This is a genomic window from Peptococcaceae bacterium 1198_IL3148, from assembly GCA_036763105.1.
Taxonomy (GTDB): domain Bacteria; phylum Bacillota; class Desulfotomaculia; order Desulfotomaculales; family Desulfohalotomaculaceae; genus JBAIYS01.
In genome coordinates this window covers 173,015-230,685 of sequence record JBAIYS010000001.1, presented here as the reverse complement: position 1 = coordinate 230,685, position 57,671 = coordinate 173,015, and the positions used below count along the sequence as shown (strand labels likewise).

The window sequence follows — 57,671 nt, the reverse complement described above, 5'->3', positions numbered from 1 at the left end:
CGGTGGATATTCCATCAGGCTTAGAGGCAGATACCAGCAACATTGGGGGTCACTGTGTTAAGGCATCGGTAACGGTAACCTTTGGTCTGCCCAAATTGGGTATGGTGCTGGAAAGCGGGGCGGCGGTATGTGGTATGCTGGAAGTGGCAGACATTAGTTTGCCAAAACCGCTGTTAACAACAAATATTACTAAATATCTTTTGGATTTAGAAACCGTTGCCAACTGGTTACCCCAACGCAACCCTTGGGGTCACAAGGGCAATTTTGGCCGGGTGCTGGTGGTGGGTGGTTCCAAAGGGATGGCTGGAGCGGCAATTTTAACCGCCACTGCTGCTTTAAAAACTGGGGCCGGTTTGGTAACCTTGGCAGTACCGGCCAGCATCCATGATACTGTGGCCGGCAAAATTCCGGAGATAATGACCCTGTCCTTGCCAGATGCCGCTGGCAGAGTGACAACGGATGCTTTGGAGATGATTAAAGAACAAATGGCCAATGTAGATGTGTTGGCCGTTGGACCGGGCCTGTCTCAACATCTAGAAACGGTTAAGTTTATTCAGCAACTGCTACCACAGGTGGAAGTGCCCACAATAGTGGATGCTGACGGTATTAACGCACTGGCCCACAACACCGAAATATTTGAGCAAATTAACGTGCCGTTAGTAATTACGCCCCACCCAGGTGAGCTGGCGCGACTGTTAGATGCAACCATTGCAGAGGTTCAGGGACAGCGTTTTTACCTGGCGCAACAATGTGCAGAATCCTGGGACTGTACAGTGTTGCTTAAGGGTCCCCGAACACTAGTAGCAGAACCAAAGGGGACAGTATATATTAATCCCACTGGCAACCAGGGGATGGCCACTGCCGGCAGTGGAGATGTATTGACTGGCATTATCGCTGGACTGATGGCCCAAGGTTTAGACGTTACCAAGGCCGCAGCCACAGCTGCTTACCTTCACGGCATGGCTGGGGATCAAGGGGCTGAACATTTAGGCAGTCACAGTTTAATGGCCGGAGACATTTTAGGTTACCTACCCCAATGCTTTCAAAAAGTGGCAAGAAAATAAACCATACGGTAAGAAATTTTACCAACTTTAGTTTTAAAACAGCTGTTAATGGCAATAGTTATTGCCAAAATAAATGGTGCCGTTAAGATAAAAATAAAACCACCATCTATAGGGCGCACCAAAGGTGCGTCCTATATTATTTTTTGAAAATATACTGAAAATTGGCAATGTTGGCACAACCTTTGCATTTATATATGTTTATAAAACATAATTTAAAAAAGGAGGATTACAAGTGAAAATTGGTGTACTTAAGGAGATTAAAGACAATGAAAGCAGGGTAGCCATTACCCCAGCTGGTGTGCATGATATGGTTGCCAATGGCCATGAGGTTTACATTGAAAAAAATGCCGGTGTGGGCAGTAGTTTGACCGATAACGATTACATTGCGGTGGGGGCTAAAATTTTAGATACAGCCAAAGAAGTTTATCAAGTTGCTGATATGATCATGAAGGTTAAAGAACCCCTGCCCCAGGAATACCCACTTTTTAAAGAAGGACAATTATTATTTACTTACTTGCACTTAGCGCCAGAACCTGAATTGACCAAAGCGTTACTGGATAAAAAGGTTGTGGGTATAGCTTACGAAACAGTGCAATTGCCCAATGGTTCTTTACCTCTGCTAAGCCCAATGAGTGAAGTTGCTGGCCGGATGTCGGTACAGGTTGGTGCACAATTTTTAGAAAAGCCCAAAGGTGGTAAGGGGATTCTGTTAGGTGGCGTACCTGGAGTGCCGGCGGCTAGCGTGGTAATTATTGGAGGCGGTATTGTTGGTACCAACGCAGCTAAAATTGCGTTGGGCTTAGGGGCACGGGTAACCATTATTGACGTCAGTGCTGATCGCCTGCGTTATTTGGACGATATTTTTGGTGGTCGCGTAAAAACGGTAATGTCCAATTCATTAAATATTGCCGAAGCAGTAAAACAAGCCGACCTGTTGATCGGCGCTGTGTTAATCCCTGGTCATAAAGCGCCCAAATTGGTGAAAGAAGATATGGTAAAAGCCATGAAGCCTGGTTCGGTAATTGTGGATGTAGCCATCGACCAAGGTGGATCCATTGAAACCTGTGATCGCGTGACAACCCATAGTAACCCAATATTCGAAAAGTATGGCGTTATCCACTATTCTGTTGCCAACATTCCTGGTGCAGTGGCGCGGACATCCACCTTTGCTTTAACAAACGTTACTTTGCCATATGCGCTGAAGTTAGCCAATAAAGGCTACGTACAAGCTGTTAAGGAAGATCCGGCCTTGGCTAAAGGCGTTAACGTTATCGATGGTCATTGCACTTATAAGGCAGTGGCTGACGATCTAAATCTGCCTTATACCCCGCTGGAAGAGGTTTTGGAACAACTGTAAGTAGTTAAAGCAATATGTTAATGCAGGGGAATCTCCCCTGCATTTTTTGCTCTGCTGCATAGCAGGATTTTGGTTTTTTAATTTTGAATATAATACAACTATGGGTTTAATATTTATTAGAGAGGGTGAAGGATAAATGATGGCGCATCCAATATGGGCCGAGGTTGATTTGTCTGCCATTGCTCACAATGTTGGTGAAGTTCGTAGAGTGGTAAAACCACAGGCAAAGGTGATGGCGGTGGTTAAAGCTAATGGTTACGGACACGGAGCGGTACCGGTGGCGAAGACAGCTTTGGCCAATGGGGCTGACTGTTTGGCGGTGGCTCGTTTGGGAGAGGCGCTAGTTTTGCGGAAGAGTGGTATCACTGGTTCAATATTATTACTGGGATACACTCCACCGGAACAGTACCAAGAATTAATCGCCAACGACCTTACCCAAACTGTATATACATTACCGATGGCCCGAGAGTTGAATAGTGCTGCCCTAAAAATGGGCAAGCAGTTAACAATACATATTAAAATTGACACCGGCATGGGTAGATTAGGATTTATTCCAGACGAAAATTCACTGGCAGAAATTGAACAAATTAAGCAATTGCCTCAGCTTAATGTAGAGGGTATTTTTACCCACTTTGCTAAAGCCGATGCCTGGGACAAAGCTTACGTCAATTTACAATTTGAAAGGTTTACAACATTTATAGACAAACTATCCCAAAGGGGTATTAAGTTTAAGCTGCGCCACGCTGCCAATAGTGCCGCCATAATTGATCATCCCGACACCCATTTGGATATGGTCCGGGCGGGGATTATGATGTATGGTCTCTACCCATCAAGTGAAGTTAATCGGGATAGAGTGATATTGAAACCGGCTATGGCGTTAAAAACCAGGGTGGCTCATATCAAAAGATTGCCTGCGGGCAACCACATTAGTTATGGCTGTCGTTATTGTACCGAAATGGAGACAACCATTGCTACTCTACCGTTGGGTTATGCCGATGGCTTTACTCGCATGCTTAAAAAAGGAGAGGTATTGGTTGCTGGTCAAAGGGCGCCGGTGGTGGGTAGCATATGTATGGATCAGTGCATGGTTGATTTGGGCAGCAATCAGACGGTACAAACCGGTGATGAAGTGGTGGTAATTGGTTGTCAAGGTGATTGCTGTATCCCGGTGGAAGAACTGGCTGAAAAATTAGGTACCATTAATTATGAATTGGTTTGTATGGTTGCTACCAGGGTGCCGAGGATTTACAAATAGACTTAAGGAGTGAAGCCATGGCCAGACGCCGTATTGTAGCAGCTGAGAGTGAAGTGGCCGCATTGGATAAGTTAAAAGAAATGCTTTTTAGGTCGGGTTTCAGCATTGTAGGCGAGGCCACTGACGGAATGTCGGTAATTAAACAAGTTAGGATTACCCAACCGGACTTAGTGGTTGTAGATAGCCACTTGCCGGGTATGGGGGGCGTGGCTGTAGCTAAGATATTGGAGGAAGAAGCCCTGGCACCTTCGCTTATTCTAACGGCTAGGGCAGCGCGAGCGATCATCGATCAGACCAGGGATTCTTTTTTTATCTCACTGTTGGTAAAGCCCATCCGTCAACAGCAGTTATACACTGCCATCGAACAGGCGATAGCAAATTGTGAGCGCTTTAAAAAACTTGATTTGCAACTGGAGGAGCTAAAACGAACATTGGCTAATAAAAAGGTGATTGAGCGGGCCAAAGCCATTTTAATGCAGAATAAAGCCCTTTCAGAAGATGAAGCCCACAAAATGTTACAGCAAATGAGTATGACCATGCGCAAGAGTATCAGTGAAATTGCCATGGCGGTGATTACTGCCAATGAATTAGCTAAAGATTAGAAAAACCCATATTAAGGGTTTTTTCTTTAGGTAACGCAACAATATAGTTAGTTGGCTTAATGTTAAATAAGTTAAATTAATGCTATAATAGAAGTAATTGTCGAAAAGGAGGCAAAAATATGGAAAAATCGTTAACGCTAGTTAAAACGTTGCCGGGGATTATGTTAATGCTAGCCATTGCCATTTTAACCATGGGTACGGAAGACTTTGGCTTTCCCCAATGGCCCGGTCTGGAAGCGTATTTTGCCTCTAACGAAGTTACTAACAAAATACTAATAGATGTTTTACATTTAAACTATGTACTTTTAACAATAATCATTGGTATGATCATCAGAAATGTTTTGGGAGTACCTCGATGGGCTGCCAGTGGAATAAAAACCTCTAAATTATTTATCAAATTGGGAGTTATTTTATTAGGTTCGATGTACAGCATCGTGGACTTAACTAGATTGGGAGGTACCGGCATTGTCGTTATTTCGGCATTTATTATCATAACAATATTTTTTACCTTTTGGTTGGCCAATAAAATGAAGATGGAACCATCGGCGGCAGCGCTGCTATCTGCGGGGGTGGCGGTATGTGGGGTTTCTGCCATTGTGGCGGCAGCGCCTGCGGTGCGCGCCAAAACAACCGATGTTATCTACTCCATTGCTACCATACTTTCCTTTGGGGTGGCCTGCCTATTTATTTTCCCCATTGTTGGTAGCATAGTGGGCTTAAGTCCGCATCAATTTGGTGTTTGGGCAGGCACAGGTATTCTAAACTCCGGTCAAATTTTAGCTGCCTGTTTGTCCTTTGATCCAGAGACAACCAGCCACGCCTCGGTGAGTTTAAAAACTGGCCAAATTTATAATATCATCAGAGTTATTTTTTTACCCTTTGTGGTGTTGGCATTGGCAGTGCTTACCAGTTCTGCCCGGTCAGAAGAAGATGATATCAACATCAACACCAGTTTGTGGAGTCGGTTTCCGGTTTTTGTATTGGGTTTTTTAGCTATGGTGTTGTTAACATCCTTTGGATTGCTGGGACAAACCTCTCCAGCTTCACCAGAATTGACATTGATTAGAAAACTCTATAATTGGTTTTTTGCCATTGGGCTGGCAGGTTTGGGCATGCAGATATCCTTTAGCGAATTACGGAAGGCTGGCGGCAAACCGCTGGTGGTAGGCACAGCGGCCGCCATATTTAAAGCAGTTTTAGCACTAATTGTGGTACTGTTGTTTATTGATGAGCAACCTTAATTTACAATTACTAATTTGTTGAGGTGGTGCAATGTGAAGTCTAAAGATGATGAGGTTACTAAAAGGGAAGAGACGTCTGAAAATAACCCCTTTGATTTGTTTATTACCGAGCGCATTGAAGACTATATTGCTTTGACATTGGCCCTGACCATAGTAATTTTAGTGCTGGTTTTTGATTAAACTGGGTTGATTATAATTGGACAACCCAGTTTGTCAGCTAAAGTTTCTGCCTTTAAATTTATTGTACCGCCCGTTGGCAATATAACAATGTCAAAGGGACCGAATTCAGTAAATGTAGCCATTACTATTTTCTGTGGCACACCGATTTTGATCAAAGGATTCAATGTAATTCCTTTGCCTTCTGCCCACTTGCTAAAGGCATCATTTCCTTTCACAGCCTCTCGATAATAGTTATTTTCCATGTATTGAAAAAAGTTGTTTCGGGTGGTGGCATTACTGATCCACTCGTCTCCCAGAATATTTTTCCAACCACTGTCGATGATGTTAAGTACCGTCACGCTGGAACTTGGCCCCTGTAACTTATCCACCAGCGCTATGAAGTTATCAATGTTAGTGCTGTGGCCTAATATTAATAGTATCCGTTCGATCATGTAATGGGGTCTCCAATCAAATTTATTTATCGTGGTCAAACATCACAATCAGCGTTCCAATATAGACACCATCGTTATCATAAATTGGGGCTACGTCACACAATATATGATACGATTCCAACTTGAATCTATTTATAGACCGGGAATCTATATTTTTTATAATAAATTCTGCAAGTTTAGCATCTAATCCTTCAATACTTTTACCGCTGTCTAAATTACCTAAATACATTTTGGCAATTAAATTGGCGGTGACTATTTGGTTGTTTTCATCTACGAAAACAACACCTTCGCGGGTAATTTCCATTAATTTTTCCAATACATTTCTATAGGCCTTTTCTTCTCCGTTATATACCCGAATGACACTTAATGACCCCAGTCTTTTGCCCTTTTTAATAATTGGTGAATGCATAGCTTCCATCAATTTATCCGATGTTTTTAAGGTCAGTCTTTGGGAGCTGGGATGGTTACCTTGAATATTTTCAATATGACCCATAATATCTTTCAATTGCACATTAATTAAATTGTTTTTGCGATCACTGAACAATTGGTGGGCCACATTATTGGCAAAAACAATAACCCCAGCATTATTGGTAATAATTATGCCTTCATTTACTTGATTTAAAATGGCAAAATCAATGTTATCAAAATAAGTTTTGGCACTGTTTACACCCCAAAACTCAACCAATAATTGATAAATGCAATAGTATAGAGCAAATACTAGAAAAATAATTAACACCGATCTATATTTTTCAAAATTGGTGTCCTGTTTAAATAAAACCACACGCCATTGCGTTTGGCTGACGATGGTATCTACAATTAGATAGTGCTTATCATTAATGGAAATTTTGGATTGGGTCAAATTAAAAGTCGCAAAATCTTCCTCTGGAAATGGCCAAATAATGGGCAGATTGTTGCTGTCCAAAACGGCTATTTTATAATTTGTGGTGTTAAATTCCTCGATCACTTGCTTTTGATATTCATCAATGCGAAAATCCATCACCAGCACGTTGCCGTCAGCCAAGGGTACGGCAGCGCTCACCACGTTTAACTTTAGAAATTCGTCATAGTTTAAGTCTGATATGATGGCGGTTTGTTTTGTTTTGACGCTGGTTGCTAAGCTTGAAACATAGGCGATATCGGTTAGATTAGAGGTACTGGTGATGTGCCCGTTGCTGTGAACCACATAAGCATTGGTAATCCGTCGATCGTAAGGTAAAATTGATTGTAATGATTGATCATCTGTGCCAATGTGTTTCAGTTCAATTCTGCGGGCGACATTTTCGGCGATACCTTCAATGCGATTTAAAAAAGAATTGGTTTTATTAACGGCAATTTGTTCAATACTGCTCTCATAACTATTTAAAATGTTATTCAAATAGCGGAATTCCACAATGCCAAAAATAATTAACAGGCATAAAAAGAATATTATCAGATATAACGGTAAAGTACTTCTTTTTATTTCAGGGCTACGTTTCATGAAACCCACTCCCTAATGGATTAATCCTTTTTTGATGGCAGCGGTCAGGGCTTCTTCAACGGTGCTGACGTTTAATTTGCTCAATATAGACCGAATTCGGCGCCGCAAAGTGGAAAGACTGATAAACATTTGTTCGGCAATTTCTTTTTGGGTTTTACCACTGGACAGTAATTGCAAGATCTCCAGTTCGGCATCAGTTAGCCCCGGTTCTGAATAGTTAAGTAAGGCATCAGTTAAACCTGGGTGCAAATAGGAGTTCCCTTGGTAAGTGGTTATGATGGCCCTTTTTATTTCATCAAAAAATGCATATTTAGGTATAAAGCCTTTAACCCCAGAATCCATGGCCTTTTTAATAAACACCGCATCGTCATAGGTAGTTAAGGCCACGTGTTTAATACCGGGGTATTTTTGTTTAAAGATGGAGCACAACTCTAACCCATCACCATCGGGCAAGTTGATGTCTAACAAGATAACATCCACTTGTTCACTGACATTTTTTAAAGCTTCTTGAAAAGTACCGGCCTCAGCGATGACAGACATGTTTTCTTCTAAGTCAATTAGCTTCTTTAGGCCTTCCCGAAATACATTATGATCTTCAATCAACATTACCATGATTTTGTTCATTATTATGGCCTCCTGAATCTATAGGAACTGTTAAGGTGACACAAAAACCGATATCACTGTGTTCGAAATCAATGTCTCCACCTATTAGTTTAGCACGTTCTTTCATACCCCACATACCTTTGCCGGTGACAAATTCTCCAGAATCGCCCCCATTATCCTCTAATTCTATTTTTAATAAATTGCTTTCCACAATAAAGTGCAGATTTACCTCGGTGGCTTGAGAATGTTTAACGATGTTGCTCAGTGCTTCTTGAATAATGCGATAAATAATTATTTCCAGTTTGTTTGGTATGTTAAGGGATCTGGTTTGATAAAAAACATAGACCTTAATGTTATTAAGCTTTTCGAAGGTATTAATATAAGATTCCAAGGCAGACACTAATCCCACCTTGTCAATCAAGTAGGGGTGGAGGTTATTCATGATGCCTCGCATTTCTATGGCAGCATTTTGACAGTGACTGCGAATGGTCACCAAACTATCCTTTAATTCATCCTTTGGTATATTGTCTAATCGAATAATGTAGTCAACCGAATGAATAATTGTAGATAGATACTGGGCAATCCAATCATGAATTTCTATAGAAAGCCGCTTTCTTTCCGCCTCTAAGGTGTCTAATAAAACATGCTTGTCCCGTTGCTCGGCAACAACATTCATTAAAACTATGACACCAATTAATTTATTATCATTGCCCAATACCGGGTGGTAATCAACATCAAGCGCAATCTTTTTGCCGGCATAGATGTAAACAATACTTTGATTTAGCAACTCCTTTTTTTGCATAATTACCGCATATAAAGGCTGTACTATGTTTTGCAGTTGCGGAAAAAGGTAGGGAATTTCACTGATGTTTTTTTCTAACAACTTATCGGGATCAATGCCCAATATTTCCCGGGCTGATTTATTTAGCTCCTTAAAAACACCGCTGCGGTCAACTATGATGAGGGCATTTTCTATGTTCTCAGATACCTTATTTAAGTACTGATGGTGGGATGACAATTGTGTCAACGTGCCATAGAGACCAGCCAGCATCAACAGCAAGGATATTAAAAGAAACATCACCGGCAGCGTTATTTTATCGCCAATATTTGTGACGGTACCTTGAAAAAAATTGTTTAGTTCAGCCATATTAGCAGAACTTATCTCTGCAGCCCGTTGTTGCAATTCTTGGCTGAATTCGTTATGTCGCACTTGCAGGTACTTCAGATCATTGGCAGCCAACTCGTTATGGGCATTGATCAGTGGCACCACTTCATTTTCTACAAAGGAAATGTAGGTTTTGCTCAATTCAATAATTTTATTAATGCTTTCCTTGCCCTGCTCGCTGGCATTGTTGTACAGCGCTAACTCATCTTCAATAATTTTAGCACTATAATACCTAAAGGCATCAAGGTACTGTTTGTCAGCATATAAAATATACATTTGGCTATTAGAAGTTATTTTGCCGATGTCCTCAGATACTTTGGCATTGATAGCCAATTGCTCGGAATAATGGTTAATAATTTCAGTCTGACTAGGGGTGCTGAGAGATTGATGTAGCAAAATTGCAGCAGAAACTAATATAGTCATTAGCAAAGCAATTTGAATTTTTGTATTAATTTTTATTGACGTCATGTTATCACCAATAGTAATGATTTTTTATATTGTTCTACACCGATTACGACTTGTCCTTTAAAGGCTTAAGACAATCTAAAGTTAACACTGAATTATAGCAAACCTGGTTTTATTGTCACCCAGTTGACACTTTTTTATCATCGCAGTGACTATTTTTGTTCAGGGTTAATGATCAAAACATCCATAGTATGCCAGAGGTGTTGATTTAACATTAACTTAAACATATTATAAAACAAAGAACATGTGAATACACTATCAAGCACAGGTTGCATAGACATAATGCAAAGCATTAAAGCATTATATAAAAATTAATTTTGAAAGGGGTGTTGGTTTTTTAAACCTACTATATATTATAACTTACTAATTATTTAATTGGTAACAAATTAATTTTTATTGGAGGTGTGGTTAATGTCACAAGCACAAGTGGCAAAACCAAGTTTTGGCGAAAAGGTCGTAAAATCTATTCCCGGTCTAATTTTGATTATTGCTCTTTCCTACCTAGCCATTCAAACAGAAGGCTGGATGAAGGAAAACGCCAAAGCTCTTAAAGATGCATTAAGTATCAACTATGTATTTATCGCCATTATTTTTGGTATGCTGATTCGTAACACCGTTGGTGTACCCACTGTATTTGAACCAGGTTTGAAGTACTCCACCATTTTTACCAAAACCGGTATTGTATTGATGGGTCTTAAGTATACCTGGTCAAGTTTTATCGCTGTTGGTCCCGCTGCGATGGCCTTTATCACAGTAGTTCTGTTTGGTACTGTGTGGGGAATGTTTAGGTTAAAGAACAAATTTACTTTGTCTGATTCATTAAGCGGTTGTTTAGCTGCTGGTTACTCCATCTGTGGTGTTTCCGCTACAGTTGCTACCGGACCGGCCATTCGGGCTAAAGGGCAAGAAATGGCTTACGCCATTGCCTCCATTTTGGTTTTTGGTCTTGGTATGCTGTTTATCCTACCTGCCATCGGTAACGCCATCGGTTTAAGCCAACAACAATTTGGTGCCTGGGCTGGTGTGTCCATCGTTAACTCCGCCCAAGTGTTGGCCGCTGGTTTTGCTTACGGTGAGGATGCTGGTTTAATGGCTGGTATTTTCAACATGGGTCGTGTGGTACTGTTACCTTTCGTGGTGCTGTACATTGTAATGAAAGTATTGGGCAATGAATCTAAAGAAGCTGGTGAAATTAATAAGACACAATTCGTTTTAGACAAATTCCCAGTGTTCGTACTTGCATTCATCGCGCTAATGACCATTAACACAACTGGTGTATTCAGCGAAGCAGAAGCTAAAATGGGTGGTAAACTAATGGATTATGCCTTCACCCTTGGTTTTGCCAGCATCGGTTTAACCACTAGATTCTCAGATATGAAAGCAGCCGGTAAAGATGGTATAGTCTTAGGCTTCATTGTAGCGATTATTAAGGCAATCGTTGCTCTGGCAGCAGTTCTGTGGATCCTACCCTTTTAATTAGGATAACAATGGAGGTGCTTTAAATGGCTGACGCTAAAACTATGAGTTTGGAAGAATCAAGGAAAGAAGATAAAAAACATCGAAGACAAGATTTGATAATCTGTGGCTTAGGATTTGCGCTAGCAATCTTGGCAAAGATAATAGCTTAAATAGTAATTAATAAATTGGCAGGAAGTGAATATCAATCTTCCTGCCAATTTTAATTTGATTTTGATATAATAGAATAAATTTAATGACGGGGGCCACTGTAAATGTATAAGCATATTCTGTTGGCAATTCACGGGGAAGAGGTTAATCTGGAAAAGGTTATGGATCAAACGTTGTTACTGGCAGATAAAACAGACTGCCAATTGACATTAATAAATATTAAAGAAAACAATTTACTTCATTATGGAGAAGTGGATACTTTGCTAGAAACTTTACCCAGGAAACAGTTTTTAAACTATATTAACCAAATGATGACTGAACAGGCTGAAAAGGTATTAACCACCTTTAAAGAAAGGGCGCAGCAAACGGGGATTACATTTAACTGGAAAACCCGGGAGGGCAAACCAGCAGAACAAATAATTCAAGAACTTAAAGAGGGCAATTATGATTTGTTGGTTTTGGGAACTAAGGAGCCTGGTCCCGGCAATACCTCCAGCAGGGTTAAGGAGCGGATGGCAAAGGAACATTTATGCACGGTACTAATGGTGAAGTAAGGTTTAATTTTTAGAAGGGGTGTTGGTAGTGTCACAGCCTAAAATTTACATTAAAACACCGAAGGAAAAAGTTCATAAATTAATTAAATGGTACGGTTGGATTACAATTATTTTATTGTGTATTACACCACTGGTATTTCTTTTATTGCCGGTATTAATGGTAAACACCAACAAAATAAACGGCATGTTACGGGAATCTCAGGTTTTGGAAGAAGACTCACTGGCTGGTACAGTTAAAGAAGCCAACTGGGAAACGGATCACGATTCAGGGGTACATTATATTAAAGGCATGTTACAAATTGAAAACAGCGGCGGTGAGATTGTCGAATGTAAATTTTTCAAATATATCGGTCCGGATCAAAAGGTGTTACCGGATATTTTAGTTGATGATAATGTGGAAATGACTGGTCAGTTTAAGACCGATGATAATATATTTGCCGTTAGAAACATACGCAATTTAAGGAATGATAAAGTGTATACAACTAAACCGTCATTAAGAATGTACTAGGGGCTCAGTAGAGTCCTTTTTTATTTTAATTTTTTGTTTTAAAAAGATTATGAAAATTTAACAAATATCGTGACATAATAGGTATTGAGTGGTAAAATTTACAACAATATAAAGTCATACAATTATTTAGGGGGTGTGTACGATTTCATACAGTAAGCGGTTCAAAATTACAGAGGGCGCGATACTTTCGGCAACGACGTTAATGGCCATAGTGGTTTGTATTGTGGTTATATTTTATAGCACATCGGTGATGTTGGAAAAAAGGTATCAAAGTGCGGTGGAATTAATTAATGATCAGAAATGGTATCAAGCAGAACATGCGCTAAAGATAGTTCACAATTATAAGGATTCAGAGGTTTTAAAAAGGTATGTCTGGGCTAATATTAAACTGGACTTAATTGATCATGTAGACTTAAAAAAACAGCATTATGCGCCGGTACTGGAGTACTTAAATGAAATTCCTGGTGACTATCAGGGACTTTTTAAAACCGAAATAAGTGAATTTAGGAACTATATTTTGCAAAAAAGCGGTTCTAGTAACAAATCCACCGAGCCGCTGAAATCATTACGCACCGGTGACCGTTATCTTTACTTTGAAGAAGAATATATCACCCCGATGTTTTTTGGGTTATAAGTTTTAAATTATTGACAGTAATGAAATGTTAAGTTTATGATAAGTTTAAGTCCTGGGGGTGGTAAGCGTGAAAATATATGCCATCAGTGATGTTCACTTATCTTTTTTGGAACCGGTTGATCCTAATAACTGGGATGCAGTGGTGGATCATAAGCCAATGGATGTGTGTAGTTCCAGATGGAAACAGCATTACAAACAACTTTACTATAATTGGCATGAAATGGTTAAGGATGGCGATGTGGTTTTAATGCCAGGGGATATTTCCTGGGCTTTAAAGTTAGAAGAGGCCGTTCACGATATGCATTACTTAGGCAGTCTCCCGGGGACAATTATTGCGGTGCAGGGCAATCATGATTACTGGTGGCAGAGTATCAGCAAGGTGCGTAAAGCCATGCCAGCCAATATGCAGGGCATCCAAAACGACCATGTTATGGTGGGTAACATTGCCATTTGCGGCACCCGGGGCTGGGTGTGCCCCAACAATGGCGGTGGTTTTAAAGAACATGACGAAAAAATTTATCAACGGGAAATTATTCGTTTGGAAAACTCCCTCAGCAGTGTTAAACAGGCGGTTGATGAAATAATTGTCATGATGCATTATATGCCCACCAATGAGAAACACGAACCTTCCGGCTTTATTGAAGTAATGAAAAAGTATAACGTGAGCACAGTGATCTACGGACATTTACACTCCCGAGCCCAACGGTTTCGGCTGCCGGATACGGCTTGGGGCATAAATTTTCACTTGGTTAGTGCGGACTATGTAAAATTTACTCCGGTGTTGATTAGAGACACAAATCTTAAATAAATACACTATTGTTGTAATGTGGGGTACCCCTTTTGGGGTGCCCTTTGTATTTATCAAAATAAATTTCCGAACAAATATAAGAATATTGGGAATATTTAATCAAGGTTCTATTTATTAAAATTTTAATTATATGTATATAAAGGAGGTGGTAAATGATTAAGTGCGCCTGACAGTGTAATAATTAGTTAATTAAAAGGGGGGATAAAAATGAGTGCCGAAAACATTTCCTATGATCGCAAACCTATGATTAAGGATGAGGACTGGTGGGCGGCCTGGCTAGGTTTGTTAATCTTCGCCTTGGGGCTGGGACCTATCTTTGGCCTGGACCTGTTGGGCTGGGCGGTTAAGAGTAGTGTTTGGATTAACTTATCGGATGCTTTAAAACCTGTTTCTGATGCCTATGGTAATTTGTCAGGTGTGCAATCGTTATTATTAACTTATCTATTTTTACTGGCAATAACCACCATTGGGGCAACAGTGATGGGGGGTAACACCAAAAAGTATATAGCTGGATTTACCATTATATTTTTCATCACCATGACCTGTGTAGTGGTTGGTCAAATTGCCTATATTGGTGCCACCCCAGATAAACTTGATAAGTTTGGCATCCCCTGGGCCTTAGGTTTAGGCGAAATGGGCTATGTGATAGCCATGGTGGTGGGCCTAATTATTGGAAACTTCTTTTTGGGGTTTGCTAACTTCCTAAAGGAGGCCGCCAAACCGGAATGGTTTATTAAAACCGGTATTGTTATTCTTGGTGCTTCCATTGCCATTAAAACCATTGGTGCCATGGGATTGGCCACCACAGTAATTGTGCGGGGTCTCTGTGCAGTGGTGGAAGCTTATTTAATTTACTGGCCGGTGGTTTATTTCATTGCCCGTAAATACTTTAAATTTACACCGGAGTGGGCTGCACCATTGGCATCGGGTATTTCCATTTGTGGTGTTTCAGCGGCCATTGCCACTGGCAGTGCCATTCGTGCCCGTCCCATAGTACCGGTGATATTGTCGGCGGTAATTATTGTATTTGTTGCTATTGAATTGCTCTTTCTGCCTTGGTTGGCAACGGCTTTGTTATACCAAGATCCAATGGTGGCAGGGGCTTGGATGGGTTTGGCAGTAAAAAGTGATGGCGGCGCCATTGCCTCCGGAGCCATCACCGATTCTTTAGTCCGGGCCAAAGCATTAAAGGAACTGGGCATTAATTGGGAAGAGGGCTGGATACTGATGGTTACCACCACCACCAAGGTGTTTATTGATATTTTCATCGGTGTGTGGGCCTTTGTTTTGGCAGTTATATGGTCAGTTTTCCGCATTGATAAAAACCAGGGCGCCAATACTGGCGGCAAGGTCAGAGCTAGAGAAATCTGGGATCGCTTCCCCAAATTTATCATTGGTTTTGCACTAGCATTCTTTATCCTGTTAATTGCCGGTATTAACCAACCGGGAATTGTAGAAAGCGCAGAAAAGGGAGTAAACAGTGCCAACGCCTTTAGGTCAATTTTATTTGCGCTGTGTTTCTTCTCCATTGGTCTAATTACCAACGTACGCAAATTGTGGCAGGCGGGGATGGGACGGATTGTAACGGTTTATGCAGTGGCATTGTTCTGTTTCATTCTTTGGGTCGGTCTGTTTATTTCCTGGTTATTCTACCATGGGGTAATGCCGCCGGTAGTTGGTTGATAAAAGAAACTGGATAAAAGGAGTTGATATAAATGGCCGACCTTAAAACCAAGCAATCGGAACCGGTAATCACTGCCGAAGCCAGTTACCAAGATGAATGGTATGACTTGTTACCCGTTGAGAAAAAACTGATTAAATATTCGTTGGGCTTGGGAATTGGGTTGTTGGTGGTGTTTGTTTTGATTTTTAAAGTTTTTTAGTATCACCAGCCGGTATTTTTTAAAATACCGGCTGTTTTTATCTTAATAGTGGTTTTCTTAATGGGTTGCCTTGTTTGTCAGGGCCTCTGCATTGTATAATGGATAGAAATTAATAAAATAGAGGTGTATATAACCATGCCAAAGGTAACGGTGGAATGGGAAGGGAAAATGAAGTTTTCCGCCACAGATGAAAGTGGACACACCATCACGATGGACGCCCCAACGGCAGCCGGGGGAGATAATACAGCGCCTACCCCGCTGTCCTTAATTTTGATGTCGGTGGCAGGTTGTAGTGGTATTGATATTGTGTCTATTTTAGATAAGATGAAAGTTAAGGTGGAGCAATTTAATATTGAAGTTGAAGGTGAGCGGGTTGATGACAACCCCAAAGTTTTCAAGACGGTAAATGTGGTGTACAAGTTAAAGGGAGAACACTTACCCCCAGATAAGGTTGAACGGGCAGTGAAACTATCTGTGGACAAGTATTGTTCGGCAGTTCATATTGTCAATAAAACGGCGCAAATGAAATTTACATATGAAGTTAACGGCGAAAGATTTGCATTGCAATAAAACCTGTTCAGGATATCATTTTGTGTATATGCTGCAGTGTCGCGATGGATCCCTTTATACAGGTTATACGATTGATATTGAACACAGATTGGCCGAACACAACCAGGGTCGAGGTAGCAAGTATGTGCGCTCCCGACTGCCGGCGAAGTTGGTATACTATGAAACATATAACAGCAAAGAAATTGCTATGCGCAGGGAAGCACAGATAAAAAGGCTACCCAAGCAACTCAAGATTCAATTAATTAGAAACCATTTATACGGAGGAACAGATATGCAATACTTTAGCACCAGGGGACAGGCTCAACCGGTTAACGCGGCCCAGGCAATTAAACAAGGTATTGCTTCGGACGGCGGTTTGTTTGTTCCGGAACAGTTTACTATCATATCCGACGAATTACCGCGTTTGGTAAACCTGTCATACCCCCAATTGGCCAGTGAAATATTGTCCCGCTATCTTACTGATTACACTATTGAAGAAGTAAACCAATGCGTAAACAATGCCTATAATAATGAAAAATTTGATCATCAAGATATCGCGCCGGTGCAGTCGTTGAATGATGATGTACATATTTTGGAACTGTGGCATGGCCCAACCTGTGCCTTTAAGGATATGGCTTTACAAATACTGCCGCATCTGTTGAAGTTGGCGGCTGAAAAGACTGGGGAAAGTGATGAGATAGTTATTTTGGTGGCCACCTCCGGCGACACCGGTAAGGCTGCACTGGAAGGGTTTAAAAATGTGGCCGGTACTAAAGTAATTGTCTTTTTCCCAGACAACGGTGTCAGTGAGGTCCAACGTTTGCAAATGCTCACCCAAGAGGGTGATAACGTTAATGTGGTGGCAGTGGAAGGCAATTTTGACGACTGCCAAAGTGGTGTCAAAGGGATTTTTGGCGACGCAGCCTTTAATCAAAGAATTAAAGCCAATAGCTATACTTTTTCATCTGCCAATTCCATCAATTGGGGCCGATTGCTGCCCCAGATCGTATATTACTTTTCAGCATACTTTAACTTAGTTAGAAATAACCGCTTAGAAATGGGCCGGCCTGTTAACTTTGTGGTTCCCACTGGCAATTTTGGCAACATACTGGCCGGGTATTATGCTAAACAAATGGGCTTACCGATAAACAAGCTAATCTGTGCCGCCAATGCCAACAATGTGCTGACGGACTTTATAAAAACCGGTAGCTATGATCGCAACCGTGACTTTTTGCAGACGGTATCTCCATCGATGGATATTTTGATTTCCAGTAACTTAGAGCGGTTGTTATTTGAATTGACCGGACGCAATGCCCGTCAGGTTAGTGAATGGATGAACCAATTGAAACAACAGGGGAAATATGCTGTTGATGCCACCACTAAAAAGTTGGTACAGAACTTTTTTTGGTCCCACTATGCCAACGATGAAGAAACACTGGCCACTATCAAGACAGTGTGGGAGCAATATCATTATTTGATGGATACCCATACTGCGGTGGCATATAAAGTATATTGCGACTATCGGCGGGAAACCGGTGACACAACAAAGACCATTATCGCCTCCACTGCCAGCCCCTTTAAGTTTAACACCAGCGTGGCCCAGGCGGTGATGGGATCAGAGGAATTGGCTGATCAAAATGAGTTTGCCCTGTTGGATAAACTGGCCAAATTCAGCGGTTGGTCAATACCTGCTGGTTTAAACCAATTGGATCAAAAACCGGTGAGGCATAACAAAAAGGCAACTGTTGCGGGAATAGACGCGGCGGTGGCGGAAATACTTGGGTTATAATTATGAATTAGGAATTTTAAATGAATTTTGAATGAAGGAAGGGCGCCTTTGGCGCCCTTTATCTTTAATAATAAATTAGCTATTCACAATTTAAAATCCTAAATTGCTAGTTGAAGATGCATTTGGTAAATAATTCAATCAATTCCGGGTCAAACTGGGTGCCGGCGTTGTTAACTAACTCGTCCATGGCTGCCCGATAGCTGAGGGCCTTTTTGTAGGGTCGATCTGTGGTCATGGCATCAAAGCTGTCGGCGATGGCGGCAATCCTACCAAAAAGAGGTATATCCTTACCCTTTAAACCGTAGGGATAGCCTTTACCATCATAACGCTCGTGATGATATAAAATTACCGGAATTGATTTGTGCAATGTCGGTAGTTCCTTAGCAATGTCAGCACCGATTAACGGGTGCTTTTTGATAATTTCATATTCATTATCAGTTAGCCTGTCAGGCTTTAGCAGAATGGACATGTCCACCTTTATTTTGCCGATATCATGGAGGAAGGCTCCGTATTTTAAATAATTTATTTCTGTTTCCGGCAAGCCTAGCTTTTTGCCCAATGTTTCGGCATATTGCACCACTCGTTCCGAGTGTTTATAGGTGTATTGATCTTTGGCATTAATGACAATATTTAAAGTTTTGATGGTGCTAATGGTATTGTTATCATAATGTCGGGTATTGCTTTGCAAGTCATCCAGCACTGTGCAATACATAACCACATTGTTTTTAGTTTGTTTTGCTTTATACATTGAGTAATCTGCCTGTTTGATCAAGTCTTCTTTGTTGGCGGCGTTACTTGGGAAACAAGATATGCCCACAGAGGCGGTAACTTTAATGTTGCAATCGTTGCTAAGTATTTTAAATTCCTTATTACCAATAGCTTCCACCAGGCGGGTTCCATAAGCCAACGCCTCCTGCTTACAACTAATTGTCGGTAAAATGGCGGTAAACTCTTCACCACCGTAGCGGGCTACAAATCCCTCGACAAAAATATCTCGAATTAAGTTGGCAATTTCAATCAGTACTTCGTCTCCGGCTTGATGACCATATAAGTCGTTAATTTGTTTAAAATTATCGATATCGATGATATAAAGGGCAAACTGATCTTGATGTTCTTTAGCTCTCTGGATTTGAGCCGTAAGTTTTTCTTGAAAAGTTCTGTGATTGTACAAGCCGGTGAGGTAATCGGTGGCTGCCTTTAATTCTAAAGAACTGTTCAGAAGAAACATTGTGGTCATGTTACGGCTGAAATCTTGGAATTGCTTGAGTAGAAAAGGCAGGCACATTTGCAATTCCGCTTTACCCTTTAACACCGCTATGGCCTTGTCACGACAGGTGTCATAGCCACAGGCACCACAATTTAATAGGTCCTCTTTAGTTTCTTTGCCAGTTTGTTTTAAAACTTCCCAGATTTCCTCTTCGCTAAATAGTTTTTTGATGCGTGGTTGCTTGTTGGTAAAGTAGCGACCACAGTCCAGGTGTGGTTCCAGTTGCGCAAATTGGTACGGGGTCTGATAATCTCCATCTTTGCTTTCCTTTTCAGCATAGTCAATGATTTTTTTCTTTTTATTAAAACAAAGCTCGCCACTACCTATTTCTGCACCAGAGGTACAGCCATCACAGGCTAAAAGATCTGCAATAGTTGGGGATAGCGAGCCGCAACTAATACTTTTTAAGATACTTTTACATTTAACGGGGCCATTGGCCTCTACCACCGCCAACGAACTGACATCTTGGTGCAAGTCCAAAGTTTTTAGTAAACCACCGGCCAAGGGGAATAGTCTAGCAATATTGGCACCGGGGGTGTCCCAGCCCCTTTCGTCCTCCGGCAGTGACTGCAGGTTTAAGTCAACTTGTTTAAACCACTCTTTCAACTGCTTAAAGGTAATTACCGCATCAATGGAGTTTCCGGCATAACCTGTGACCGTTTCTGCTTTTTTAGCTATACAGGGGCCAATAAAAACTGTGTTACAATTGGGATATTTATGCTTGGCAATGTCACCAGTAATCATCATTGGTGATTTGATTGGTGCTAGTAAATTAATTAGGTGGGGAAAATGCTTTTCTACCATTAAAACAACCGCTGGGCAAGGGGTAGAAATTATCGTTTTTTTATCAGTGGTTGCCAACAATTGTTGGTACTGATGGGCGCATATTTCGGCCCCATATGCCACCTCAAAAATATAGGTGAAGCCCAACCGACGCAATCCGCTGATCAGTTGGCGGGGTTTGCAGTTAAAGGTTGCGGCAAAGGACGGCGCTATAATGGCCACCATCTGTTCGCCACGGTTTAACCACTCTTTTACCAAGGGGATATCGTTATATACTACTTTAGCCCCTTGGGAGCAAACCCTAACGCAATTGCCACATAAAATGCAATCCACTTTCGAAATGGTAGCAACGCCGTTTTGAAAGGTAACGGCGTTAACTGGGCAAGCCCGTACACAGGCATAGCATCTACGGCAGAGATCGTTGTTTGTGAAAAGTATTTCCATGTTATTATCACACCTATTAGGTTAAATTATGGTATATTTCTACAGTAATGCACTAAAACCTTTTTAAATATTTGTTATTATTTAACATTATATTTTTAGGTGCTTATGTATCATGTCGGTTACCATTGGTTATTGTTATTGCAACCTTTTGTTGCGCTCAGCCGTCTTATATGTGAAAACTACTGAAAAGGGGTATCTACATTATGAATTTCAAAAAAATATTTGCCGGACTTTTGGTGACTATGTTGGCGTTGCCAGCGGTTACAGCCTTCGCTGCTGACACTGGGGATACGACAATTGTTAGTGATGTAAAACAAATTAATGAACAATCTCACTTCAACTCTTTTACTGGCACAGTTAAAAAAGTAACCGAACGTGAAGGTGTGGCAGGTTCCAAACTTGTGTTGGTAGAAAATGAAAAAGGGATAGAGGCAAACATTATTGTATCTGATGATACCTATATTCTAAATGACGTTGAAATAGCTGTAGGGTCTGAAATCACTGGATATTATGACAGCAATGCACCGATGATAATGATTTACCCTGTGCAATACAGCGCTGAGGTTGTGGCTATTGACAGCAAAGACCAAAATATTAAAGTTGACATCTTTGATAAAAATCTGGTTAGTGCTGATCATACATTAAAACTAAATATTTCTAATGATACAGAAGTTATCTCCGCCGATGGCAAATCCTTTGCTGGTCGGTTGGCCAGCAAAAAACTGGTGGTTATATATGACGTAGCCACCAAAAGTATTCCCGCCCAAACAACCCCCACTAAAGTGGTTGTATTAGATGGGGAACAAGCCATTGCACCGCTTTATGATGTTTCCACCATGGAAATGGTTGTGAATAACGAGAAAATAGAAGCTCCGGCAGCTTATACTAATGAGCAAGGCACTGTGATGGTGCCACTGCGTGCCATCGCCGATGCCTTAGCACTTGATGTGCAATGGGATGACCAGTTAAAAAGTATTATCCTGGATAAAGGCATTTCTCTAAAAGTAGGGGAAGACAACTATCTTTACATGGGTAATACCCCCATCCAATTAGGCACTGCTCCAGCGCTGGTGGAAGGTACAACATATGTTCCTTTAAGCTTCTTCAGGGATGTGCTGCAGATGAATAACGCCTATGTGTTCGAAGCTCAAATTGTAATAGATAATGGAGAAAAAATGCAATAATGAGGAAATGAATGAAGGAAGCCAATTCATCTTTTATGGAGTTGGCTTCCTTCGGTGTTATTGCAACTTAGTAGCTGGATCCATCGGCCGATCACCGGCAATGTCTATATTACCATCTAGTAAGTGATTCATGCCCCGCACCAACGTATCGTCTTCAAGTACACTGTAAAGGTGATAGCCCAGGTCTTCTCGGTCCAGAAGGACCTCTTCCAAAACTTCGATGGTTCCCCAGTCCTTAAGTTCATGGGCACGGGTAATCTGTTTGCGTAACATTTCTTGGATTTTTAGTTCATGTTCAAGGTCATTGCGGATAAAGTCCCGCATTGTATAACGGCCTTCCACCTCATGTTTAATATAGGATAGCTCATGTTGTGTGACCGGGTGAGCGGTGGGTACACCTCCCAGGCGAGCAACCCGCTCGCCGATTTTATCAATATGATCTTGGGTTTTATCCCTATGCTCCGCCAGAAGTTCGTGCAAACTTAAAAATGCTTCAGCACCTTCGCTCATCCAATGGTGTTTGTTGTACTGATGCATAGCCACGTGTAGAGCACACTGATGGTCGTCTAACATTAACGCCATTTCCAATCTGGTTTCATAGGGAAGTCCGATACCGGCACCAACTTTTTTTACCGTTCTTGGCTGTTGACGTAGAATCATCTCGTGATTGGTGTCATGTCCGGGCGTATTCGGTTGAAATCCTGATTTATCGAGATTGAAATTGCCCCCAAAATTTTTTAGGTTGGTCATAGCCATATTTATGTCGGTGGTGGGGGATGGCTGCTGCATTTGTTCCATATCTAATCAACTCCTATATATTGTTTTGATACAGTTATTATTAGCAGTTATTCCGCAATTATGTATTGGTATCAAAAATAACCAGATTAATGTCTTTTTTGTTTTCACATACCTGTGACCTCATGACCTCATTACTCTGGTGGTAACCAGGGAATTAGGCCTTACTACATTGACAAGGCAGAACAAACAGAGTATGATTAAACCCAAGAATTACAATTGTAATACTAGAGGGGTGTACCATGAGACAATTGCCAAAAATATCGGATGCTGAGTGGCAGGTTATGAAGGTCATCTGGTCTGAATCACCCGCTACAGCCAATGATGTAATTAAAAAACTAGACGGGGTTATAGCGTGGAATGACAAAACCATCAAGACCTTGCTAGGAAGGTTGGTAAAGAAAGGAGCAATCTCTTATCAAAAAGAGGGGAGAACTTATGTTTATTATCCCCTTGTTTCCGAAGAGGAGTGCATTAAGGCGGAAAATCGCTCCTTCTTAAAAAGAGTCTATGATGGGGCACTTAGTGTCATGTTTGTTAATTTTCTTGAGCAGCACAAGTTATCCCAAAAAGAAATTGAGGAGCTAAAAGAAATTTTGGACAAAAAAGGGCAGTGAGGGGGTATTTTAAATGGGGTTTTTAGTTTTTATCCCTTGGCTGCTAAAGACATCCTTGGTGGGAAGTATTCTGGTTGGGCTAATTATATTCATCAGGTCTATTTTTAAAAATAGACTGGGGCCCAAATGGACTTATCTATTATGGTTTCTTCTAATTATTCGGCTCATCTTGCCTGTTGCACCTGAAAGCCCCCTTAGCATATTAAACCTGTTACATTTATTTGAGCCTAAATCGGTTGAAAATTATATACAGGATGGTCAAAAATTGTTAGGAATAGAAACCAAACCCGGTCACAGGGAAAGTTTTCAGGAAATGGAACATCATAGCATAGCCGTAGAGAGAGGAATGACTCCCCTCGGTCTCTTTACGATAATTTGGGGACTTGGGGTTTTTGCACTTTGTGCCCACACGACATACCTTAACTTACGGATAAGAGTAGGTTTAAGGAAATGCAAAGTAATAAAGGATCCTGTTGTTTTGGGTCTTTTTAGACAATGTCAGAGTGAATTAAATAGTAAAGATAATGTCATTCTTGTAGAAGGTACCATTTCTAAGATACCACTGGTAATCGGTGTTATAAAGCCTTACATAGTATTACCTTTGGGGACAAGGGCTAATTTAACCCAGGCAGAATTGAGATATGTCCTCTTACATGAATTAGCTCATGTTAAGAGAAAGGATCTTTGGGTCAATTGGCTACTGTATATTTTGCAAATTATGCATTGGTTTAATCCATTTATCTGGTATGGGTTTTATCGTCTGCGGTTAGACAGAGAGGTTTGTTGTGATGCCACTGTTTTAGCCCATTTGAGAACGGAAGAATTCAGAGATTATGGTTTGGCACTGATTTCCTATCTGGAGAAGTTTCCTTATTGGTCACCGTTAATACCGGTAAGCTCTTTTGGAGGAAGTCCGTTTAAGGAGCGAATAAGCCGAATTGCTACCTCTAATAAGCAGGCAGACAAGCAAGGATATTTCCTTATGACAGTTATTTTTTTACTTATGGCATTAATTACCCTTTCGGACGCTGAGGAGGCGAGTTCGTATCATAACGTTAAAATAAAACAACTCGGCGATGTAAAAATTGTCGGTTTAGATCAGTACTTTCATGATTATGCCGGCAGTTTTGTGTTATACAATTTGAATGATGACCGGTATGAAATATATAATGCTGAAACAAGCAGCAAGCGATTCTCCCCATTTTCAACCTATAAAATTGTCAGCTCATTAATTGGGCTTGAGACCGGAGTAATTAACGAAAAAACTGTAATAAGCTGGGATGGGACATTGTACCCTGTTGAATCTTGGAATCAGGATCATTCTCTGGTGTCTGCTATTAGAAAATCGGTTAACTGGTTCTTTCAGGAGGTTGACTCAAGGGTAGGAGAAAAGGAAATCAAAAGGTATTTTGAACAAATAGATTATGGAAATTGTGATATTTCAGGTGGTATAAAAGAGTTTTGGCTTGAATCTTCTCTTCGAATCAGTCCTATTGAACAAGTGGAATTTCTAAGAGATATGTATACATATAAATTACCCTTTGCCCCAAGCAACGTTGATGTGGTTAAAAGAGCCATGCGTATATCAGAACAACCGGGGGCGGTGCTGTCAGGGAAAACCGGTTCGGGAATTATTAACGACAAGATTGGAATTGGCTGGTATATCGGATATGTGGAAAAGGGCAAAGACGTGTTTGTTTTTGCCACCCATATTCAGGGCAACCTTAGCGCAGATGGAAAAATGGCAGCCAGCATAAGCAGGCAAATTCTCCAAGACAAAAATATATTATAGCATCTAATCAAAAAAACCGTTATGCTTAAGCATAAACGGTTTTCAATTTATTTAAGGGAAAATTCCTCGGGTAAATATTTCAAGCTCTTTAAAGCATCAACTGTGATGTCTCTTGCCACAAAGCCTGCTGGGGGGTCCTCCTTGTTTACCAATCCTTCCACATTAGTAGCAAACACTTTGATTTGGTCGCCGTTTTTCAAATATCCTACAAACCAACCAAATCCGTTTTGGCTTGAACCAGTTTTGCCTGCAAACTCAGTGTTGCCGATTTTTTTTATCACCATAATCTCTTTAACATCTTGCTGAACCTGCTGGTCAAAGGATAGGCTATTTGTGCATAGTTTTTCCAAAAAAGAGATCTGTTCTAAGGCCGAGATTTTTAAAGACCCCTGGTCTAACCAAAAATCGTCAATATTACCCTTACTTATGTCTTGATTACCATATTCATTTTCAGTTATGTATTTTTTCATTGTGTCAGCGCCTATGTCCGGAGCCAATTCTTGGTAATACCAAACAACGGAATTTGCAAAGGCAGATTGTAAATCATGATCTTGGTTCCACGTCGATATAGGATGGAGGGCCCCGTCCCATTTTTTGGTGGAATTATCCTTGTGTATGACGCCGCTTTGTAATGCGACGAGAGAATTCATAATTTTAAACGATGACATCGGGGAAAAGCTTTTTTGAGCGTTCACCTCGTTGTATATATCCAACTGACCAGATTGAATATCCTTTACCACCAAGGTACCAGTTATATCTTTGAAAGATTTGGATAGGTCAACGATATTCTGAACAGGTTTTTCGGGCGGACCTTGTGCTATACTTTCTGTGTTGGGGCTGCACCCAACCACTATTGTAAGTGCAAGCAATAGAAACAGTAGCTTAATTGTTTTCAAGGGCTTGACCTCCTTTAATTTTAATAAATGATAGGCTTTGAGAAGCTTCGCACGCATAAAACTGTCTTAAACAAACTAATGCTCCAATGGTTAAATAACGCACCTCCTTCCAAGAATGTCTATTCAGATTACACTTGTAAATCTATATATAGATTACACTTGTAATCTATAATTGTCAACATTAAAATATTTTTTGCGCGCGACCAGCTAAGCCTGACCCAGCGTGAGTGGCAACACTTGCAGCACTATGCGGAGGTCCAAACCTTAATAGACCCAGAGAGCATGGACAGAGAAAACTGGGAATCGATACCAGCCTAATTATCAAGCTGGTATCGATTCCTATGCTATTTCGTCTTGGTAGCCACAAACCCATTTAGAATAATTAAAGCGCCTATTATCGAAAATAGAGTTGAAACGCTTGTTAACTCTATTAATATTCCGGCCATCGCGTATCCAATTGGAGTTGCAAGGAGTGATAGACTGGTAACAAAACTAAATACTCGTCCCAGTAAATGCGGCTCAATTTCTGTTTGAATATAGGCATAAAATGGTGCAGAAAATATTGGGCCAGATAAACCCACTAAGCTACTCAGTACAACAAATACATAGAATAGCGATGGTGTAAGAAACCCAGAAACGAATAAAGCAACACCCATCAACATCATTCCTACGGCCATTGTTTTTACTTTACCAAAGCGGTCTCCTAATACACCTATTATCGAGCCCCCAGCTATTAAACCAATGGCAAAGACGATTTCAACTAACCCTGCTTCTACAACACCTTTTTCAAAATGATTTCGTGTCATAAGTGGAAAGTAAGTGCCCAGTGGAATGTAAAGAAGAGCTACAACGGTCATGACCATTGTTAACTTCAAAACGATGGGATGTTTTACAATGGCCTGATATCCTGCTTTCATTTCTGCCATGAAGTTGCTGGCAAACTGTTCCTCTGTTCTGGATACTCTTGGAATGTGAATAAATAGTAAAACGCTGCTTGCAATAACTGCCCCTAAAACATCTAACAATAACACCCATTCAAGCGAACTAACCGCAAGTAACGACATACCTACTGCTGGCCCGGCAATATTGGAAATAGAACTCACCGTCTGACCCCATCCGGCAACATTTGTCAGATGCTCTTCCGGCGCAAGTAATGGTATTGAAGCTTGCATTGCCGGCATATGAAATGCGGTTGCAAGTGAACGAACAACTAAAATGAGTAGGACTAATGCGATATTCGGCTCGCTAAAATACATCGTTATAAATAACAGTAAACTCCCCAGCGCGACAGTAATATCTACTAAAATCATCATGGCTTTACGAGAGTGACGATCAGTTAACGTTCCGGCCAATGGTCCAATCAATGCTTGCGGTAAAAATCCTGCCAATCCTGCCAGCGTTAATATAAGTGGTGAACCTGTTGTATCTGTTAACCACCAGATAATACTAAATTGAACAGCGGCACTACTTAGTAGTGAAAAGAATTGTCCTGTATATATGGCAAATAATTTGCGTTTCCAATGTTTATTTTCCATTATTACTAATACCTCCCACATAAAAATCACAGACAATCTGTCTGTGACTTAGAGTAAAGGGGAAATAGCCTATTTTTTTAGACTTGGGTTAATAAAGGTTGCCGTCACCAAATAAACCTCTCACTTCACTAAAAATGGGGGAATGACACAAAGATAAAGGAAGGCAGAATGATCCGCCTTCCTTCACATTACACAACTTATATTTGAAATGAAGATTATTAAAAAAGGACAGACTAATCCCGTTTACTCTACATACACAAACAGAGCCTTTGAACGTATTTAATTAACAGTTCAAAGTTGGGAAACGTAGTCTCATTGAGTGTGTCACTTTTTAATAATCCCCCTTATCGTTTAAAAGTACAGTGACTATTATAGAACGCCCTTTAGAAAAAGTCAATCTGAGCATGGTTAATAGCAAAAGACACAATGCCGCTTCAGGCAGTATTGTGCCTTTTCACATGTAATTGCTTTTTACTCAGCTTTTTCTAAGAATAATGCGGTAAATAATTTTACTTGTTCACGAATGGCAATGGGGTCGTAGCGGTAGAATTTGTCAAAGTCATTGACAAAGAAAGTATCATTTTTGACCGCATCTAAATTTTTATAAATAGACATGTCTTGTAATTTTGCCATTGCTGTTCCGGTATTTTCCGGATCGTACACAGTCATAAACATGTAGTCTGCTGCATATTCAGCCAATACTTCCTTGGAAATTTCGGAATACCCATCGCCTTCCATAATGTCTTTTTGAATTTTTTCAGGGGCTTTGAAGCCTAATGCATCGTATAATACCTGTCCGCCACGGCCAAAGTTTTTGCCAAATACCCATAGTTTATCATCGGCTGTTAATTCATAAATGCCTACGGTGGTATTTTCATCCACAACATCTTTCAGCTGCTCTTTGGCATCGGCTACGGTTTGATCATATTCAGCTGCAAAGGCTGCTGCTGCTTCTGGATCGCCGGTAATATCGCCAAATAACTCTAGTGCACTCTTAATATCGGATGTTGCATCCCAAGGAATATAAAGCGTTGGGGCAATTTTGGAGTATTCTTCATAATGATCTTCATACATGGTAATAATTAAATCCGGTGCTAATTCAACAATCTTTTCTACGTTCATCGGTGTACCTAAGTCTGTTACATTCTGCAGTTGATCTTGAATAAATGGATGGGTAAAGGCATCGGAATCTGCTCCCACAAGATTACCTGCAACTGCTAATACTTCCCCGGCATAGTAATCTGTTACAATCCGTTGCGGATCTACTGGAATTTCCACATCTCCTTTAACGGTTTCCAATACCCTGGTTTCACTGGCGGCGGTTTGGTCTTTATTATCGCTTGAGCCAGATGAGCCACAAGCAGCCAGTACAAAAGCAAGGGCCATCACCAGAAAAGTGGTCAAAAGTTTTTTCTTATACATATCGATTTCTCCTTCATTTTGTTATTAACCTAGTAGATTAGACTTTAGAGCGTGCCAGTAAATATAAGAAATACGGCGCACCAATAACTGCTACCACAATACCGGCGGGAATTTCAGTAGGCCCTAGGAGTGCCCGGCCTAAGGTATCCCCTAACAGAACTAACAAGCCGCCTAATAGAGCAGCAACCGGTAGATAATATTGATGTTTTCCACCAATGAGCTGTCGGGCTAAATGCGGGGCAATTAAACCGACGAAGCTAATGCTGCCGCTCACCGAAACACTTGCTGCAGCCAAACAAACAGCAGCAAACAACAAAAGTCTGCGTTCTTTTTCCAGATCGACACCTAAACCAACCGCCAACTGATCCCCTAAATTGAGGAGATTGAGAACATTGACCTTGTAATAAACAAAGGGCAAGATAATGATCATCCATGGCAACAAAGCTAATACATAATCCCACGAAGTCGTGCCAATATAGCCCGCAAGCCATAGGGCAACGGTTTCATAGCGTTCCGGTGTTAAACGCAATGTCAACACAATCATGGCGGCATTAATGCCCGCTTGAATTGCCACCCCGGTTAAAATTAATCTGGTAGGCATAATGCCCTCTTGGCGTTTAAATGCTAATACATAAATAACCACTGCTGCCAAAAGGGCACCGCTCAACGCGAACAGGGGAACAAAATAGGCAGCGCTTAAAACACCTGTAGGTATAAGGGTAACAAAAAATAAAATGGCTAAGCCTGCACCGGCATTGATGCCTAGAATTCCAGGCTCTGCCAAAGCATTTCGCGACACACTTTGTAAAACGCAACCGGATACTGCCAATCCCATTCCCACTAAGACGGACAACACAATGCGCGGTAAACGAAATTCATATAATATCAAATTTTGCTGGTTGGTCCCATTTCCTAAGAAGGTTTGCACTACTTCGGCAGGGGACATGCTGCTGGCCCCTGTATTGATACTGAACACAAATGTAAATATCAGCAGAGCAAAAGATGATGCCAAGATCAGCCTAAATTTATGTGCCTTTGATTGTAAAACATGTTCCATTAGAATCCTCTCCCCCCTTTTCTTGCTAAGTAAAGGAAGAAAGGCACCCCGATTAAAGCAATCAGTGCGCCGATGGGCGTTTCATTTGGTGGATTCACCATCCGGGCACACAAATCAGCCAACACCATAAATAAACTGCCAATCACAATTGAGTTAGGAATAATCCAACGATAATCGTGACCAACTAAAAACCGGGTAATATGAGGAATCATTAATCCCACAAAGCTCACCGCTCCCACAACGGATACCGCAATTCCCGCTAAGATCAGTACCAATAGAGAGCCGGCAAGCTTTATTAAGCCTGGACGTTTGCCAAGCCCTATTGCCACCTCATCCCCCAAGCTCAGCAATGTAATGGAGCGAGATAAAAAAAGCGCCCCGATAAATGAAATCACCACCCAAGGTAACATCAATTTAAGATTATCCCAGGTTGTTCCCGATACATCTCCAGCAAACCAAAAGGCTAAATCCTGGGCTAAATCAAAATGAAGAGCGATGCTTTGGCTGAGCGAAGACAGCAACGCACTGACCGCCGCCCCTGCCAAAACCAGTCGCATTGGCGTCAAACCAGCCCGGGACATCGAGCCAATGCCAAAAACCAGCACCGTACCGATTGCTGCTCCCACAAAGGCAAACAGCATTAAATACTTGTATGATAAACCTGGGAAAAAAGCCAAGCTGACGGCAACCATAAAGGCGGCCCCTGCATTTAATCCCAATAGACCAGAATCCGCCAGCGGATTTCGGGTCATGCCTTGCATAATAGCTCCCGCCACTGCAAAACAAGCTCCGATAATGGCAGCACCCAGTACCCGGGGCAGGCGTATCTCTTGAATAATTTGGTGAGCTGTCACCTCACCACTAAAAGAAAAAACAGCAGACCACACTGTCAGTAAATCAATATCCGCGGCACCGAAAGAAATGGATAGTCCGATGCACAATAACAGCGCCATGGTGCCCAAAATTAGTACAGTGACACCGGCAACGGGTTTAGATTTAGCCTCTATTTCAACGTTTTCATGAGCTTCATGTTCAGTAGCTGGCATTAAATATTCCTTCTTTGAAATAATCACAGTTAATTCACCTTAGTTAATTTCTTTAGTTAATTGATAAGTAAGGCAAATTGGATGGTGGCTAAAGGGGCAATCCGTTATCACTGCTTGAATGTCAAAAACCGCAGTCATATTTGCACAGGTCATCACTTCATTTGGTGTACCCTCAGTTACAATGGCGCCATCCCTCATGGCTATTAAATAGTCTGAGAAGCGGGAGGCATGGTTCAAATCATGCAACACCATCACAATTGTTTTGCCTTGTTCCTCGTTTAAACGCTTTAGAAGCATTAATATGTCCAGTTGATGTGCTAAATCTAAATATGTTGTGGGCTCGTCCAATATTAAAATATCGGTATCTTGGGCCAATGCCATGGCGATCCATACCCGCTGCCTTTGACCGCCGGAAAGGGCTGCCACAGGACGATCGCGAAGCTCATTTAAGCCCGTTGCCTCCATTGCCCAAAGCACAGCTTGTACATCCTCTTTGCTCATTGAGCCATAACCCTTTTGATATGGAAACCGCCCATAGGATATCAGCTCATAAACAGTTAGTCCCGAAGGGGTTTCTGCTGTTTGTGGTAAAATGGCCATTTTCTTGGCAACTTCCTTTGTCGACATTTGATGTATGGCTTTTCCGTCCAAGTACACGGTACCCTTTCGGGCCTTTAATAGTCTGGAAACAGTTTTTAATAATGTTGATTTTCCACAACCATTGGGTCCGATAATGGTTGTTATTTTATTTTCGGGAATGGTAACACTCAAGCCGTCGATGATTAAAGAACCACCATAACCAACCTCGATTTGTTCAACAGTAAGCGCTGACATAAGAAAATATCACCCTCCGCACCATATTTATGAAAATGATAATTATTATCAATATTATATTAACTATGTTAAACAACAATCCACCATTGGTCAATACGGTAATTACTGGAATACCTACAGTTTTAGGCATATCCTCCCTCCGGGGCTTTTTCTATGCCTAAAATGTTAAACACTAAATTAATGATACGTAAAATAAATAAAATGTATCTATTAGTACGCTTAATATTGTATTCTTGGTATATTTAGTATACAATTTTAATATAATAGAAAAAGAGGAGTGACCGGGACTTGAACTCCAATACAAACAAAACAGGTAAATATGCGGATATTGCCCCCGATGAGATAAAAGAATATCTTGCTAAATTCCAAAATCAATATTAGACGGGAAATATATTATTTCCAAAGGGCCTAATAGACAGGAAAACATGGATTTTATTGAGGATTATAAAATTGATACAAAAAAGGAAAAAGAAATATTATTAGGAATTCAATATGATGATTTTTGTTACGCTGTTGATAATGAGAAAGAAGAATTTGCCCATGAGAAATTGTACATATTCTGTAAGTGCCAAGAGTTAGATTACTGGGGCACTTTAGAATCTGTTGACATATATATTAAAATCAATATGACCCAATCAAAAAGTGGGGATAACTTCATAATAGTGGTTTCTTTTCATAAAAGGAATAAGCCGATTAAATATCTATTTAAATAGTTTGATTGTATAGAAATCAGATTTAATACTATGGGTAAAAAGGAGGTAATTTAATGTTAGGGTTTTGTGAGAACTGCCATGAAATGGCTGAATACTCTATTAAAAACATACCAAAACAAAAAAGCATCAAAGGTAAAAATATTGAGTATATGGGTAAAGAGGCTTACTGCAATGAGTGTGGGAGTGAAATGTTTGTAGCTGACATTCGTGATTATAATTTAACGATGTTGGATAAAGCGTACAGAGAAAACGAAGGGTTGATTACAGTATCGGAGATTGAGCTGATATTAAAAAAGTATGATGCGGGGAAAAGACCCTTGTCCTTATTGTTAGGTTGGGGGGAGGGCACCTTAACTAGGTATCTGGATGGGGATATTCCTACAAAGCAATACTCCGATATGTTAAAAAAAATTCTTATTGACTCTAACTATATGAAAGAAATATTGGAGCAAAATAAAGATAGGGTTACAGATGTGGCGTACAGACGGATAATTCATGCTTTAGAGAATGACGAAATAGCAGTAAATGCTACTATAGAACCGGAAGAAAAAATTGATTACGTCGTAAGGTATCTGCTGGCTAACTCTGCTGATATAACGCCGTTAGCTCTACAAAAGCAATTGTATTTTGCCCAGGGGTTTCATATAGCTTTTACGGGGGAGTATTTATTCCACAATAACTGTGAAGCCTGGGTGCATGGCCCTGTATTTAGAAGTGTTTATTTTAAATACAAAGATCGCGGTTATAATCCGATTGAAGAAGAGGATTATGAATATGGGGAGATAAAATTAACAACTGTGGAGAGGGAACTTCTAGATAGTATTATTAGAAATTTTGGCTGTTACAGTGGTAAGGTTTTAGAAGAAATGACTCATGCAGAAGAACCATGGCGAGTTACTAGAATGGGTTTAAGGGACAACGAAAGCTCAAATAGAATAATAGCCAAAGAACTAATAGCTGAATACTTTAATAAAGTTAAATCTAAACACGGTATGCTCAATATATCTGATATTAAAGATTACAGCACTGACCTTTTTAATAAGCTTTATAAGTAGAAAAGTTCTAACTTGTAAAAATCCATGGGAAGATAAGTAAATAATTTTGTCAAATACGTTAGAAAATACAAAGGAGATAGATATAAAAATTATCTCCTTTTTTCTCATCCAAAATCGTCATCATTTAGTCATCAAAACAACTGTATTTGTCATCAGTCTGTCATCAAGTTATGAGAGGATGTATTCAAATGACTAATTCCAGAAAGGCAAATCGACTTATAAAAGAAAAATCACCTTACTTATTACAACATGCTTATAACCCTGTAGACTGGTATCCGTGGGGTTTAGAAGCTTTTGAAAAAGCCAAGGCAGAGGGTAAACCAATATTTCTAAGCATTGGCTACTCCACCTGCCATTGGTGTCATGTGATGGAAAGGGAATCCTTTGAGGATGAGGAAGTGGCAGCTGTTTTAAATCAGCATTTTATTGCCATTAAAGTGGATCGGGAAGAAAGGCCAGATATTGACCAAATATATATGACTGTTTGCCAAGGGCTAACTGGGCACGGAGGGTGGCCGCTGACAATTGTCATGACCCCAGACAAAAAGCCCTTTTTTGCCGGTACATATTTTCCCAAACATTCCCGCTATGGCATGCCCGGGCTGTTGGATGTGTTAAATTCTATCCAAATTAAGTGGCAGCAGGATCCCCAAGGTTTGGGAGAGATGGCCAGTCAGATAATTACATCTTTGAATCAACAAGGGACTCCAGATTCAGGTGAATTTACCGATGACACCTGCCATAAAGCCTATGCTTCCTTTAAAGCAGATTTTGACTCTGTTTATGGCGGCTTTGGTTCAGCCCCTAAGTTTCCCACTCCTCATAATCTAATGTTTCTTTTGCGGTACTATAAAAAATACCAGCAACCAAAGGCGTTGGCAATGGTAGAAAGGACGTTGGAGCAAATGTACCGGGGGGGCATATACGATCACATCGGCTTTGGTTTCTCGCGCTATTCCACCGACAATAAGTGGTTGGTTCCTCACTTTGAAAAAATGCTTTATGACAACGCACTACTGGCCATGGCTTATTTGGAGGCCTATCAGATTACCCAGAAAGATCTTTACCGCCAAGTTGCTAAAAGCATCTTTGAGTATGTGTTAAGGGATATGACCTCCCCAGAAGGTGGGTTTTATTCGGCTGAAGACGCCGATAGCGAAGGAGAAGAGGGAAAGTTTTATGTTTGGATGCCACAAGAAATCGTTAACATTCTGGGAGAAAAAGAAGGTGCGGATTTTTGTAATGCTTATGACATTACTAAAAAGGGTAATTTTGAAGGCAAAAGCATTCCCAACTTAATTGAAGCTGACCTCGGTAATGAGAACTTAGCTCGCCTGCAACGGCAGTGCCGTCCGCAGTTATTTGCCGAGCGGGAACGGCGGGTGCATCCATATAAGGATGATAAAATACTCACCGCTTGGAATGGTTTAATGATTGCTGCCTTAGCTAAAGGGGCCCAAGTCTTGCAAGACCAACGTTATGGTGAAGCAGCAGAAAGGGCGGTTAAGTTTATTTACCAAAGGCTTTTTAACGATCAGGATAGATTGCTGGCCCGTCACCGGGAAGGTGAATCGGCCTTTCCGGCCTACCTTGATGATTATGCTTTTTTAACTTGGGGTTTGTTAGAGTTGTATAATGCCACCTTTAAATTTGAATACGTTGAAAAGTCTCTTAAACTCACTGATGATATGGTTAATTTATTCTGGGATCAACAACAGGGCGGCTTCTTCTTTTATGGCAGTGATGGCGAGCAACTAATTACCCGGCCTAAAGAAATATATGACGGTGCCATGCCCTCAGGAAACTCAGTGGCGGCATTAAACTTAGTTCGTATAGCGCGGATTACCGGAGAAGAACGATGGCAACAATATGCCGATGAGCAAATTATTGCCTTTGCCGGCGAGGTGGAAAAATACCCGAAGGGTTACTCGCTATTTGTGATGGCGGGGTTGCTTCATCAGGAATCCCCTTTAGAGATTGTAATCATTGGAGACCGGCAAAGCGATGAAACTCAACAAATGATAAAAACTGTCCAAACTCAGTTTATACCCGAAGCAACATTGGTGTATAAGCCCCAAAATGCTGAAATTGCACTACCTCTGTTAAAGGGACGAGATACCGTTGGCGGTAAAACAACCGCCTATATTTGTAAAGACTTTGCCTGCCAAGCCCCGATTACCAGCAGTGAAGAACTACTAAAACAAATCAATATCTGAAGCGAAAAAACTCGATCTATTAAAGACCGAGTTTTTTAATTGCAACCTAGATGTTTTCCTGCTTTAGGGCATCGATAATGTTTTCTTTTTTGACCTTGGCGCTGGCGTATAACATTGCAGAGGTAACGATGATAAACACCGCGGCAATGACGTATAAAATGCTTGCCCATGGTAGTGTAAATCCATAACTAAAGCTGTGTTGTAGTGATCTGTGGATTAGATACATTACAACTATGCTGATTGGAAGCCCGTAGAGCAACGCTTTGACGCCATAAAAAATACTTTCATAGTTGATCATTTTGTTAAAGCCCTTTGGTGTCACACCGACTGATTTCAGCATTGCAAACTCCCGTGTGCGTAGCGAAATGCTGGTGGAGACGGTGTTAAAAATGTTGGCAATAGATATCAATGTAATTAACACGATAAAGCCATAGGTAAACACTGACATTAGCAGGATTATCTGCTCTTCTTGTTGTCTAGCTTGGAACAGATTGTGAACATACACATTGTTATTTTTCATATCTTCAATTTGATGCTGTGTTTTTAATGGTTCATTGCTTTTGAGAAAGAGTTTGGTTTGAACATTGGTGCTGGCAACCTCTTTATCACCAATCAATTGATCCATCACCTGTTGGGAGACAATGATATTTAATCCACCTAACCCCGTTGGGAAGACACCCATCGGAGTCTGATCTGTCAAGGCGGCAATTTTTATTTTATTCAAATAGCTCTCTTCTTCTGTTTCCAAATCAGTGTAGAACAAATCAATGTTTTGACCAACTTCTGTATTTATAGTCTTGGTTTCCACATATTTTCTGGTTGCCATATCTTTATAAGGGATGGTATCAATGACAATTCCAGATAAACTATCTGAATTTTGTAGCTAAGCTTAACATCAGTTGTTTGCCGAATGGCATCAATGGCAGAGATCTTAGATGCTTTTTTGGCTGGCAGGTAGGTGGAAATAAAAATTGTTAGTATTGAAACTGTACAGGCAACCAAGATGGATGCTGGGGTGACGGATACCGTTAACTTCTCAGTTGCGCTAAAGATTCCTTGGATCATCGGATTAATGCACCAAAAGGTAATGCCAATTCCCAACAGACCGGAAATGATGCCAAGGGGGATGCTGATTAAACCAATGATTGCACCCTCAAAAAATACTGAGTTTCTCTTCTGCCTTTTGGTAGCGCCAACACTGGCCAGCATGCCTAAATGACGAGAACGCTCTGAGACCGAAATGGCAAAGGCGTTATAAATTAAAGAAACTGAACCGATGACAATGACCGCCATAATGGTGGCAGATAATGAGTAGAGGGTGCTATGCAAGTTATCGTTATCGGTGACACCATAATAGCGCAGTAAACTATTATTAAAATCCACTTTTTTGATGTTGTTTTGCTGAGCCAGTTCTTCTGCATGGACGTATAATGACCGGTTGATTTTATTCAATACAACGGTGGCATTGACGGTATTATTTGTACTAACCATGCTTTCATCTATATAACCAATGACTGTATATCCCGGCGCCCATGCCGGTTCCCAAGTGGGGCGCTTTATAATGCCGACAACTGTGTAGTTTTCCGTTTGGTCGGTTTTTATGGTTTCGTTTTTTTCACCGTCCATCGTTTGTAGTGGCTCATACTGGGTCAGCACTTTGCCACTGGCTTCTCCTTCAGCGATCAATCGTTGGCCAATATTAAGTTGGATACTATCACCAATCTGGTATTCTACTTTGGCGTTGTCAGTAATTTCTTCTGAGAGTACAACTTCATTGGCCACTTGCGGTAGCCGTCCTTTACTTAACTCAATGGGAAACTGCTTAAAGCCCTGGGGATTATATTCCTTGATAAACAAATATGGTTTATAGTCATTTTGTCCCCCTTCTAAAAGGGCATAGCCACGATCTTTGGAAACCACAAGGGTTTTGGTTGCCTCATCGTTTTTAATGGCCTCAAGCTGATCTTTGTTCACATCCTTATAAAGAACATGCCATTCTCCTTCAGTGGCAATGACCTGCCTTTGAAATAATTCCATAAAGGACACCCCAAGGGTGGTAACCGCTGTCACCATGGCGACGGAGATAATTACACCAATAATTGTCACCAACGTGCGCCTTTTGTTTTGCTTTAAATGTCTGATGGTTAGTTTGTTGACAATGTTCATGGACGAATCACCTCATCTTTGGCAATCCTGCCATCTTCAATGGATATTACCCGATCTGCTTGCAGGGCAATGCGCTCATCGTGGGTAATAACCATCAAGGTTTGATTGTAGGTTTTATTGAACATTTTTAATAGGTCGATGATTTCGCCACTGTTCTTGCTATCTAAATTCCCAGTTGGCTCGTCTGCCAGCATCACGGTAGGATTACTGATTAGCGCTCTACCAATGGAGACCCGTTGTTGTTGCCCGCCAGAAAGCTGATTGGGCAGATGGTGCAAGCGATTTTCTAAATTTAATATCTTCACGATGTCGTTAAACTGTTTTTTATCCACCTGATGTTCATCCAGCAACAAGGGCAATGTAATATTTTCTTCTACCGTTAGCACCGGAATTAGGTTGTAAAACTGATAAATCAAGCCAATTTGTCTGCGCCGGAATATGGCCAGTTGGGTTTCATCAAGTTGATAGATGTCGGTGTTATCAACAAAAACCTTGCCGCTCGAAGGTCTATCCACACCGCCAAGCAGGTGCAAAAGTGTTGATTTTCCTGACCCCGAGGGACCGATAATGGCGATAAATTCACCTTTGTTCACAGAAAAGGAGACATCATCAAGGGCCTTTACTGCTGTTTCGCCTTGGCCATAAATTTTAGACAGATGTTCTATTTTGAGTATTTCCATAGTAAAACCTACATGATTTGATGGCTTCAGTATATCTGCCTAAAATGACTTTTCAGTGACTGCAAAATGACAATTTAGTCACTTAACGTTTTTATATGACTTGCTTGTAGAACTTAATTGTAAACTGGGTACCCTTTTGCTGCTCACTCCTAACAACAATATCTCCATTTTGACTGGTGATAATGCTGTGGGCCATGGCCAGACCAATGCCGACGCTATCTTCACTGGCATTTTTTCCTTTGTAAAAGCGTTTAAAAATATAGGGCAAATCTTCCTTGGGGATACCTTTACCGTTATCGGCAATCACTATTTCGGTAAAAAGCGGGTTTTCTGCAAAGGAAATGGAGATTACTCCACCCTGTTGAGTATGCTCCACACAATTTTTTAATATATTAATTATTGCTTCGGCTGTCCAATTTAAATCGCCAACAAAGGAGACGGTATCTGCGCCTGTTACCGTAACGGCTTGTTCTTTAATATCCAGCGGAACAAGCACTGGTTCGAGGGCCTTTTGCATTAGCTGCTTTACCGGTATTTGCTCCTTTTTAAATTGAATGGTTCCGACATCAATTTTGGAAAGTTTTAATAGTGAAGAAACCAGCCATTCCATCCGTTCCAACTGAATACCAATATTGCGGGTGAATTCGGTTCTTTTGGCTGTCGGCAGGTTAGCATCATTTAATAAATCTGCCATTACCATCATGGAGGTAAGGGGGGTTTTAAGCTGGTGGGATATGTCGGAAATGGCATTGGTGAGCCGGATTTTATCTTGTTGTAAAAATGAGCGCTGTTCTGATAACATTAATGTCACTTTATAAATATCGTTTTTTAAAATGCTTAGCTCGCCTTCCCGGTTATCCCGCACATCTAGCCAGTAATCACCGCCACATATTTGACGCAAATAGCCGGACAATTTTGCTATTTCGCGATATCGCCACTTTGTAAACCATAGGCTGGTGCCAATTAATAAAGCAGAAGTAGTGAAAACAAGTAATGCGACAGCGGGTAGGCTGCCACAATCGTTGCCACAACACTAATTGCGGTCATTGACAGTAGTAGAAGTTGGATTTCTCGGTTGCGCAACATGCTAACCACCAACCTTATAACCTAAACCCCGCACTGTTTTAATCAGGGTGGGATTTTGGGGATTATCTTCTAACTTTTCACGCAGCCTTTTGATATAAACCGTTAGTGTATTATCGTTTACAAAGTCTCCGGCCATATCCCAAATCTGCTCTAAAAGTTGATTGCGGGAGAGAACCTGTCCGATATGGTTAGTGAAGATCAGCAGTAAGCGATGCTCTAAAGCGGTGAGAATTACTTCCGCTCCGCTTTTATAAACCTTGCCTTCCAGCGTGTTAATCTGGATATTATCTATCTCTATCATGGCTTTGGCCTGGGGTTGTTTATGGTATCGCCGTAAAACCGTTTTAATCCGAGAAAGCAGCTCGCGAATGCGAAAGGGCTTAGTAATATAATCATCGGCTCCCATGTCTAGCCCCATCACCACATTGACCTCGTCATCAATGGCCGATAAAAATATGACAGGAATATCCCGCTGCTCTTTCACAATGGTACATAATTCATAGCCACTGCCATCCGGTAGAGATAAATCGAACAAACATAAATCCAATTGATCCAATTCAGCTGCCAACACCTTTTTGGCAGATTCAGCATTAAAGCAAAGAACAGTGTCAAAGTGTTCTTGCTGTAACGAGTATTCAAGGGCAGATGCGATTGTCTTATCGTCTTCCACCAGCAAAATCTTCATTGCAACATCACCCCAACTGATTACAACTATATTTACTAATTATACTTTATAACGTGGCTAGAATAAAAACGTAACTAAAATGAAAAAGCACAGGTTAGTTTTTTGAACTAATCACTGTGCTTAGTATTATCGAGCCATGGTTCTAATGATGTCAGCCCGGCTAATAATACCGATTACTTTATCCTTTTCCACCACCGGCAAGCGCTTTATACCTCGCTCAACCATTAGTGTGGCCATATCCTCTACATTTGCATCTGCAGATACCGTTGTTATATCGGTGGTCATAATTTCCTCTGCCTTCATGGCGGCTAATTTTTTGAGATCATCCTTGTACTCGTCAAGGCTGTTAAAATAAATAATACCCCCCAGTAGGCCCACAAAACCCGGTACCCTTGGATTGGAGATTTTGTGTAGCAAATCGCCCTCGGTAACAATTCCTTTAATTTTACCCTCGCCGTTAACCACCGGTACCCCCGAGATGCGATTTTCGCTTAATATTTTAGCAATTTGTTCAATGGCTGTGTCCTCTGTGACGGTGATAACTTCTGTGGTCATAATATCCTTGGCCTTCATAAACAATCACCCCGCTATTTCTTAGTATTATTATATGGACTAAATAACATTTACAAACTATTGTCAATTACAATCTTTTACTATATTTTACAGCAATATTATTCGCTGCTCAACTGTTGCTTATAAATAGCCAGCATCTTATCAATTGTCTCTGGCTTAAGTATGCCGGTTAAAGACTGGGTTTCAAAGAACCGCTTGGGGAACCGCAACTCTTCGATATTGTAGCCCATTTGGGTGCGCAGTTGGTGCTTTAGCTTAAAGATGTCTTCCCCCAGTTGGTTCAATGCTGCAACATTTGTTTCAATGCCAATTGAGTTTAGTGCCGCCACCACGGTATCTTCGTCATAAATACCCCGGGCAAACAGGCAGATGCACAGGCTATTTAAGACGTTGCGCCACTTTTCTTCTTTAACCAATGTGGCAACCATTTGTTCCGGGTTATTTTGCTCTCGGTTTTTTTGATCCACCGAATAACCGGCATTATCCAGATGGGAGTGTCTAGCCCCCACCGCTAGGCCAATCACATTGGCGTGGCCGGTGTGGTAACCAGGAATTTCTGTTTTGCCCAAGGCAATGGCGTAATCTAAACCGCCATATTGTTGGGCGGCTGTTTCAGTCCCTTTGGCCAGCGTGGCATAAAAGCTGTTGGGGGGATAGACAATATTTTTTAACACTTCTAAGTATCCGCGGGTATCATCAAAGGCTACGCTGGTACCGAGGGTCTTTTCATCAATTAGCCCATTTTGATAGGCCTCGGTAACCCACCCCAATACTACTCCGGCACTGATGGCATCTAACCCCAACTCCTCAACCATATCGATCAAATCATAAACCTTTTCTTGGGAGGACATGCCTAAGAAGGAACCGAGGGCAAATATCAACTCGTGATCGTAGGAAATTCCTTTAGATTCATATTCATAGCCCGGACCAAATTCCCGCCGCCGCAAGCCAATGTGGATACAACCCACCGGGCAACCGGAGCAGGCCATTTTTCTGATTAGGCTTTGTTCGGCGAAGGCTTCGCCACTGATGTTGTGGGCATGCTCAAAGGTGCCGGATTGTAGATTTTTGGTGGGCAAGCCCCCCAGGTTATTGAGAGCATTGACATTAATGGCGGTGCCAATGCCGTGGTATTTATCCATAATATCGGTATTGACCACCCGCTGATAAATATCTTGGTAAACTTGGTTATATGTCTTAAAGTCCGGTATCGATTCATTTTTGTCACCATGAATGACCACCGCCTTAAGATTTTTGGCACCAAAGACCGCACCCAGGCCCAAACGTCCGAAATGGCGGTAGGTATCCACGTTTACATTGGCATAGCGGACACATTTTTCACCGGCAGGACCAATGCGCAGACAGCTGCGGTGACCGCTACCGGGTTCCAGCCGCCTCAGTATGCTACCGGTTTCTCCCACGTTTAGTCCCCAAAGGGCGGTGGCGTTTTTAAATTTGACGCCATTGGGGCCGATGGATAAATATGTGGGTCCTTTGGCCCGGCCGCGGATAACAATGGCCCGGAAGCCTGCCAAGCGCATGGCCAGTGCCAGTCTCATGCCAGCGTAACTTTCGCCCCATTCACCGGTTAAAGGTGATTTAAAAACGGCCACCACTTTGGTTACCACCGGAAAAATGGTAGACAGCGGGCCGTTGGCCAAAATTAATGGTTGCTCTGGCGCCAGCGGGTCTGCCGCGGCGTTGCTCAGTTCAGCATATAGTTTGGTAGCCAAAGCAATACCCCCTAAAAAGGGGCTGAGGTCTTGGCGGTGGTGAACTTCCAGTCGTTGTTCATTTAAATTAATGTCTAAAATTTTTAGATTGCGTGTCATCATATCGACCTTTCCTCCATTATCAGCACCTGGTGTGGACAGTAGCGGACACAGGTACCGCATTGAATACAGGCCAAGGGCTGATTATTTTGCTGGTCAAACTCCAGTACTCCGATAATACAAGCCTCTACACAATCACCGCAGCCAATGCATTTTTTAGCATTAAAGCGTACGCCACCACCGTCCCGGGCAATTAAGGCGTTGGAGTGACATGCGGTGGCACAGGGAGCATCCAGACAACCCCGGCAGATATCCGCAATGAACTTGCTTTGCAGTCCCCCGGCGGTTCTAATTTGTAGAGCGGCCTTGGTGGGGGAGAAACTGCGCTTGGTGGTGCGGGCACAGGCCAGCATGCAGGAGTAGCAACCGATACATTTGGTCATATCCTTAACGTGTAGTATTTTAGCCGTAATAAGCCCCTCCTAAAAGAAAGATTTCACATATTATACAATAAATTGTTGTCATATGCATTAAATCAGCAACAAAAAAGGGAAAGTATAATGATTGTGGAAATAATAAAAATATATTCAATTCATACCATGCAATAAATAAGGAGGCAACTGAAGATGATTAAAAAAACGTTGGTGTTTAATATTAAAGAAGGAGAGTGGAAGCCCCATGCCACCAGCCCAGGGGTTTTTGTCAACCCGATACTATCTGGCGAAGAGGGGCTAGGCTTTAAAAATATGTTTGTTAAAATTGTCCCCGGTGGTGAAATTTTGCCCCATACCCATGATGTAACCGAAGTATTTTATTTTATCAGTGGTGTGGGAAGTGTGTTGGTTAACGGGGAACGGGTGGATTGTGGCCAAGGGGCAGTGGCGGCCGCACCGGCGGGAGTAGAGCATGGGGTAAAAAATAACACCGATCAGGACGTCTACCTATTGGCTAATTTTGAAAGTTAATACAGATTAGGATGATTAAGCATGAAGTTTAAAGTGGCCAGCTTTAATGTTAATTCCATTAGAGCCCGATTGGGCATATTGACTGAATGGTTAGATAAAAATCAACCGGACGTGCTGTGCATTCAAGAAACTAAAGTGAGTGATGAGCAGTTTCCATTAGCTGACATTAAGGCTGCCGGTTTTAATGTGGTTTTTAATGGGCAGAAATCCTATAACGGTGTTGCCATCGTTAGTCCCCATGAAATTACCGATGTCAGTAAAGAATTGGGATTTCCGGCGGACAGTGGTGAAGCCCGGTTCATTAAAGCGGTGGTCAAGGGCATTCCGGTGGTAAACAGTTATATTCCCCAGGGCCAAGATGTTAATAGCCCTAAGTTTGCCTATAAGCTAAGTTATATCAGCCATATGCGTCAGTATTTTGCTCACCACTTTAGGCCAGACGCCCCATTGCTTTGGCTGGGAGATTTTAATGTGGCGCTGGAGGATATTGATGTCCACGATCCCAAAAGGCTGCGGGGACGGGTGATGTTTCATCCCGAAGAACATAAAGTGTTGAACCAAGTGAAAGAGTGGGGCTTTGTTGACGTTTTTCGGCAACATCAGCCAGAGGGAGGCAACTTTACCTTTTGGGACTATCGGATTCCCAATGGCGTACAACGCAATGTTGGTTGGCGGTTGGACCACATTTGGGCCACTAAACCGTTGGCGCAACTTTCCACCCAGGCTTGGATAGATAAAGAACCTAGGCTTAAAGAAAAACCATCAGATCACACCTTCATTGTGGCGGAGTTTGAGTTGTGAGATATCCATTCAGCCACACCACCTATTGTGGAAAAATGTAGTAGAGGCGACCTCTGGTCGCCCCTACGGTGTCACATATTATATACCAAAAAAATGGGAATACATCGACACAAACCCATTGAAATGGGAGTTTTGATAAATATTATACATAACCGCACCAATTCAAATTCAGCATTCATAATTGGCAACTAGTTACTCAAAAAACGGCTGAGAAAGGATTGTAAACGGGGGCTTTGGGGGCTTTCAAATATCTGCTCTGGTGGCCCCTGTTCTTCAATTTGACCATCGTGCAAGAATAGCACGCGATCGGATACGTCCCGGGCAAAATCCATTTCGTGGGTGACCAGCATCATGGCCATATCTGTTTCCGCTGCCAGTTCTTTAATTACCGCCAACACTTCTCCCACCAGTTCTGGGTCTAAGGCTGAAGTTACTTCGTCAAATAACATCACCTTAGGTTGCATCACCACCGCCCGGGCAATGGCAACCCGTTGCTGCTGACCGCCGGACAGTTGGGCAGGATAATAATCTAGCTTATCCCCTAAGCCCACTTTGTTGAGCATATCCACCGCCCGGGCTTCTGCCTCCTCTTTAGAAACCCCCAATACATGTATCGGGGCTTCGGTGACGTTTTTTAAGATGGTCATATGGGGGAACAAATTAAACTGTTGGAAAACCATGCCGATGTTGCTTCTTATGCGGCGCAAGTGTTTGCTGTCGGCAGCCACCAACTTGCCAGCCACTTCTTTGTGCCAAAGGGGCTCACCGGCCACCTTTATTACTCCGGAAGTGGGTTGTTCCAGCGTCATTAACATTCTAATTAAAGTTGTTTTACCAGAGCCGCTGGGACCAATCAATGCCACTTTTTCTGCCGGGGCGATATCTAAATCCAATTCCTTTAGCACTTTTAAATCACCAAAGGACTTACTAACCTGTTGATATTGCACAATTGGTTGATCTATCTGCAAAGTTTACACCCTTTCCGTTTTACGAATGCTCAAAGCATGTTTGATAGTGGAAACTACATTTGCCATTACAGTATCATTTTTGCTTTTAACCGGTTTACTGTTGCCATGGGCGTATTTCATGCGGTTTTCCAGTTTGCGAATCAGTATTGATGAAGAGTAGCTTAATAGCAAGAATAACGCCCCCACAATGGTAATGGGTTCTAGATAACTAAAGTTTTCAGAGCCAATAATTTTAGCAGTTTGTAGCATTTCCACCACGGTAATGGCCGATAGCATGGGGGTTTCTTTAAACATTACTATTAAGTAATTGCCCAACATGGGGATTACCGGGGGAATGGCCTGGGGTAAAATAATTTTTCGCCAAGTATAGGCTTGGGAAAAGTTTAAGGCTTTACTGGCTTCCCATTGCCCCTTTGGTATTGCTTCAATGCCTGAACGATAAATTTCAGACACATAAGTACTATAATGGATGCCCAGTACAATGACACCGGTGGCAAAGGCGCTTAATGAAATGCCCAATTGCGGTAGGGCAAAGAAGGCAAAAAACAATTGGACCAATGGTGGTGTGCTTCTAATAAAAGAAATGAAACCCAAAGTTAGCCAAATCAGTGGTTTAAAACTCGAACGCCCGGCTAAAGTAATAAATAGGCCCAATATTAATGAAATGCTATAGGCAACAACGGTTGCTGCCAGGGCAACCCACATGGCGTCAAGCAATGTGGGGAAGATTTCTACAGTGTAACTCCAATCCCAAATCATTGGGTAGCAACTCCTCTCGCGGTTCTACGTTCCAAGTAACGGGTGGTAAAGATCAGTGGTAACGCAATGATAAAGTAGATAATTAACAGCGCCACAAAAATTTCGGTGGTTTGAGATATATTGGTGTTGCGCAATGTTAGGCCTTGGTAAGTTAAGTCAGCCATGGTTATCAATGATACCAGTGAGGTGCCCTTTAATAACTCAATGGAGATATTGCCGAAACCAGGTAGCATAATTCTAAAGGCCTGGGGTAATATTACCAACCTCATCCGTTGCCAACGGGTCATATTTAAAGCAATGGCTGCTTCGGTTTGCCCCTTAGGAATGGCCGTTATGGCGCTGCGGACGATTTCTGAAGCATAGGCGCCATAATTTAACCCCAGGGCGATAACGCCGGTCCAGAAGGGGGATAGCTCCAGACCAAAGGCCAGTGGTAGTGCAAAGAATATCCAAAACATTTGTACCAATAGTGATGTGCCGCGGAACACCTCTACATAAACTGCGGTCAGCTTGCGCACTAAAAAGTGTTTTGACACCCGTCCTAACCCCGCTATAAAGGCGATGGTAAAGGCCAATAAAGTTGAGACCAACAGCAGTTGAATGGTGACACCGGCCCCACGCAATAGCTCTGGGAGGATTTCAAGGTAAGTAGTAATGGTAAAGCATCTCCCTTCTTAACTTTCAGCAATAATTTGTTCAGTGGTAATGTCAGCCGGTAAATTTTGTTCGCTGAAGCCAAACTTCTTGAGAATTTCCAGTAACTTGCCTGATTCCTTTAGTTTTTGTAGTTCCGCATTATAAGCGGCCACAAAGTCGGTATCCGCTTGGTTAAAGGCTGCAGCTCCGTGGGCGATCACACTTTGACCCTCAATAATTGGTTGTTCAAAATCCATCACCAGTTGGAGTTTAGATTGATCGGCTGTTTGCAGAGCGCTTTGTAAAGTTATATCGGTCATGGTGGTGGCATCAACTCTGCCGGACTCCAGGGCAGAAATACAGGATGGAATATCGTTTACCACTTGAATTTGACTTTCTTTAACTCCGGAAGCCTTTAAGTAATCCAGTTCAAAACCACCAGCCATTACAGCCACCGAGATATCGGGGTTATTGGCAATGTCCTGGTAGCTATGCAAATTGTGAGGGTTACCTTTGCTGACAGCTAACCCTTGGCCGACACGGTATTCTGGATCAGCAAAGGCCACTTGCTCAGCCCGTTTAGGGGTGATATACATTCCGGCAGTAACCACGTCAAAACGGCCAGCCTTTAAACCAGGAATCAGTGAACCGAACTCAGTGACCTTGCCCTCAACTTCATTGATCCCCAATTCTTTGAAGATTGCTCTTGCTACTTCAACGGACATACCGGTTACTTCACCATCTGAGGTTTTATAGGCATAGGGTTTTTCATTGGCAAAACCCACAACAATTTTACCTTCCTTTTGCACCCGCTCTAAGGTAGATAAACCTTCACTGTTATTATCTCCGCCAGGGGAACAGCCCGCTAAAGCCAGCAGGCTAATGCTAAGTATTATTGCCAACAGTTTTTTCATCTTAAAATTTTTCATGGAAACCTCCCAAAGAATAATATTTTATTCACCCTTGTGGTCAAAAGGTCAGTATGCAAATTAAAAAACTCCCCAGATTAACTTTTTCAGGGGAGTAGGGTATAAAAAACTACACCATAGGCCATTGGTCAATGGGTGGTCTTTTCTACGCCTACGAGGTTAGCTGACGGATTCGGATTGAAAAGTAACCCTACCACTTGAGAGCCAAGCGGATTCACCCCGAGAATTTGGTTCCCCCGTTTCTTCGTATGAAGAATTAAGCGATACTGATATAAAACTTTTGACAATTTAAATTGTATCACAATTAAACCAAATGGCATAACTTTATAATTTTTGGTTATAAGCTGTTTGACTGGCTGATAAAGAAATATTTAAAATTATACGGCAGATATTATAAATTATTCCCACATACTACAAATAACTAATTGTTATAATTGTATATGCATAAGATAGCGGAATTAACGCGGGTACAAAACAACTCCCCAGCAAGGGGAGTTGTTTATTAGGATAGTGTTCCTTGGGGTTGGGCAGGCTGAGAGATGTTGGTTAAAGCTTCGCCGGCTTCGTTTTGATAAATATTTTGAACCGCTAAATCACCTAGGGCAACAATACCCGCCACTGTGCCATTATCCACAACCGGTAGACGGCGAATTTGGTTTTGCGCCATTAAATTAGCTGCTTGGTGGACATCCATTTCAGGTGTGCCGGTGACAATATTTTTACTCATGGCAGATTCCACTTTGGTATTTTGTCCGTCTTGGCCTTTGGCGGTAACCCGTAATGTAATATCCCGGTCGGTAATGATGCCAACGGCTTTGCCGTTTTGCACCACTGGTATTGAACCAACGTTGTACTGGCTCATCATTTGAGCAGCTTCAGCCACAGTTTGTTGTGGGCTAATGGTGGCAACGTTTGCGGTCATGATATCTTGCAACTTTTGTGACAATTCGTATCCCTCCTAGATTTGAAATTACACTCCTTATTTATATTCTGTAATTTCAAATCTATTTATGCGTTGGCTGCCCCGACCAATGCAAAATTAGTTTTTTATAAAGTTCTGGTCGTCTTACCTGTAAATAAAAAATATTTTTCATGGTGGTGGCCTTTTGGTATCTAATTTTATTAATTGCTTCAGCATCTAAATTCACAACCAGCATCGATTCTTGATTATTAAAATCTTCGGCAATTACATTCCCTTTAGGATCTATCACCATAGCGCCACCTGAGAATTGGTGACCGTATCCGTTGTCACCAACTAAATTGCAGGTGGCCACATATACCGTGTTATCGTAAGCTCTGGCGGTAAGATACTTTAACCACATGGCCTTTCTATCGCCTGCTATACAGGGTGAAGCATGGGGAGCAAAGATTATTTCTGCCCCCTCTAAAGACATAATGGTGCTGACTTCCGGGAAATGTAAATCCCAGCAAATCTGTACGCCAAATTGGGCTGATTCAGTAGCAAAGGTGGATAATTGGTTACCTGCTGTAAAATAAGGTTTTTCGCTACTGCCTAAATGGGTTTTTCGGTATTTTTCCACCCGACCATCGGGGAAGATTACCAAATGAGTAATATAAGGTTTAGTAGGCACCGCAGATTTTTCAGCTATGCCGGTTAAAATTACAATGTTATAACGACGGGCCAGTTCAGAAAGATAAGCGCTGCTATCACCGGGGATAGATTCTTGGTATAATGCCGCCTTTTCACGGCTATAACCAACAACCGCCAATTCCGGAAAACAGATAATGGCTACCTTTTGGGCTGCCGCCCTTTTGGTATATTGAGCAATCTTTTGTAAGTTTAATTCAGTTTGTTCCACTAAGGAGTTCATCTGTACTAGAGCTATTTTTGTTGTTTGCATTTTTCACTTCCTAACTACTTTAACAAAAAATTAAAGCCCCAAATCGGCTAATAACTTTCTGGCGTTGTCACCGATGATGGCACGATATTCATTATCACTTAATGCCAATTTTTTAATACCTGTAACTTCTCTAATTGGGTCGCTGAAGGGATAATCACTGCCTAATAAAATTTTATCCCAGCCGTGTTCTTTTATAATGAATCGAAATTTTTCCGCTTGTAGAAAATAATAACTGCTGGAGGTATCAAAGTACAGGTTTTTGCCAACTAAATATTCTATCGCTTGATCCCACATTTGGTAACCTCCCATATGGGCGGCAATTACTTTTAATGAAGGGATGGCGTCCAACACGTTGGCCAGCCTGGCGGGGGATGTGTAGTTGGTTTTTTCGGGAACTTGGTCATCCCCCACATGGAAGAGAATAATAAAGTCTTTGGCCAATTTTTCGTACATTAGTATAGCCTTTTTATCATCAAGGTAAAATTTTTGAAAATCTGGATGCAGTTTAATACCTTTAATACCGGCGGATTTAAGTCGGTTTATTTCCCCATCTAGATCTTGATAATCTGGGTGCAGCGTGCCAAAACTGATTAGATTGTTTTTATTATTATTAATGATCGCCCAGCGATTGGCTGGTGATACCTGTTCTGGTTTGGTGGCCACTGTAAAAACTATCGCTGCATCAACATTGCCCTGACGGCAAATGTTAAGATATTCTGCCACTGTCCCTTGGTGGGCAATGGGTACGCCATAATGGCCGTTGAGATTTGCAGTCACCTTTTGGGCTAAGTTTTCGGGGTATATGTGGGCATGAACATCAATTAACATGGGGTAACATCCTCTCCATTCTAGCAATAAGTAACATTATTCTGTTTAATGGAGCATAATCCTGCTATAAAAATATTAAGCTAAAGTTATAAAAGTTATTGACTTTGGAAAAATTTATAATAAAATATAACTATACTAAATAGGTATACAAAAATCGGGGTGCACAACACAAATGAAGTTAAACCAAGCGACGGATTATGCATTTAGAATTGTTCTTTATCTTTCAAGAAAAAAAGCAGGTGAGATAATTGAAGCCCGCCAAATTTCTGAACAAGAGAATATACCAATTAGGTTTCTGTTAAAAACAATCCGGTTGTTAACCCATGCCGATATTGTTAAGTCTTTCCGGGGTTTAAAGGGAGGGTATGCTTTAGCTAAACCCCCTGCGGATATCACCCTGAGAGATGTTGTGGAAGCGGTGGAAGGACCAGTGAAGATTAATAAGTGCTTAATGGATGGTAGTGAGTGCAACAAAGATGCCACCGGTTGGTGTCCGATCCATAAGGCGCTGAGGAATATCCAAATAAATATGAACGAAGAATTGGACAAATATAATTTTGCTGATTTATTAAATAATATAAAGACCAAAAATTAAAGGGTTAAATTTAGTGCTATAGAATATATATACTGTGCCGTTAAACTATAACTAAATAATCAGTAAGGAAAGGGGAGTTGTTAAATGAATTTAAAAGGTAGTAAAACAGAAAAGAACCTAATGGCAGCCTTTGCCGGTGAAAGTCAGGCCCGCAACAAGTATACATACTATGCGTCGGTGGCTAAAAAAGAGGGCTATCAGCAAATCGCCGCTATTTTTGAAGAAACAGCTAACCAAGAGAAAGAGCATGCCAAAAAAGAATTTAAATTTTTAAGTGGCATTGGCAATACCAAAGAAAATTTGCAAGATGCAGTTAATGGAGAAAACTATGAATGGACAGAAATGTACAAGGAATTCGCTGAGGTTGCTCGCCAAGAAGGCTTTGAAGAAATTGCAATTTTCTTTGATAATGTTGCTAAAGTGGAAAAGGAACACGAGGAAAGATTTGTTGCTTTACTGAAAAATTTAGAAGAAGGTAAAGTATTTAAAAAGGATGAAGAAGTAGTATGGCGTTGCCGGAACTGTGGTCATATCCACACTGGTAACGAAGCACCGGAAATGTGCCCCACCTGTGCGCATCCCCAAGCATACTTTGAGGTGGCTGCCAGAAATTACTAAACGGCAGAGGGATTTTACGGGAGAACACTGAAAAAGTAGGGGTTGGTTTCCACGCCGACCCGCCTAAGCAACATAGGTTTGTGCTGGCGGGCAGGCATGGAAACCTGCCCCTACACTACTTTTTGCAACTGCTCCTTTTTAATGGGTTATTTTTTCTACCTTACCAAAGATATCACCACACTGGCAGCCATAGGTGACAAATTCGCTGGTGGCACCTTGGCAGATGCTGATGATCCGAATTTTAGAATCAACGGTATATAAGTCTTCACCACAGGTGGGACAGTTTTTAGTGGCGATAAACTTTCGGGGTTTAACCACCACTTCGTCATAGTGGTTAAGTTCAATGATGCATTTAGCCAATTTAAGTTTGGACAGATGATACTTGTTTAAAATAGACTTTAAAGCTGATAACATCATCAGTCTGGAAAGGCCACTTTGAACATTTAAAAAGGTCATTAATGCTGTTTCAGCACAATGACGATCTTCAGTTGTTGGAAATTGATAAATGGTGGTTTTGTTAGTCATCATATTGTTATTTTTGCCATTATGTTGCGAAATTAAAAGTATTACCTCGTTTAAATAGCCGATGGCACAGTTTCCTTCGCCGTCCATGGCTCAGTTGCCGGTGGCGCACGTCCTATGCGCCACCCTGCCTCCGCTGGTCTGCTTCGCTAAGTTCGGTTCGCTGCTCAACTATATGTCTTTCGCTTACTGCAACAAGTGCCAGGTTTTTTAATACAAACCTTTTGTTCTTTAAGCAGGGGCAAAAGCCGCCTGGGTTGCTTTGGTTGCTTTACGCTTCATTCAAAATTCATAATTCAAAATTCTTTCTCTTCTTCCGTACTGCTTTTCTTCAAAAACTTTACTTCTTCTGGACTATAAACGTTGCTTTGCTCACTTTCCCTCACTCGTCCTTTGGGTTGTTGTTTTTTGTTGGACAAAGCAATACCTCCCTTAGAAATCTACTTTGTTTTGTTGGGCGGCACTGATACCACTTAAATAGCCGGTGGAGAAGGCAATTTGTAGGTTGTAGCCACCGGTTACCGCGTCTACGTCAATTACTTCGCCGGCAAAATACAGGCCTTTAACCAATTTTGATTCCATGGTGGAAGGTTTAATTTCGGTGGTTTTAATGCCACCGCTGGTAACAATGGCTTCGTTTATTGGTCTGGTGCCGGTGATGGTCAGTTCCAGCCTTTTTAATACAGCCACCAGATGCTGTCTTTCCTTTTTACTAACTTGGTTCACTACTTTTTCCTCTAGCCCAGCCAATTTAGTGATAATGGGGATTAATCTTTTGGGCAATAAATCATCCAGGGCGTTATGTACCTGCTTGTTGATATATTTAGTAAAATCCCGTTGAATTCTTTTGTCCAGTTGTTCTACCGTTAAAGCCGGCTTTAAATCTAGGTATAGTTTGCGATTGCTACCCTTGGTGTCTTTCATAACGCTGCTGATGGTGAGGATGATGGGACCAGAGACCCCAAAATGGGTGAATAACATTTCACCAAATTGGGTGGTAATATCTTTGCCACCGACATTTAAGGTGGCATTGACATTTTTTAAGGCCAGTCCTTGCAAATCCTTGACCCAACCCTCGGCAAGTGTCAATGGTATCAGAGCTGGTTTGGGTTCAATTACCTGATGGCCTAACTCTTTGGCCATGCGGTAGCCGTCGCCGGTGGAACCGGTGTGTTTATAAGACATGCCGCCGGTGGCTATGCAAACCTTTGGACAGTTAACCAGCTTGTTGTTGTTTAATAATACCCCGGTGACCTGATTGTTCTCTATCGCTATTTTCTTCACTTCGGTATTGAGCATGATATTTACTTTAAATTTATGCAAGTAGCACTGGAAGCCCTTAATGATGTCGCTGGACTTATCGCTTTCTGGAAAAACCCGGTTGCCCCGTTCTACTTTAGTTTTGACGCCAAGTTCATTAAGTAGGGCAATCAGTTGCTGGTTGTTAAAGGTATTGAAGGCGCTATATAAAAATTTTTTATTGGTGGTAATGGCGTTGATAAAGTCTTCCAATTCACCGTAATTGGTTACGTTACACCGACCTTTGCCGGTGATGTACAGTTTTTTACCCAGTTTATCATTTTTATCAATTAGCAAAACATTAAGCCCTGCTTGGGCAGCCGTTGCCGCTGCCATCATGCCGGCGGGTCCACCGCCAATCACCACAAAATCGTAATGCATGGATTTAAAACCTCCGTTAAATTACTTCTGCCTGTATATCATAAATAGTATACCAATTTAAGTCAAAAAAAGTCCGGGGTATACAACCCCGGAAAGATATAAAAAGATATATTGAAAATTAAGCAGGACTTTCTTCATCATGTTGAACAATATTAAAGTTTTCAACAATAAAACAGTAAACCAATATGCCGCCACATACTAAACCAACAGTAACGACAATTTCTGTCCATGCTGGGACATAACCAGGGCCATAGTAATTGACCATGCCGGTAATGACCACGTTTAGACGGTTAATAACCAGACCAATGGCTGTTAAAGCACCATAGGTAACTAGCCCCTTTCTGGTTTTACCAAATGGACTAAAGACGATAATCAATGGAATCAGTACCCCAAGAGTGATCTCCAAAAGGAACATGTTACCTTCCAGTCCGCCAGCAAATATATAAGGCCAAACGTCCCGGCTGGTAAAGTCAACAATTTTTAGGATGGTGTACAATAACATAATGACGGCACCAATTTTGGCTAAGCCACGCAATACCTTTAGATCTGCCTTATGCTTGAAAGCCCAGCCAGATAGAGCAGTTTCCACACATACCATTGCCGGACCAACAAAGAATGAAGACATTAAGAAGAATACAGGAATATATGGTGACCACCAAATTGGATGCAACTTGCCAACTTCAGTTAAGTACAATCCGCCAAGGGAGGACTGGTGTAAAGTTGGTAGTAAAACACCAATAACTAACAATACAGGCAGAATCTTTTTGAAGAAACTGTGCCATTTTTTGCCCACTCTTTCAGTGGCAATTTCACCAAATTCAATTACTTGAACAGTGGTATATAATGATACACACCAGAAAACTTCAAATAATACCGAATGGTATCCCCAAGATACAAAGGGTCGCCAGAAGTTAAACCATTGACCGATATCTAGGAACAGACCAATCAGTACTAAAATATAACCCAACATAGATGACAGCATGGCACTACGACCAATACTGCTAAACTTTTCTATGTGTAAAATGTGTACAATAAGTGCTGTACCATAACCACCACCGGCTAGAGCGACGCCACATAAAACGTCAAAGCCAATCCAAAGTCCCCAGGGCCACTGGTCGTTCAGGTTGCTTACAGCCCCTAATCCGAATATAAGACGATAAACTACTATGGCTGCAGCTAAAGCCGCTATCAGTATCATCAGTACTCTGACTGGAGTTATTCTAAAGCTCCATTTTTGAGCATGAGCCGACATTGTTCTACCCCCTTAAAGTTATTTTTAAGTTTTGTGGCCTACATAGGTACATCTTTATTTTCTTCCTTAGCAATTTTATTCCGCCGTTTAGTATAGGCGTATAGACCAGTCAAAAGAGCACCCCAACTAATAGCCACCGCCGGAGTATACTTCAGGAAATCATGACTGTATTCAGGTATCGGCCTAGTTGTAACGTCGGTACGGAAACCTAACTCTTCAAAGGGAATGTCTGAAATATAAATCCAGTTGGTACCGCCGGCTTCGTTTTCTCCATAAATATGTTTTACATATCTGTTGTCACTATCAATAGTTTTCTTAGCCAGTGCCAACAGTTCATCCCGTTCGCCAAAGGTCATTACATCGGTTGGGCAAACACTAACACAGGCTGGAGCTTGGCCTTCGGCAACTTTGGTTGAACACATTTGACATTTGGTAACCAATGGGAAAGATTTATCCCATTCAAACTTAGGAATATCAAATGGACAAGCAAGCATACAATAACGACAACCAACGCATAGATGAGGGTAGTAAATAACTGGCCCCTCTGGTGTCTTTTGAAATGCTTTAGCAAAACAAGCAGATGCACAGGCCGGATGTTCGCAGTGCAAACACTGTTGTTTGACAAAACGCCAAACCGGTTGACCATCCTTTTGTACTTCATTAAAGGATACGGTGGTCCAGTTTTGGTCGTCCAATTGTGGGTTCAGGCCCACTGCCGGTGAGTCTTTATCAAATTCTCTTTTATTCCATAATTTACAGGCAACAGTACAACTACCGCAGCCAACACATTTGGTTAAATCAACCAATACACCTTTACTCATGTTTTTTTCACCTCCCGATCATTGGTTAGCTTAATTTTTTCGCCTTAAGCTTGTTGCCCCTATCAGTGTAGGTAGTATGCAGTAATTCGTGAGCTAAATGACTAATTGGATGCTCAAGGAAATCATTATACAGCGTCAATACCTCTGAGTTTTCATGGCTTAGGCGATGTTCACGGTTATAAGAGGCATCCTTACCATACATAGTGGCGATACGTGCTGCACGCACTTCGTCGGAAGGTGGCAGTGCTGTACGTGGTTGGCCACCACCGGCAATACAGCCACCGGGGCAACACATAAACTCAATAAAGTGATATGGAGATTCACCGCGGCGAACCGCTTCCAATATAGGTCTGGCATTGCTGAGACCGTGCACCACAGCCACTTTGATGGTACCCACACCAGGTACATCCAGTGCGGCTTCTTTGATGCCGTCCAAACCACGAATTGGTTTTAGATCAAACAATAAATCGGGGACATCCTGTTCAGTTAGTACAAAGTAGGCAGTACGGACAGCAGCTTCCATAACGCCACCGGTGTTACCAAATATTAAACCTGCCCCAGAACCTTCGCCCAGTACTGGGTCGTACTTTTCTTCTGGTAAATTTGGTAAATCAATCCCCTTGGCTTTAATCATCCGAGCCAATTCCCTAACGGTTAATACTGCATCCACGTCCCGTATTTCTTCCTTATTCCAATATTTACCAGCAGAATTGAATTCTGGACGTTGGCATTCGAATTTCTTAGCGGTACAGGGCATGATGGATACCGAAAAGATTTTCTCTGGATCGATGTTCATTTTCTTCGCATAATAGGTCTTAAGTACCGCACCAAACATTTGTTGTGGTGACTTGGCAGAAGACATATTTGGTAATAGGTCGGGGTAATAGTATTCACAGAACTTAACCCAACCGGGACTACAGGATGTAAATTGTGGTAGCGGTGCATCGCTCTTACCGGTTATCCTGTTAATTAACTCGGTACCTTCCTCCATGATGGTTAAGTCTGCAGTAAAGTTAGTGTCGAACACTTTGTCAAAACCCAGTTGCTTTAAGGCGGCCACTTGTTGGCCTTCTACCCAGGTTCCTGCAGGTAAGCCAAACTCTTCACCCAAGCCAACTCTGGTGGCCGGTGCAGTTTGTACGATGACAATTTTTTCAGGGTCTTCAATGGCATCCAATACCCTTTGGGTGTCATCCTTTTCAGTGATGGCTGCGGTGGGGCACCATAGTGTGCACTGACCACAGTTAACGCAAATGGTGTCGTTTACAACGGGCAGCTCATAGTAGCCGAAAACTGTTTGTACATTTTGACATACTTCCAAGCACTGGCCACAGAGAATGCATTTTTCATCGTCCCTCATAATGGAAGGACTCATGGGGTCAATGGGGATACGTCCCCGTACTTGGGTTGGGTAGTTGCTGGCTGCGACTTGGTATTGTTGTGGCATCCAACCTTCACCACCCATAGGCTCTTTGGAACAACCAGACAGAGTGGCTGTTGCACCGACCAAACCTAAGCCTCCAAATAGCTTAAGGAAGCCGCGGCGGGTCATTTCTTTGTTGAGCCCTTTTTGCTTATCCATTTGCTCTCCTCCCTTACATTGAAGTGTTATTTGGCTAACTAAGC

Annotated in this window: 59 protein-coding genes and 1 riboswitch (1 of these 60 cut by a window edge); of the genes, 26 read left to right on the top strand and 33 right to left on the bottom strand. The window is 41.6% G+C overall.

Going from position 1 to position 57,671, the window contains the following annotated elements:
* From V6C27_01215 to V6C27_01190, 6 genes are all read left to right on the top strand, one after another.
* Positions 1 to 1,064: the 3' portion of an NAD(P)H-hydrate dehydratase gene (locus V6C27_01215; protein ID MEG6615046.1), read on the top strand. 487 nt of this gene lie to the left of the window's left edge; only the last 1,064 of its 1,551 coding nucleotides appear in the window; its start codon lies beyond the left edge, outside the window; its stop codon occupies positions 1,062 to 1,064.
* A 232-nt stretch (positions 1,065 to 1,296) separates the two neighbouring features.
* Complete coding sequence (gene ald, locus V6C27_01210; protein ID MEG6615045.1) at positions 1,297 to 2,421, top strand: alanine dehydrogenase; 1,125 nt, start codon at positions 1,297 to 1,299, stop codon at positions 2,419 to 2,421.
* Positions 2,422 to 2,557: 136 nt separating this feature from the next.
* A complete protein-coding gene (gene alr, locus V6C27_01205) occupies positions 2,558 to 3,676 on the top strand; it encodes an alanine racemase (protein ID MEG6615044.1) in 1,119 nt (372 codons plus the stop codon).
* A gap of 17 nt (positions 3,677 to 3,693) precedes the next feature.
* Positions 3,694 to 4,278, top strand: coding sequence for an ANTAR domain-containing protein (locus tag V6C27_01200; GenBank protein ID MEG6615043.1), 585 nt, complete (start codon positions 3,694 to 3,696; stop codon positions 4,276 to 4,278).
* Between the two features lie 119 nt (positions 4,279 to 4,397).
* Complete coding sequence (locus V6C27_01195; GenBank protein MEG6615042.1) at positions 4,398 to 5,519, top strand: putative sulfate exporter family transporter; 1,122 nt, start codon at positions 4,398 to 4,400, stop codon at positions 5,517 to 5,519.
* Between the two features lie 33 nt (positions 5,520 to 5,552).
* Positions 5,553 to 5,699, top strand: a complete 147-nt coding sequence (locus tag V6C27_01190) for a hypothetical protein (protein ID MEG6615041.1) — start codon at positions 5,553 to 5,555, stop codon at positions 5,697 to 5,699.
* On the opposite strand, the gene V6C27_01185 is transcribed toward V6C27_01190, so the two are convergent.
* From V6C27_01185 to V6C27_01170, 4 genes are read right to left on the bottom strand one after another with little or no spacing between them, the layout of a single operon-like run.
* A complete protein-coding gene (locus tag V6C27_01185; protein ID MEG6615040.1) occupies positions 5,696 to 6,130 on the bottom strand; it encodes a hypothetical protein in 435 nt (144 codons plus the stop codon). The two genes, V6C27_01190 and V6C27_01185, sit on opposite strands and share 4 nt — an antisense overlap.
* Positions 6,131 to 6,152: 22 nt before the next feature.
* On the bottom strand, positions 6,153 to 7,607 hold the full coding sequence (locus V6C27_01180) for a PAS domain-containing protein (GenBank protein MEG6615039.1): 1,455 nt from the start codon (positions 7,605 to 7,607) through the stop codon (positions 6,153 to 6,155).
* 12 nt (positions 7,608 to 7,619) lie between these two features.
* Positions 7,620 to 8,231 carry a response regulator transcription factor gene (locus V6C27_01175; protein MEG6615038.1) on the bottom strand — a complete coding sequence of 204 codons (612 nt, stop codon included), beginning with the start codon at positions 8,229 to 8,231 and terminating at the stop codon, positions 7,620 to 7,622.
* Entirely contained in the window at positions 8,203 to 9,843 is a 1,641-nt protein-coding gene (locus V6C27_01170; GenBank protein MEG6615037.1) for a PAS domain-containing protein, read from the bottom strand. Before V6C27_01170 ends, V6C27_01175 begins: the two co-directional genes overlap by 29 nt.
* Positions 9,844 to 10,251: 408 nt before the next feature.
* Between V6C27_01170 and V6C27_01165 the strand changes: the two genes are divergently transcribed.
* The 10 genes from V6C27_01165 (at position 10,252) to thrC (ending at position 18,191) form a co-directional block, all read left to right on the top strand.
* A complete protein-coding gene (locus V6C27_01165) occupies positions 10,252 to 11,316 on the top strand; it encodes a putative sulfate exporter family transporter (protein MEG6615036.1) in 1,065 nt (354 codons plus the stop codon).
* Positions 11,317 to 11,342: 26 nt separating this feature from the next.
* Positions 11,343 to 11,468 carry a hypothetical protein gene (locus V6C27_01160; protein MEG6615035.1) on the top strand — a complete coding sequence of 42 codons (126 nt, stop codon included), beginning with the start codon at positions 11,343 to 11,345 and terminating at the stop codon, positions 11,466 to 11,468.
* Between the two features lie 102 nt (positions 11,469 to 11,570).
* Positions 11,571 to 12,020, top strand: a complete 450-nt coding sequence (locus V6C27_01155; GenBank protein ID MEG6615034.1) for a universal stress protein — start codon at positions 11,571 to 11,573, stop codon at positions 12,018 to 12,020.
* A 28-nt stretch (positions 12,021 to 12,048) separates the two neighbouring features.
* The gene (locus V6C27_01150) at positions 12,049 to 12,528 is read left to right on the top strand and encodes a hypothetical protein (protein MEG6615033.1); all 480 of its coding nucleotides are present in this window, start codon (positions 12,049 to 12,051) and stop codon (positions 12,526 to 12,528) included.
* 202 nt (positions 12,529 to 12,730) lie between these two features.
* Complete coding sequence (locus tag V6C27_01145) at positions 12,731 to 13,162, top strand: hypothetical protein (GenBank protein ID MEG6615032.1); 432 nt, start codon at positions 12,731 to 12,733, stop codon at positions 13,160 to 13,162.
* Positions 13,163 to 13,229: 67 nt separating this feature from the next.
* On the top strand, positions 13,230 to 13,970 hold the full coding sequence (locus V6C27_01140) for a metallophosphoesterase (GenBank protein MEG6615031.1): 741 nt from the start codon (positions 13,230 to 13,232) through the stop codon (positions 13,968 to 13,970).
* Between the two features lie 207 nt (positions 13,971 to 14,177).
* The gene (locus V6C27_01135; protein MEG6615030.1) at positions 14,178 to 15,653 is read left to right on the top strand and encodes a putative sulfate exporter family transporter; all 1,476 of its coding nucleotides are present in this window, start codon (positions 14,178 to 14,180) and stop codon (positions 15,651 to 15,653) included.
* A gap of 32 nt (positions 15,654 to 15,685) precedes the next feature.
* Positions 15,686 to 15,853, top strand: a complete 168-nt coding sequence (locus V6C27_01130) for a hypothetical protein (GenBank protein ID MEG6615029.1) — start codon at positions 15,686 to 15,688, stop codon at positions 15,851 to 15,853.
* Positions 15,854 to 15,988: 135 nt separating this feature from the next.
* Positions 15,989 to 16,423, top strand: a complete 435-nt coding sequence (locus V6C27_01125) for an OsmC family protein (GenBank protein MEG6615028.1) — start codon at positions 15,989 to 15,991, stop codon at positions 16,421 to 16,423.
* 22 nt (positions 16,424 to 16,445) lie between these two features.
* Positions 16,446 to 18,191, top strand: coding sequence for a threonine synthase (gene thrC / locus V6C27_01120; GenBank protein MEG6615027.1), 1,746 nt, complete (start codon positions 16,446 to 16,448; stop codon positions 18,189 to 18,191).
* A gap of 106 nt (positions 18,192 to 18,297) precedes the next feature.
* On the opposite strand, the gene V6C27_01115 is transcribed toward thrC, so the two are convergent.
* Positions 18,298 to 20,685, bottom strand: a complete 2,388-nt coding sequence (locus V6C27_01115; protein MEG6615026.1) for a diguanylate cyclase — start codon at positions 20,683 to 20,685, stop codon at positions 18,298 to 18,300.
* A 203-nt stretch (positions 20,686 to 20,888) separates the two neighbouring features.
* On the opposite strand from V6C27_01115, the gene V6C27_01110 reads away from it, so the two are divergent.
* On the top strand, positions 20,889 to 21,869 hold the full coding sequence (locus V6C27_01110; protein MEG6615025.1) for a copper amine oxidase N-terminal domain-containing protein: 981 nt from the start codon (positions 20,889 to 20,891) through the stop codon (positions 21,867 to 21,869).
* 57 nt (positions 21,870 to 21,926) lie between these two features.
* On the opposite strand, the gene V6C27_01105 is transcribed toward V6C27_01110, so the two are convergent.
* Positions 21,927 to 22,667 (bottom strand): ferritin-like domain-containing protein, encoded by a 741-nt coding sequence (locus tag V6C27_01105; protein ID MEG6615024.1) that lies wholly within the window; start codon positions 22,665 to 22,667, stop codon positions 21,927 to 21,929.
* A gap of 239 nt (positions 22,668 to 22,906) precedes the next feature.
* Between V6C27_01105 and V6C27_01100 the strand changes: the two genes are divergently transcribed.
* Positions 22,907 to 23,281 (top strand): BlaI/MecI/CopY family transcriptional regulator, encoded by a 375-nt coding sequence (locus V6C27_01100; GenBank protein MEG6615023.1) that lies wholly within the window; start codon positions 22,907 to 22,909, stop codon positions 23,279 to 23,281.
* A 13-nt stretch (positions 23,282 to 23,294) separates the two neighbouring features.
* Entirely contained in the window at positions 23,295 to 25,073 is a 1,779-nt protein-coding gene (locus tag V6C27_01095; protein ID MEG6615022.1) for a BlaR1 family beta-lactam sensor/signal transducer, read from the top strand.
* Between the two features lie 47 nt (positions 25,074 to 25,120).
* Here the strand turns inward: V6C27_01095 and V6C27_01090 are convergent, their stop codons facing one another.
* The 6 genes from V6C27_01090 to V6C27_01065 form a co-directional block, all read right to left on the bottom strand.
* Positions 25,121 to 25,969: a penicillin-binding transpeptidase domain-containing protein gene (locus tag V6C27_01090; GenBank protein MEG6615021.1), complete on the bottom strand. Its 849-nt coding sequence runs from the start codon at positions 25,967 to 25,969 to the stop codon at positions 25,121 to 25,123.
* Between the two features lie 344 nt (positions 25,970 to 26,313).
* A complete protein-coding gene (locus tag V6C27_01085; protein ID MEG6615020.1) occupies positions 26,314 to 27,504 on the bottom strand; it encodes an MFS transporter in 1,191 nt (396 codons plus the stop codon).
* 471 nt (positions 27,505 to 27,975) lie between these two features.
* Positions 27,976 to 28,908, bottom strand: a complete 933-nt coding sequence (locus V6C27_01080; protein MEG6615019.1) for an ABC transporter substrate-binding protein — start codon at positions 28,906 to 28,908, stop codon at positions 27,976 to 27,978.
* 55 nt (positions 28,909 to 28,963) lie between these two features.
* Positions 28,964 to 29,983: an iron ABC transporter permease gene (locus V6C27_01075; protein ID MEG6615018.1), complete on the bottom strand. Its 1,020-nt coding sequence runs from the start codon at positions 29,981 to 29,983 to the stop codon at positions 28,964 to 28,966.
* Complete coding sequence (locus tag V6C27_01070; protein ID MEG6615017.1) at positions 29,983 to 31,056, bottom strand: iron ABC transporter permease; 1,074 nt, start codon at positions 31,054 to 31,056, stop codon at positions 29,983 to 29,985. The genes V6C27_01075 and V6C27_01070 overlap by 1 nt, the downstream gene beginning before the upstream one ends.
* Before the next feature lie 12 nt (positions 31,057 to 31,068).
* Complete coding sequence (locus V6C27_01065) at positions 31,069 to 31,863, bottom strand: ABC transporter ATP-binding protein (protein MEG6615016.1); 795 nt, start codon at positions 31,861 to 31,863, stop codon at positions 31,069 to 31,071.
* A gap of 425 nt (positions 31,864 to 32,288) precedes the next feature.
* Here V6C27_01065 and V6C27_01060 point away from each other — a divergent pair, with 425 nt between their 5' ends.
* The 3 genes from V6C27_01060 to V6C27_01050 all read left to right on the top strand — a co-directional run bounded on the left by V6C27_01060 (position 32,289) and on the right by V6C27_01050 (position 35,847).
* Entirely contained in the window at positions 32,289 to 32,576 is a 288-nt protein-coding gene (locus V6C27_01060) for a hypothetical protein (protein ID MEG6615015.1), read from the top strand.
* A 53-nt stretch (positions 32,577 to 32,629) separates the two neighbouring features.
* Positions 32,630 to 33,631 carry a type II toxin-antitoxin system antitoxin SocA domain-containing protein gene (locus tag V6C27_01055; protein MEG6615014.1) on the top strand — a complete coding sequence of 334 codons (1,002 nt, stop codon included), beginning with the start codon at positions 32,630 to 32,632 and terminating at the stop codon, positions 33,629 to 33,631.
* 188 nt (positions 33,632 to 33,819) lie between these two features.
* Positions 33,820 to 35,847, top strand: coding sequence for a thioredoxin domain-containing protein (locus V6C27_01050; protein MEG6615013.1), 2,028 nt, complete (start codon positions 33,820 to 33,822; stop codon positions 35,845 to 35,847).
* A gap of 46 nt (positions 35,848 to 35,893) precedes the next feature.
* On the opposite strand, the gene V6C27_01045 is transcribed toward V6C27_01050, so the two are convergent.
* The 8 genes from V6C27_01045 to V6C27_01010 form a co-directional block, all read right to left on the bottom strand.
* Entirely contained in the window at positions 35,894 to 36,673 is a 780-nt protein-coding gene (locus V6C27_01045; protein ID MEG6615012.1) for an ABC transporter permease, read from the bottom strand.
* Positions 36,637 to 38,013, bottom strand: a complete 1,377-nt coding sequence (locus V6C27_01040) for an FtsX-like permease family protein (GenBank protein ID MEG6615011.1) — start codon at positions 38,011 to 38,013, stop codon at positions 36,637 to 36,639. The genes V6C27_01045 and V6C27_01040 overlap by 37 nt, the downstream gene beginning before the upstream one ends.
* The gene (locus V6C27_01035; GenBank protein ID MEG6615010.1) at positions 38,010 to 38,693 is read right to left on the bottom strand and encodes an ABC transporter ATP-binding protein; all 684 of its coding nucleotides are present in this window, start codon (positions 38,691 to 38,693) and stop codon (positions 38,010 to 38,012) included. The genes V6C27_01040 and V6C27_01035 overlap by 4 nt, the downstream gene beginning before the upstream one ends.
* 91 nt (positions 38,694 to 38,784) lie before the next feature.
* Entirely contained in the window at positions 38,785 to 39,606 is an 822-nt protein-coding gene (locus V6C27_01030; GenBank protein ID MEG6615009.1) for a HAMP domain-containing sensor histidine kinase, read from the bottom strand.
* A gap of 174 nt (positions 39,607 to 39,780) precedes the next feature.
* The gene (locus tag V6C27_01025; protein ID MEG6615008.1) at positions 39,781 to 40,464 is read right to left on the bottom strand and encodes a response regulator transcription factor; all 684 of its coding nucleotides are present in this window, start codon (positions 40,462 to 40,464) and stop codon (positions 39,781 to 39,783) included.
* A 126-nt stretch (positions 40,465 to 40,590) separates the two neighbouring features.
* A complete protein-coding gene (locus tag V6C27_01020; protein MEG6615007.1) occupies positions 40,591 to 41,037 on the bottom strand; it encodes a CBS domain-containing protein in 447 nt (148 codons plus the stop codon).
* Positions 41,038 to 41,135: 98 nt separating this feature from the next.
* Positions 41,136 to 42,872, bottom strand: a complete 1,737-nt coding sequence (locus V6C27_01015; protein MEG6615006.1) for an aldehyde ferredoxin oxidoreductase C-terminal domain-containing protein — start codon at positions 42,870 to 42,872, stop codon at positions 41,136 to 41,138.
* Entirely contained in the window at positions 42,869 to 43,252 is a 384-nt protein-coding gene (locus tag V6C27_01010) for a 4Fe-4S binding protein (GenBank protein MEG6615005.1), read from the bottom strand. Before V6C27_01010 ends, V6C27_01015 begins: the two co-directional genes overlap by 4 nt.
* Positions 43,253 to 43,435: 183 nt before the next feature.
* On the opposite strand from V6C27_01010, the gene V6C27_01005 reads away from it, so the two are divergent.
* Together V6C27_01005 and xth are read left to right on the top strand one after the other, a co-directional pair.
* Positions 43,436 to 43,774: a cupin domain-containing protein gene (locus V6C27_01005; protein ID MEG6615004.1), complete on the top strand. Its 339-nt coding sequence runs from the start codon at positions 43,436 to 43,438 to the stop codon at positions 43,772 to 43,774.
* A gap of 21 nt (positions 43,775 to 43,795) precedes the next feature.
* Positions 43,796 to 44,575 carry an exodeoxyribonuclease III gene (xth, locus tag V6C27_01000; protein ID MEG6615003.1) on the top strand — a complete coding sequence of 260 codons (780 nt, stop codon included), beginning with the start codon at positions 43,796 to 43,798 and terminating at the stop codon, positions 44,573 to 44,575.
* A 188-nt stretch (positions 44,576 to 44,763) separates the two neighbouring features.
* Here xth and ehuA read toward each other — a convergent pair whose 3' ends face one another.
* The 7 genes from ehuA to V6C27_00965 all read right to left on the bottom strand — a co-directional run bounded on the left by ehuA (position 44,764) and on the right by V6C27_00965 (position 50,557).
* Positions 44,764 to 45,543: an ectoine/hydroxyectoine ABC transporter ATP-binding protein EhuA gene (gene ehuA / locus V6C27_00995; protein MEG6615002.1), complete on the bottom strand. Its 780-nt coding sequence runs from the start codon at positions 45,541 to 45,543 to the stop codon at positions 44,764 to 44,766.
* Positions 45,544 to 45,546: 3 nt separating this feature from the next.
* A complete protein-coding gene (gene ehuD / locus V6C27_00990) occupies positions 45,547 to 46,302 on the bottom strand; it encodes an ectoine/hydroxyectoine ABC transporter permease subunit EhuD (protein ID MEG6615001.1) in 756 nt (251 codons plus the stop codon).
* Positions 46,299 to 46,958: an ectoine/hydroxyectoine ABC transporter permease subunit EhuC gene (gene ehuC, locus V6C27_00985; GenBank protein MEG6615000.1), complete on the bottom strand. Its 660-nt coding sequence runs from the start codon at positions 46,956 to 46,958 to the stop codon at positions 46,299 to 46,301. The genes ehuD and ehuC overlap by 4 nt, the downstream gene beginning before the upstream one ends.
* Before the next feature lie 18 nt (positions 46,959 to 46,976).
* A complete protein-coding gene (ehuB, locus tag V6C27_00980) occupies positions 46,977 to 47,867 on the bottom strand; it encodes an ectoine/hydroxyectoine ABC transporter substrate-binding protein EhuB (GenBank protein ID MEG6614999.1) in 891 nt (296 codons plus the stop codon).
* Between the two features lie 133 nt (positions 47,868 to 48,000).
* Positions 48,001 to 48,140: riboswitch (cyclic di-AMP (ydaO/yuaA leader) on the bottom strand.
* Positions 48,141 to 48,369: 229 nt separating this feature from the next.
* Complete coding sequence (locus V6C27_00975; protein MEG6614998.1) at positions 48,370 to 48,813, bottom strand: CBS domain-containing protein; 444 nt, start codon at positions 48,811 to 48,813, stop codon at positions 48,370 to 48,372.
* A gap of 58 nt (positions 48,814 to 48,871) precedes the next feature.
* Positions 48,872 to 49,729 carry a nitrilase family protein gene (locus V6C27_00970; GenBank protein MEG6614997.1) on the bottom strand — a complete coding sequence of 286 codons (858 nt, stop codon included), beginning with the start codon at positions 49,727 to 49,729 and terminating at the stop codon, positions 48,872 to 48,874.
* 30 nt (positions 49,730 to 49,759) lie between these two features.
* The gene (locus V6C27_00965; GenBank protein ID MEG6614996.1) at positions 49,760 to 50,557 is read right to left on the bottom strand and encodes an amidohydrolase family protein; all 798 of its coding nucleotides are present in this window, start codon (positions 50,555 to 50,557) and stop codon (positions 49,760 to 49,762) included.
* Positions 50,558 to 50,729: 172 nt separating this feature from the next.
* On the opposite strand from V6C27_00965, the gene V6C27_00960 reads away from it, so the two are divergent.
* Positions 50,730 to 51,152, top strand: coding sequence for an Rrf2 family transcriptional regulator (locus V6C27_00960; GenBank protein ID MEG6614995.1), 423 nt, complete (start codon positions 50,730 to 50,732; stop codon positions 51,150 to 51,152).
* Positions 51,153 to 51,236: 84 nt separating this feature from the next.
* Positions 51,237 to 51,770, top strand: coding sequence for a rubrerythrin family protein (locus V6C27_00955; protein ID MEG6614994.1), 534 nt, complete (start codon positions 51,237 to 51,239; stop codon positions 51,768 to 51,770).
* A 138-nt stretch (positions 51,771 to 51,908) separates the two neighbouring features.
* Here the strand turns inward: V6C27_00955 and V6C27_00950 are convergent, their stop codons facing one another.
* The 6 genes from V6C27_00950 to V6C27_00925 all read right to left on the bottom strand — a co-directional run bounded on the left by V6C27_00950 (position 51,909) and on the right by V6C27_00925 (position 57,627).
* Positions 51,909 to 52,382 (bottom strand): hypothetical protein, encoded by a 474-nt coding sequence (locus tag V6C27_00950; GenBank protein MEG6614993.1) that lies wholly within the window; start codon positions 52,380 to 52,382, stop codon positions 51,909 to 51,911.
* Positions 52,383 to 52,588: 206 nt separating this feature from the next.
* Positions 52,589 to 52,711, bottom strand: coding sequence for a hypothetical protein (locus V6C27_00945; protein ID MEG6614992.1), 123 nt, complete (start codon positions 52,709 to 52,711; stop codon positions 52,589 to 52,591).
* 13 nt (positions 52,712 to 52,724) lie between these two features.
* A complete protein-coding gene (locus V6C27_00940) occupies positions 52,725 to 53,972 on the bottom strand; it encodes an NAD(P)/FAD-dependent oxidoreductase (GenBank protein MEG6614991.1) in 1,248 nt (415 codons plus the stop codon).
* 118 nt (positions 53,973 to 54,090) lie between these two features.
* Positions 54,091 to 55,224: an NrfD/PsrC family molybdoenzyme membrane anchor subunit gene (nrfD, locus tag V6C27_00935; protein ID MEG6614990.1), complete on the bottom strand. Its 1,134-nt coding sequence runs from the start codon at positions 55,222 to 55,224 to the stop codon at positions 54,091 to 54,093.
* A gap of 38 nt (positions 55,225 to 55,262) precedes the next feature.
* A complete protein-coding gene (locus V6C27_00930) occupies positions 55,263 to 56,045 on the bottom strand; it encodes a 4Fe-4S dicluster domain-containing protein (protein ID MEG6614989.1) in 783 nt (260 codons plus the stop codon).
* 25 nt (positions 56,046 to 56,070) lie between these two features.
* Entirely contained in the window at positions 56,071 to 57,627 is a 1,557-nt protein-coding gene (locus V6C27_00925; protein MEG6614988.1) for a [FeFe] hydrogenase, group A, read from the bottom strand.
* Between the last annotated feature and the right edge of the window lie 44 nt (positions 57,628 to 57,671).

Excerpts from the sequence above, each read along its gene's own strand:
- alr (MEG6615044.1), top strand. The coding sequence starts at position 2,558 with ATGATGGCGCATCCAATATGGGCCGAGGTTGATTTGTCTGCCATTGCT.
- V6C27_01200 (MEG6615043.1), top strand. The coding sequence starts at position 3,694 with ATGGCCAGACGCCGTATTGTAGCAGCTGAGAGTGAAGTGGCCGCATTG.
- V6C27_01195 (MEG6615042.1), top strand. The coding sequence starts at position 4,398 with ATGGAAAAATCGTTAACGCTAGTTAAAACGTTGCCGGGGATTATGTTA.
- V6C27_01185 (MEG6615040.1), bottom strand. The coding sequence starts at position 6,130 with ATGATCGAACGGATACTATTAATATTAGGCCACAGCACTAACATTGAT.
- V6C27_01180 (MEG6615039.1), bottom strand. The coding sequence starts at position 7,607 with ATGAAACGTAGCCCTGAAATAAAAAGAAGTACTTTACCGTTATATCTG.
- V6C27_01175 (MEG6615038.1), bottom strand. The coding sequence starts at position 8,231 with ATGAACAAAATCATGGTAATGTTGATTGAAGATCATAATGTATTTCGG.
- V6C27_01170 (MEG6615037.1), bottom strand. The coding sequence starts at position 9,843 with ATGACGTCAATAAAAATTAATACAAAAATTCAAATTGCTTTGCTAATG.
- V6C27_01165 (MEG6615036.1), top strand. The coding sequence starts at position 10,252 with ATGTCACAAGCACAAGTGGCAAAACCAAGTTTTGGCGAAAAGGTCGTA.
- V6C27_01160 (MEG6615035.1), top strand. The coding sequence starts at position 11,343 with ATGGCTGACGCTAAAACTATGAGTTTGGAAGAATCAAGGAAAGAAGAT.
- V6C27_01155 (MEG6615034.1), top strand. The coding sequence starts at position 11,571 with ATGTATAAGCATATTCTGTTGGCAATTCACGGGGAAGAGGTTAATCTG.
- V6C27_01145 (MEG6615032.1), top strand. The coding sequence starts at position 12,731 with ATGGCCATAGTGGTTTGTATTGTGGTTATATTTTATAGCACATCGGTG.
- V6C27_01135 (MEG6615030.1), top strand. The coding sequence starts at position 14,178 with ATGAGTGCCGAAAACATTTCCTATGATCGCAAACCTATGATTAAGGAT.
- V6C27_01130 (MEG6615029.1), top strand. The coding sequence starts at position 15,686 with ATGGCCGACCTTAAAACCAAGCAATCGGAACCGGTAATCACTGCCGAA.
- V6C27_01125 (MEG6615028.1), top strand. The coding sequence starts at position 15,989 with ATGCCAAAGGTAACGGTGGAATGGGAAGGGAAAATGAAGTTTTCCGCC.
- V6C27_01115 (MEG6615026.1), bottom strand. The coding sequence starts at position 20,685 with ATGGAAATACTTTTCACAAACAACGATCTCTGCCGTAGATGCTATGCC.
- V6C27_01110 (MEG6615025.1), top strand. The coding sequence starts at position 20,889 with ATGAATTTCAAAAAAATATTTGCCGGACTTTTGGTGACTATGTTGGCG.
- V6C27_01105 (MEG6615024.1), bottom strand. The coding sequence starts at position 22,667 with ATGGAACAAATGCAGCAGCCATCCCCCACCACCGACATAAATATGGCT.
- V6C27_01100 (MEG6615023.1), top strand. The coding sequence starts at position 22,907 with ATGAGACAATTGCCAAAAATATCGGATGCTGAGTGGCAGGTTATGAAG.
- V6C27_01095 (MEG6615022.1), top strand. The coding sequence starts at position 23,295 with ATGGGGTTTTTAGTTTTTATCCCTTGGCTGCTAAAGACATCCTTGGTG.
- V6C27_01085 (MEG6615020.1), bottom strand. The coding sequence starts at position 27,504 with ATGGAAAATAAACATTGGAAACGCAAATTATTTGCCATATATACAGGA.
- V6C27_01075 (MEG6615018.1), bottom strand. The coding sequence starts at position 29,983 with ATGGAACATGTTTTACAATCAAAGGCACATAAATTTAGGCTGATCTTG.
- V6C27_01065 (MEG6615016.1), bottom strand. The coding sequence starts at position 31,863 with ATGTCAGCGCTTACTGTTGAACAAATCGAGGTTGGTTATGGTGGTTCT.
- V6C27_01060 (MEG6615015.1), top strand. The coding sequence starts at position 32,289 with ATGGATTTTATTGAGGATTATAAAATTGATACAAAAAAGGAAAAAGAA.
- V6C27_01055 (MEG6615014.1), top strand. The coding sequence starts at position 32,630 with ATGTTAGGGTTTTGTGAGAACTGCCATGAAATGGCTGAATACTCTATT.
- V6C27_01050 (MEG6615013.1), top strand. The coding sequence starts at position 33,820 with ATGACTAATTCCAGAAAGGCAAATCGACTTATAAAAGAAAAATCACCT.
- V6C27_01045 (MEG6615012.1), bottom strand. The coding sequence starts at position 36,673 with ATGGCAACCAGAAAATATGTGGAAACCAAGACTATAAATACAGAAGTT.
- V6C27_01040 (MEG6615011.1), bottom strand. The coding sequence starts at position 38,013 with ATGAACATTGTCAACAAACTAACCATCAGACATTTAAAGCAAAACAAA.
- V6C27_01035 (MEG6615010.1), bottom strand. The coding sequence starts at position 38,693 with ATGGAAATACTCAAAATAGAACATCTGTCTAAAATTTATGGCCAAGGC.
- V6C27_01025 (MEG6615008.1), bottom strand. The coding sequence starts at position 40,464 with ATGAAGATTTTGCTGGTGGAAGACGATAAGACAATCGCATCTGCCCTT.
- V6C27_01020 (MEG6615007.1), bottom strand. The coding sequence starts at position 41,037 with ATGAAGGCCAAGGATATTATGACCACAGAAGTTATCACCGTCACAGAG.
- V6C27_01015 (MEG6615006.1), bottom strand. The coding sequence starts at position 42,872 with ATGATGACACGCAATCTAAAAATTTTAGACATTAATTTAAATGAACAA.
- V6C27_01010 (MEG6615005.1), bottom strand. The coding sequence starts at position 43,252 with ATGACCAAATGTATCGGTTGCTACTCCTGCATGCTGGCCTGTGCCCGC.
- V6C27_01005 (MEG6615004.1), top strand. The coding sequence starts at position 43,436 with ATGATTAAAAAAACGTTGGTGTTTAATATTAAAGAAGGAGAGTGGAAG.
- xth (MEG6615003.1), top strand. The coding sequence starts at position 43,796 with ATGAAGTTTAAAGTGGCCAGCTTTAATGTTAATTCCATTAGAGCCCGA.
- ehuD (MEG6615001.1), bottom strand. The coding sequence starts at position 46,302 with ATGATTTGGGATTGGAGTTACACTGTAGAAATCTTCCCCACATTGCTT.
- ehuB (MEG6614999.1), bottom strand. The coding sequence starts at position 47,867 with ATGAAAAATTTTAAGATGAAAAAACTGTTGGCAATAATACTTAGCATT.
- V6C27_00970 (MEG6614997.1), bottom strand. The coding sequence starts at position 49,729 with ATGCAAACAACAAAAATAGCTCTAGTACAGATGAACTCCTTAGTGGAA.
- V6C27_00965 (MEG6614996.1), bottom strand. The coding sequence starts at position 50,557 with ATGTTAATTGATGTTCATGCCCACATATACCCCGAAAACTTAGCCCAA.
- V6C27_00960 (MEG6614995.1), top strand. The coding sequence starts at position 50,730 with ATGAAGTTAAACCAAGCGACGGATTATGCATTTAGAATTGTTCTTTAT.
- V6C27_00955 (MEG6614994.1), top strand. The coding sequence starts at position 51,237 with ATGAATTTAAAAGGTAGTAAAACAGAAAAGAACCTAATGGCAGCCTTT.
- V6C27_00950 (MEG6614993.1), bottom strand. The coding sequence starts at position 52,382 with ATGGACGGCGAAGGAAACTGTGCCATCGGCTATTTAAACGAGGTAATA.
- V6C27_00940 (MEG6614991.1), bottom strand. The coding sequence starts at position 53,972 with ATGCATTACGATTTTGTGGTGATTGGCGGTGGACCCGCCGGCATGATG.
- nrfD (MEG6614990.1), bottom strand. The coding sequence starts at position 55,224 with ATGTCGGCTCATGCTCAAAAATGGAGCTTTAGAATAACTCCAGTCAGA.
- V6C27_00930 (MEG6614989.1), bottom strand. The coding sequence starts at position 56,045 with ATGAGTAAAGGTGTATTGGTTGATTTAACCAAATGTGTTGGCTGCGGT.
- V6C27_00925 (MEG6614988.1), bottom strand. The coding sequence starts at position 57,627 with ATGGATAAGCAAAAAGGGCTCAACAAAGAAATGACCCGCCGCGGCTTC.